The sequence below is a fragment of the Corynebacterium sp. NML120713 genome, from assembly GCF_001875735.1.
Taxonomy (GTDB): domain Bacteria; phylum Actinomycetota; class Actinomycetes; order Mycobacteriales; family Mycobacteriaceae; genus Corynebacterium; species Corynebacterium pseudogenitalium.
This window is the reverse complement of record NZ_MLCR01000010.1, coordinates 1-57,671: the sequence shown is the minus strand read 5'-3', so window position 1 is coordinate 57,671 and position 57,671 is coordinate 1. Positions and strand designations below refer to the sequence as shown.

Sequence of the window (57,671 nt, the reverse complement as noted above, 5' to 3'; positions counted from 1 at the left end):
AAAAGGTCACCCCGCGCTTATTCCACTACGAGACGCCAGACTCAAACCCGATGGATCTCCACCCGAGCCGCCTCAACACATACCTGGCCGACGCGCCGGATATTTTCGTCTGGAATCGCAATAGGCCCCTTTGGCCCGACACTATCCCCTTACAGGTCGCGCATTTTCACCTGGCCCGACCGATTTTGGGCGACCAGCGTCACACTCCTTGAACACCTCGACCGGAACAAAACCAGAACAAAACCAGACCCGAAACCGTCACCAACCCCAACACCCCCAACCTGCTATCGTGGTGCGCAGGCCACTCAGCGAGCACCAGCCCGACCGGTTTCCTCGGGCGCAATTGGAAACCACCCAAACCTGTAACCCGGTGGCTTTCCGGGTCCCTGTGATTGATCCCTAAGCCTGCACAAGGTACACGGGTACAGTGCACATGAGAATTGGGAACTACCACGGTGCTGGGGGTGGCCGCCTATTTTTTGAAGGAGGATGCGATGTTGTTGGCAGAGGCGCTGGCGAAGCGGGCGCAGGCACAGGATCGGCTGAATGAGTTGGAGCGTCGTTTGACGCGGAATGCGCGGATCCAGGAGGGGGATACCCCGGTGGAGGATTCGGAGGCGTTGTTGAAGGAGTCGGCGTCGGTGCTGCAGAGCATTGAGACGCTGGTGCGCCGGATTAACCACACGAACGCGTCGACACCGTTTGAGGGGGATGCGACGTTGACGGATGCGATTGCGCGTCGGGATGCGTTTTTGCGCGCCCGGAGGTTTTATAGTGCGGTGGCGGATGCGGCGTCGGCACGCGCGGATCGGTATTCCGCCTCCGAGGTGCGGTATGTGTCCACGGTGGATGTGGGCCAGTTGCACGCGATGGCGGATAAGGCGGCGAAGGAGTACCGGGAGCTGGATACGAAAATTCAGCAGTTGAACTGGTCGACGGAGCTGCTCTAAGGGCGCGTGAGAGAGTCGATGAACTGGGTGAACTTGCGCCCAGTTTCCGCCCACGAGTAGGTCCCGGCGCGCTGTTGCGCCTGGGTGCCGAGGGTGTGGCGGAGGGGGGCGTCGTCAAGAAGGTGGGCGACTTCGGCGACGAACTCGGCGTGCGTGCCCACGAGCATGCCGGTTTCGCCGTGCTGCACTGAGTCGGCGAGGCCGCCTGCCGCCGCGTAGCCGATGGTGGGAACGGCGTGTTGGGCGGCTTCGATGACGGCGATGCCCCAGCCTTCTTTGGCGCTGGGCATGAGGTGGAGTTGCGCACGGGCGAGCAGGGCGTGTTTGTGGTCGTCGGCGACGTGGCCGTGGAAGATGACGCGCTCGCCTGCGAGGTCGCCGGCGTATTCGCGGAGTTGGTCTTCCCACCAGCCGGAGCCGATCACGTCGAGCACCACGTTGTCGAGGGCGGCGACGGCGTCGATGGCGTGCTCGATCTGCTTGTGTGGCACGAGTCGGGACAGGGTGACCACGTGGGTGCGGCCGTCGTCGACGAGGGTGGGCAGTTCGGCCGACACGGGGTCCACCCCGTTTTCGATGATGCGGATCGCGGCTGGGTCCACTCCGAGCACCTCCAAATCGCGTTTCGAGGCCTGCGAGACCGTCACGTACGGCGCCCCGCGGTACACCCTGGGCGCCACCTTGGATTCCAGCCACCACCCGAACCGCCCGATGATTGGCCCGGCCACCGGCCACTGTTCCTTGTGGCAGTGGTGCGTGAGCAGCACGGTCGTGGCCCGCGAGTAGAGGCGGGCGAAGAAGGGGATGCCGTTTTGGGTGTCCACGATGATGTCGGGCCGGTGCCGCCACGCGGCGAATGGCGCGTGCAGGTAGACGCTGTATTTGCCTCCGGCGCGTTCGAAGCGGATGCCGTTTCTGCGGGTGACGCGCGGGGCGTCGGTGTGTTTCGCGGTGCGGTAGATCACCTGGTGGCCGGCGGCCGCGAGCGCTTCGCCGACGCGTTCCAGGTACGCCTCGGAGCCGCCCCCTTGTGGGTGGGTGGAGTCGCGCCAACACATCAGCAGTATCTTCATTGTCATGTACCGTACCCGCCACCTGGCCACCTTGGCACGTTCGTTGCGCTTGTTGCGCTCGTTTCGCTATGAGCAGTTCCGCCCCCGCATCTTCTACGAGGGGTTGGCCCGCGACACCTACCAGCTTCTCGACGCCCTCTCCGCCGACCTCACCTCCACCCCACTGCCGGGCAAGTCGGTGTTAGACGTGGGCGGTGGTCCGGGCTATTTCGCCGAGGCCTTCGCGGACACGTTCTATGTGGGCGTGGAGCCGAGCGTCTCGGAACTGTCCGCCGCCGGTATTTCCGGCTACGGCTCCGTTCGTGGCGACGGCACCGCGCTCCCTTTCGCCACCGATTCCTTCGACGTGGTGTACTCCTCCAACGTTGCCGAGCACATCCCGGATTGGCAGACGATGGCCGAGGAGATGTTGCGTGTGGCCAAGCCCGACGGCCTGGTAGTGCTGAGTTACACGGTGTGGTTGGGACCCTTCGGCGGGCACGAGACCGGCCTGTGGCAGCACTACGTGGGCGGCGAGTTCGCTAGGCGTCGTTACGTGGCGGCCCACGGGCACGAGCCGAAGAACAAGTGGGGCGAATCCCTCTTCGCCGTCTCCGCAAAGGAGGGCTTGGCGTGGGCGGAATCGACCGGCAGGCTCCTCGCTGCGTTCCCGCGCTACCACCCGCGCTGGGCCTGGTGGTTGACTCGGGTGCCCCTGCTTCGCGAGTTTGCGGTTTCCAACCTTGTGGTCGTGCTGCGCGGGTAGGATAGGCAACTATGAAACTCCCGATCCAATTCCAAGCCCCATCCATTTTCGCAGCCGTGTTGGCGGTGGTCTCCATCGTGGTTGCGGTCGTGATGGGCGAAACCAGTTCGAAAGCGCCCGTCGTGGAACCGCGCGGCGAGCAGTCAGTCATCCAGGTGGTTACCGAAGACGGCAAGTCAGCGGGCGTATGCTCACTCGGTGGCCTGCGCCAGGAAAAGGTGCACTACACCGACAAGAACTCCGTCTACTACTGGAAGCTCGAGCCGGGGGAGAAACGCATCGACGCATCCTGCCCGAGTATTGCGGCCCTGTCCTCCGGAAAGACACGGCTGGAAGGCTACGCGCAGGTCAGCAACTTTGATAAACCACAGGTCGTCAAGATCACTGTTAAATAGCGTCGAGCGGTAAAGGCTTACAAGGAGCATCTTGAAACAGCAGTCCCGCTTCTCTTCCGATTTAGCGTGATCTGCGATCACCTCACTGATGCCTTTTATTTGGCTTTCTCCCGCCCCTCGACGGGGTGGTCACTTTTGTATACTGTTTCCCTGTTTTTGCTTGCCAAGTAAGTGGGTTGCTCTATCTTCAAAAGTGCGTAGCAAATCCGCTGTGCTCCAGCGGAATGCTGTGGCTGCCCGTCGGAAAGTCGCTGTGCGGCTTACTGCCGAGACAACTACCAAGCCGCCGGTGGCTACTGTGAGGGCTTCCTCGACCTGCGCTGCGTCTGCGTGTAAAAGAGAATGGAACATATGCTTGAAGTTAGCGATATCAGCAAAACCCTCTCGGGAAAACCTATTTTCGATAAAGTTAGCTTTTCCGTAAAGCAGGGCGAATTAACTGCTATCACCGGACCATCCGGGAGCGGCAAGACTACCCTACTTAGCTGCATCATCGGAATCAACCAACCAGACTCCGGTACGATTTCACTATCTGGAAAGACCTACTCAAGTTTCCCCGAAAAAGACCGCCGTAACTTTCGGCTCAAAAATATCGGTGTAGTAGATCAAGGAAACCGCCTCATTGAGGATCTGACATGCCGAGATAACATCCGGCTGATTGCTGAGATGTCCCAAGGTGGAAGAAGGAAGAGTCTCGCTACGGCGAAGGAAATTCTCAAGCAATTAAATATGGAGGCTTATGAAGATCGCTATCCCAGTTCGCTCTCGGGGGGCGAACGTCAACGCATCAGCATTGGATGCGCGCTAGCTAACCGCCCCTCACTAATTGCTGCAGATGAACCAACCTCTAGTCTTGACGATGAAGCTGCCAGGGTTGTGATCGATCTGTTTCTAGAATTTGCCCAGAAATTCCAGGTTCCGGTGGTGGTGGTTACTCACGATGCCCGAGTAACTAAGCATGTATCCGCTGTCTACGAGATCGGTGGTTCGTGTGTATCTCGGTAGCCTAGCGAAGCGGAATAGAAGCGAAGTATTCGTTGTGGGCTTTTTTAACCTGGCGCTGCTGGTGATCCTGCTTCTTCCGATCATGGGAATAATGATGCTCGTAAATGCGGATGAACGCACCCATTGGCAGTCTCCGGAGATTATCGCGGGACAGCAGAGCTCCACAACATGGTCGATCGCTTCCGGCGACGGAGTTTTGGAACTGATATCTGCTACGCCTGCCTACCTCAGCAAAATCCCTCTTCAGGGGCAGGCTCGATCGTTCAACTGTGCCACAGGGGCAGGTGATAACGCTCCGGACAGGTTCGTTCGATACATGGAGGATTTGGAATGCACTTCCACAATTAAAGATACGGCGGTCGCAGACTCCCGGACGGTGAACATTGTTATGCCAACAGATAAGGCAGTAGACAGCTCTGCCACTGCGACCAAGGATCAGGCACCTGTACTTGATCAGACCGTCATTTATATAGTTTTGGTCTACTTTATTGTTGTCGTGCTTCCTTGTCTGGTGTGTTTTTGGAATGTGTCCAAGATCTTCGACCCTGCATGGGAGGAAACTGCTCGGGTTCTTGCGCTGCGAGGCGCCGGGAAGTGGGTCGCGGCTGCGTTGCTGTCGGCTGCACCGTTAGCCGGTCTTCTCGTGAGCGTTTTACTTTCAGTCGCCCCCTTATATCTCGTATCTCGCATTCTCGAAAAGGTGGTCTGGGAAGGCCGTGGGTTCCTCCCTGCGGATGCTTTCGCTGGCCTAGTAGGAGCATTTGGCTGTGGGGTTCTTATCACCATCATGGTGGGCGTCGCGACGTACCTGAGGAGGATGAAACTCTTTGCAACGACTGCATAAATGGCAATTAGCTGCTTTTCCTGTTGGCATAGTAGCAGCGGCCCTGATGGCCATCGCATCCGAGATATTTTCCCTCCCAATCTTGGTTCCTTTAGCCTTCCTCCCTATCATTGCTGGGCTAGTGTATCTTGCGCCATTTCTAGCCCTCGGCGCCGGCTGGTGTTATGAAAAGGTCTTCGGCGGAGGGATCCAAGGGACTCTAATATCAGCTTCCCTTCGCTACCGTGCAACCTCCATTGGTTCGAGCGTAGTGCTCTTATTCTGCATCTGCGCAGTATCGACTGTGACAGTTGGTTTAGCAAATGCCGGACTTGGACAGGTGAGCTCGGGACTGAGTTACTGGAAGCCAGGGATTCACTGGGGAGCTCTTCGCGATGATGCTGAGATTGAGGCCACCTACGAAGAATTCACATCTCCGGGGGTAATGGGAACATTTGGACAAGGGCGAATACTACGGGAAAACCAACGTTCAATAAACGCGTTCGTTATGTCCTGTCATGAATATGCAGAGCTAGCCACTGACGACCCCGTATGTCCAGCCGATGACGCCGAATCAATGTTGATCCCGGTGGGAATGGACGCAGCATCTCTATCTTCTCAATTCGTCATCCCGGTCACAGACACTGAACTAGACCTACCGCCACTACGGATCCAAGAAGTTCCCGGACTCACGGAAATTCTCATTTCGACCTCCAGTGAAGAAATCAACAACGTGGGCAGATATCTATACGCAGATTTGGATCAGCTCCCATCTAATGTTGTTTTGTCTGCAACCATGCAAACCAAGTCCGGATTGACATCGCAGGAAAGAATCGACAATGTCAACTCTGCCATGTCATCCGGGTACGGTGAAGCGGCATCTGCGTTGACGCTCAGTATTATGCTATTCGGACTAGCCGCAGTGAGCGGAATCGCTATTGCAGCGATCAGAGACCGCACTAGACTAGTCAAGGTTCTCACCCTACGGGGAGTACAAGATACGGTCGCTAAGAATCTTGTCCGCATCGAAACGATCAGTCTTACTCTCCCCTTCGCGCTGTTTGGGTGTATCAGTGGCACTCTTCTAGCTGCTGCAGTCGCTCAAGTATCGAGTCTAAATCCTCGGGATGCTTTCACTCCTCATGCACTGGGGATACTGGCGGTTTACGTCGCTGCAGTACCTATCATTACTGAAATCCAGCTTCGCAGAACGGACGGTCAAGATGATTAATCCTGCATGGCTGGTCCAGCTAGTGCGACTTCGGATTGTTGACAAGCGAAGCTCCGAACGGTCAATCGGCAGATTGTTAGGACCACGGATTTAGTAACACTGTGGTGAGTATCCAGTAACGCCCGGGTGAGTATCGAGCAACACCCGGGCGTCGACCATGAGCAGCTACTTTGTAGTGGCTTCTAAGCGCATGTTCGGACCTTGAAGCGTGATGATCTCAGCACCAACAACAAGCCGATTGAGTATCGACTCGGCGATGACAGCATCCGGGATGGACTTGTACCACTCATCGGGCGTGAACTGGGAGGTGACAATCGTCGATCCCCGATGTTCACGCTCAGCAAAAATGTTGAGCAGCTGGTGTGCTGTGGCAGCATCAATCGGTGTTGTTAAGAAGTCATCAAGAACGAGTACGTCTGCCAGGTGGAGATCTTGAAGAAACTCCATGCGTGCTGTGTCATCATGGCGTAGCACCATCAGCTGGTTGGCCAGCGTGTCTGTGCGGAAGAAACGCACAGAGTAGTCGACCGACCAGAAAAATTTCTACCACGACTTGCCCAATTTTGATTGGATCACTGTGATTGCCAAACTGAGTCTTGAGGTCGCGCCGAAGCGCGCGATGAGGTGGGAGACATGCTTTTTTACCGTCGCTTCGGAATACTTCATTGCGGAAGCTATTTCAGCATTAGATAGCCCCTGGCATATGTAATGTAGAATGCGCGCCTCTACCTTAGTAAGGTCCTCATAGGCTGAAAAGAAGTCCACTCGGTGGGATGCTGGGGGTGTGGAAACTTTGTCAGGGATGTAATCAACGAGTCTGCTCAGGGCCTGTGGAGATACCGTGACTCCGCCAGTGAGTGCGTCTCGAACTGCGGAAATAATTGCCTGTGGTCGTGAACTCTTAAGAACATAGCCAGCACCACCACCGGCCAGCACTCGGAGCATTGTCTCGTCACTGTCAAGTGCAGTGATCGCTACGAATGGAGGCGGGTCCGTTCGCCGCTGAACCTCGCTCAACAACGTCACCCCGTCCATCTCCGGCATGTGAATATCGGCCAGAATGATATCGAGAGGGACGTTGTCGAGCACGGTGAGAGCCTCGACTCCATCGTGCGCTTCTGCCACAACGCGGATGTCTTTAGTAGTGGCGAAATACTGTCGGAATGAGGATAAGACCCGTGGGTCATCATCAACGAGAAGAACCTTTATTTGCGCAGTATGTTCGCTCATTTCTTGTAGCTTATTTGCTCCATGGCAGGGCTGGATGATGTTTACAGGAGAAGATATCGGTAATAGTGCCGACGATCGCAACAGCGTTATTTTCGATGTGGGACTCTTGGGGCTGGGAAATTTGCGGCGTTACGGAGACTTGTTCAGCCACCGCCGAGGGGGCGATTAGCAGGGTCAGGATTAATGCTGCTGTGAGGGGAGCAATGGAGCGAAGTCGACGGAAAGGGATCATTCTCTGTCCTCTTTCTGCATCTAGGGGGCATCTCTGGGCTATCTCATTATCTCGCATCAAGTAGCCTCCGTTGCCCACAAGCGAAGGTTATAGACGAAAGTGACCACCGTTCTGGGGGTGTCATTGTTTCTGCTGAGGGATCCGTAACTCGGTATTCCATCGGGTGGAGCTTGAGACTGTCCGCATGTCGCCTCCGATGCCTTCGGCTAGCTGTGAAATAGCCGGAAGACCCAGTCCCGTGGTTAAATCCGATGCCGGTTTTCTGCTGCCAACAGTATTGATGAAGCTGATGGTGACATAGCCGTCGTGGTCCTCCACAGTGAGTGTCACTGTGGAACCGGGATTTGCGTACTTGATGATGTTGGTAGCCACTTCTTTCAGTACCTCTCGGAGTACGACAAGGCCATTTGGGTTAAGGGAAAGGGCCCGGAAAGAGCCCCTTGTTTCCACGGTGAAACCATGTGCTTTTAGGAAGCTGACTATCTGATGAAACTGGTCGGCGGCAGATGGTTCCAAATCGCTAGAGCAGGATGAAGAGTCGCTGCTAAGAATACGCAGTAGACCCCGCACCTCTTTCATGGAATCGCGCGCCTGCTCTGCGATTGCAGCAAGTTCCACCTGGATTTCAGCAGCAAAGCCTTGCTGCAGACTAAGCGTTTCTGCACGCATCACCACTGAGGTCAACGACGCTGCTACGGAGTCATGCAATGCTCTTGCTAACGATGTTCGGCGAGCTCGGATGTCATTATCCCACTGCTCCATCAAGTCTCTTCTCTGAATGATGACGCGGTAAAGGATGTGGCCGAGAAGAACTGCAGCTGCAAGGAATAACGCCCAGACGGTAGATGCCAGCAGATCAGGAGGAAACAGGACCCCTTCTGAAGGGTTGACTGAACCTGAGTACCAAATCAGGATACTTCCGGCTGCCGCCGCTGCTGTGTGGCCACGGTAGGCAACAACTGCAGCGACAAGCGGGGCAAAGAAGGTGAAGGCCGTGGCTCGTATATCTGGCTGTACCGATAAAAGAAGAAATAGAACGAGATATCCGGCCCAGGTAGGTAGCGGGAAACGAGGTACTGCAATGAGACATAAGAGATTCAATGCAGTCGCTGGAATCGTCCAGGGATTGGTAAAAGTACCAGGTTGCAGGAAAAAGTTAACTGCCACCGCCAGGATCCCTACGAGACCAGTCCAGTAGGAGAGAGGCAAGGGCTTCAGCTTGGACCATATTTTTATCAATGATGCTGGCTTCATATTTACCCCATACTCCTGAAGCTTCTTCTGACTGTCAGCAATCTTAGCTGTATGCGATTCTGAAGCTACAAAACGTAATTCCCTCTTACTTGTTTTCAGGCAGATACGACGACTCTTCTCCTGCAAAAGCACCTGTTGAAGCACTCGGTTAAAGACCGTCGGACTTCTAGACGCGTAATCCCCGGAAAAGTTTCTTGTAAATTAGTACAAGCTTGCCGACACTCTCAACCAGCATACTGAGGTGAAGTGTCCTAGGTTTTATTCCGTTTGAGCAGACAGAAAAATCTGGAGTATGCCAAGATGATTTGACCAGGACGCAAAGGACCGTACTGCCCGCCTTATCGATGCTCGTATCTTGGTGGGCCGGAGACTATCCCCATGAGGATGCGTGCATGATCGTGGCACCGAAAACGCGAGGTTGCTCCGTGAAAATCCAGAGCTCCGCGATACTAATGAGGCACTAGGGCTGCCTCGCCTTTCTGCGTCGGAAATAATCCAGTTCATCGATGAATACCGAATTCGTTTCTCTGTCGAGTTCATCTGTGGGACGTTGAAAGATAGCCAAGCTAGTGGGTGCATCATATCGCTTGGTTATCGCCAGGACAATGCCTGCGGTTAAAGTGCTCGTCGCCATTGCGATGTTTTGCTCGTTGAACGCATTAGTGCTATTCATCGGGCCCGGTGTCGGTGTGCGGAAATGGGGCATGCTCTTCACCGTGACGAAATCGATGTCGGTCGTGAGCAAACTGCACGGTTGATGCGACAGGCCGACGTTTCTGGCAAAAGCAAAAGCGGATCACAATCCGTAAGCCTAATGCGCCTCCTCTTCGCCAGGACTGGGTGGAGTGTGAATTCAAACCCAGGACCCGAACAATCTGCGAGTGGCAGACATTACGTATGCACGACGAAGAAAAGCTTCGTGTATGTCGCGTTTGCCATTGGCGTTCATTCTCGACGGATCGTTAGATAGGCGTTACCAGATTCCATGCACACCGAAGTTTTACCGCTGCAAGCTCTCAGCCAGACGATCGCGTCTGCTGAAGAAACAACAGGTCTCAGTCACCACCCGGATCACGGGTCGCAGTATCTCGGCGTTGTCTACAACGAGCAACTCGCCCAGTACGGGTTCGCTGCTTCCACCGGAACTGTTGGTGGCACCTATGACAATTGACAATGCTCTTGCTGTAATTGTGAACAGTTCCTACAAGAACGAGCTGATCCATACTCGCAGGTGAAATGATGCTGTCGAGGGAAAATCGCGATGTTCGAATGGGCGTCATTGTGGAACGAGACAAAGCTCCACCAAAGCTTGAGATACCGGAACCTGGTCGAGGTGGAAACCGAACTTTGGAAGCAGACCCCTCCACTGGCAATAGAAATTAAGGCAAAAACCTAGGAACAAAACCCGGAGCACTTCAGTCGCAGAGTACGCGCTCAAGAGTCAACGCCCTGCTGCTAACGGCACGCAAAGCAAAGCTCTGAACGATTATACCAATTGGCAGTTTGCACAGCGACTGAATTACGTAGAAATCACGATCAAAAAGAAAGTGTCTGCTCTTCTGCGCATACATGGCATGCAGAGCAGAGCAGAGCTGAGCTAGCAACTCTGGCGCGTAAGTTCACATAAACAAAGGCCCGCCACACGGCGGGCCTTTCATCTCAGCGGATTACTTACACCAGAAGCTTACTTCGCGGCGTTGACGCGCTCTTCGAGCTTGTCCAGCTGCTCGAAGATTTCCTTCGGAACGCGGTCGCCGAGGCCAGCGAAGTACTCGCGGGCATCCGCGACGTCACCCTCCCACAGCTTCGGATCTGGGTAGAGGGCTTCCTTGACGTCCTCGATTGGCTCGTCGAGGCCCTCCAGGTCCAGATCTTCCGCGCGGGCGGTGTAGCCGACCACGGTCTCGTCTGCGCCGACGCGGCCTTCGATGCGGTCCACGATCCACTTCAGCACGCGGGAGTTCTCGCCGAAGCCTGGCCACAGGTAGCGGCCGTCCTCGCCGCGGCGGAACCAGTTCACCAGGAAGATTGCCGGCATGCGGTCGCCGCCTTCGCGGCCCATGTCGATCCAGTGCTGGAAGTAGTCACCGACGTTGTAGCCAATGAACGGCAGCATGGCCATCGGGTCGTGGCGCAGGGAGCCGACCTTCGCCTCAGCGGAGGCTGCGGTCTGGCCGGAGGAGAGCATCGCGCCGATCATGGTGCCGTGCTCCCAGTCGTGCGCCTGGGTGACCAGCGGCACGGTGTCCGGGCGGCGTCCGCCGAAGAGGATGGCGTCGACCTTGACGCCCTTCCAGTCGTCGTACTCCGGTGCTGCGGTTGGGCACTGCGCGATCGGGGTGCAGTAGCGGGAGTTCGGGTGGGCAGCCTTCTCGCCGGACTCTGGGGTCCAGTCGTTGCCGTGCCAGTCCACGAGGTGCGCTGGGGCGTCGCCGTCCATGCCTTCCCACCAGACGTCGCCGTCGTCGGTGAGGCCGACGTTGGTGAACAGGGTGTTGCCCGGCTCCATGGTCTTCATGGCGATCGGGTTGGACTTGTAGTTCGTGCCAGGCGCGACGCCGAAGAAGCCGTTTTCTGGGTTGACGGCGTAGAGGCCGTCCTCACGCAGGTGCATCCAGGCGATGTCGTCGCCGACAACCTCGGAGGTCCAGCCCTCGAGCGACGGGGTGAGCATTGCCAGGTTAGTCTTGCCACATGCGGACGGGAACGCGCCGGTGATGTGGTAGACCTTGCCCTCTGGGGAGGTGAGCTTCAGGATGAGCATGTGCTCAGCCATCCAGCCCTCTTCCTTCGCCATGACGGAGGCGATACGCAGGGCGAAGCACTTCTTCGCCAGGATTGCGTTGCCGCCGTAGCCGGAGCCGTAGGACCAGATTTCCTTGGTCTCTGGGAACTGGGAGATGTACTTCGTCTCATTGCATGGCCATGCGACGTCTTCCTCGCCTGGCTCGAGTGGCGCGCCGACGGAGTGGAGGCACGGTACGAACTTGTCGCCCTCGATCTTGTCCAGCGCTTCCTGGCCCATGCGGGTCATGACGCGCATGGACATGACCACGTATGCGGAGTCGGTGAGCTGGACGCCCAGCTTCGGGTCCGGGTCGCTGATTGGGCCCATGCAGAACGGCACAACGTACATGGTGCGGCCTTTCATGGAGCCGCTGAAGTGCTCGCGCATTTCAGCCTTGAGCTCGGCTGGGTCGCGCCAGTTGTTGGTTGGGCCTGCGCCGTCTTCGTCTTCGGTGGCGATGAAGGTGCGGGACTCAACACGTGCGACGTCGGAAGGGTTCGAGCGTGCAAGGAAGGAGTTCGGGCGCTTCTCCTCGTTCAGCTTGATCAGCGTACCCTTCTCCACCAGCTCGGCTGCGAGGCGGTCCCACTCTTCCTGGGATCCGTCCGCGAATACCACCTTGTCAGGATCGAAGAGGTCCACAGCCTCGTTGATCCAAGCAATGAGCTGTTCATTGTCGGTTGGTACGTTGCCTTCGATGCGCTTCACGGCAGTGGTCATAATCTCTCCTGGTCAAAATAGACAAACCTCTAGGTCCCAAGCCTATCGAAATCGCGGTTACGCTGGTCCGTCCCAGACTTTTCGACGCCCACCCCGGTCATAACCAGTGACATACTTCATAGATGCGACCAAGAGTGAGCATGTAAATGTGCCCCGAAAAGGGGTGTGCCCGAACGGTGGAACGTCGATAAATATGGGGCATATGCAGCGGAAACAACATTCCCTTAGTGTGCAAACCCGCAAACAAACGTGACCGGACCCACATTCACCCCTTTCCGGGGGCGCTGGGGGAAATTGCATTTCACTACATGGTGTGGACAATGAACACGATGAACATGTCTGAGAATTCACGCCCTGGCATGGGCGAACTGCCCCACGGGCGGCCCCCACAAACCGAATTTGATACTGGCCTGGACTACCCGCGGCTCGGCTCGGTGACGTTCCGTCGTGGCACGCTGACGGACAACCAAGAGGCGCTCTTCGATGAGCACTGGCCGCGCCTGGGGCAGATGCTCAGCGACACCCCCATCGACGTCGACGAATGGTTCGGCCGCACGGGCCACCCCACGATCCTCGAGATCGGCTCCGGCACCGGCACCTCCACCGCGGCGATGGCGCCGCTGGAGGCGGACACCAACGTGATTGCGGTCGAACTGTACAAGCCGGGCCTGGCCAAACTGCTCGGATCCGTGGTGCGTGGCGAGATCGAGAACATCCGCATGGTGCGTGGCGACGGCGTCGAGGTGCTGGCCCGCATGTTCGGTGAGGAAAGCCTCGACGGCGTGCGCATCTTCTTCCCCGATCCGTGGCCGAAGGCCCGCCACCACAAGCGCCGCATTATTCAGTCGGGCACGCTGAACCTCATCGCCACGCGCCTGAAGAAAGGCGGCGTGCTGCACGTGGCCACCGACCACGCCGACTACGCCGAGTGGATCGACGAACTTGTCAACGTGGAACCCATGCTGGAATACAAGGGTTGGCCGTGGCCAGAGGCGCCGTTGCTGACAGACCGTCAGGTCATCACTAAATTCGAGGGGAAAGGGTTGGAAAAAGACCACACGATCCGCGAATACCTCTGGGAGAAGAAGTAAACCATGCAGGACCTGCAGGACAAGACGCACCCCTACACGCCAGGGGCCGAACCCGGCCCAGAAACCTACCTGCTCGTCTGGGACGCACCGAACCTTGACATGGGGCTCGGCGCGATCCTCGGCGGACGGCCCTCCGGATCGCAGCGGCCGCGTTTCGACGCCCTCGGCCACTGGCTGATCGGGCTCGCGGCGAAGGTCTCGCAGGACACCGGCTCCACCATCGAGCCGGAAGCCACCGTGTTCACCAACGTCGCCGCCCACAACGCCGAATCGGTCCGCCCGTGGGTGGACGCGCTGCGCAACGTGGGTTTCGCGGTCTTCGCAAAGCCGAAGACTGCTGAGGATTCGGACGTCGATCAGGACATGCTCACCCACATCCGCCGCCGCCTCGACGAGGGCGTGCTGCGCGGCGTCGTCGTCGCGTCGGCCGACGGCCAGAACTTCCAGGAGCCGCTCGAACAGCTCGCGGAAGACGGCCTGCCCGTGACCGTCATCGGGTTCCACGAGCACGCCGCGTGGGCCGTCGACTCCCCACTGCTACGCTTCGTCGACCTCGAGGACATCCCGAACGTATTCCTTGAGCCGCTGCCGCGCATCAACCTGGAATCCCTGCCGGACGGCGGCGCATGGCTGCAGCCGTTCCGCCCGCTGACCTCGTTGCTGCACAACACCAAGGAAAAGTAGGAGCTGGCCGTGTTTTACAGGTGGGGACATTTCGCGTACCGGCAGCGCAAGGTGCTGCCGATTGTGGTCATCGCGGTGATCGTGGTGCTGCAGGTGCTCTTCGGCTCCAAGCTGGGCGAGCGCCTCTCGCAGGAAGGCTGGGAGGACCCGCGCGCGGACTCCACCACGGCCGCCACCATCGAGAACGACACGTTTGGCCGCGACAACGCCGGTGATGTCATCCTGCTTGTCCGCGCCCCACAAGGCGTGGCCGACCCCGCCGTGTTCAACGAGGCCAACCGACAAATCGAGGCCTTAAAAACCCAGTTCCCGGACCAGATCGACCACATCACCAGCTACTTCTCCGCGCCGAACCAGCAGCAGATCACCGAGGACGGCACGGCCGCCTTCGCCGCGATCGGCCTGGCCGGCGACGGCGAACAGACGCTGAAGGACTTCCGCACCATCCAACCGGTGCTCAACGACATCACGCTGCCCGGCGACGCCACCGTGCAGATCGCCGGCGCCACCGCCGTCGCCGACGCGCTGGACACCGGCATGGCCAACGACATCGCCCGCGCCGAGAAGGTCGGCCTGGTGTTCGTGGCTGTCATCTTACTGTTCGTCTTCGGCGGCGTGGTCGCCGCGGCAATGCCACTGATCGTGGGCATTCTGTCCATCATCGGCTCCCTGTCGCTGCTGTCTATCTTGGCGCAGTTCCAGCAGGTCAACATCTTCTCCCAGTCGATTATTACGCTGCTCGGCCTGGGCCTGGCCATCGACTACGGCCTGTTCATGGTGTCGCGCTTCCGCGAAGAACTCGACCGCGGCGTGAGCACCGAGGAGGCCGTCGCCGCCACCACGACCACCGCCGGCAAGACCGTGTTCTTCTCCGCGCTGATGGTCGGGGTGGCGCTGTCCGGCCTGCTCATGTTCCCGCAGGCCTTCCTCAAGTCCGTGGCCTACGGTGCGATCAGCGCCGTGATGCTCGCCGCGGTCATCTCCGTGACCATGCTGCCGGCGCTGTTCGGCATGCTGGGACCCAACATCGATAAGTGGTCGGTTCGGCGGACGTCGCGAAGGGGACGTCGAATAGAAGACACCGTGTGGTACCGGCTGCCGGCGTGGGCGATGCGCAACTCCAAGAAAGTAGTCGTCGGCGCGACCGGCGCGCTGCTGCTGCTCACCGTGCCGATGGTCGGCATCACCTTCGGCGGCATCAACGAAAGCTACCTGCCACCCAACCAGGAAACGCGGCAGGCGCAGGACGCCTTCAACGAGGAGTTCCCCGCGTTCCGCACCGACCCAATCAAGCTCGTGGTCACCAACGCCACCAACGAGCAGCTCGTGGACGTGGTCCTGCAGTCCCGCGAAGTCACCGGCCTAGCCAAGCCGCTGTCCCCGTCCCAGGCGACGAAGGACGGCACCACGGTGCTCTCCGCGCCGCTGGCGGACCGCAACGGCGGGCAGGCGGTCGTGGACCAGCTGCGCGCCATCGAGGCGCCAGAGGGCGTCGGCGTCTACATCGCAGGCACCCCGGCCATGGAGGTCGAATCCATCGAGGCGCTGCTGGAGCGGCTGCCGTGGATGGCGCTCTACATGGTGCTGGCCACGTTCCTGCTGATGGCGCTACTGTTCGGGTCGCTGATCCTGCCGGCGAAGGCCGTCATCATGAACGTGCTCGGCATCGGCGCAACCCTCGGGTTCCTCACCCTCGTCTTCGTTGACGGCGTCGGCTCCGACCTGCTCAACTTCACCCCAGGCCCACTGATGAGCCCGGTGCTGGTCCTCATCATCGCGATCCTCTACGGCCTATCCACCGACTACGAAGTCTTCCTCGTCTCCCGCATGGTCGAGGCCCGCCACAACCGCGCCACCACCGACCAGTCCATCAAATACGGCACCGCGCACACCGGCGGCATCATTACCGCGGCCGCCGCCATCATGATCGTGGTCGCCGCCGCCTTCGCCATGAGCGACATCGTCATGATGAAGTACATCGCCTTCGGCATGATCGTCTCCCTGGCCCTCGACGCCACCATCATCCGCCTACTCATCGTGCCGTCCGTCATGCACCTCCTGCGCGAGGACAACTGGTGGGCACCACGCTGGGTCAAACGCGCCTACCGCAGCCTCGGTGAAGGCTCCAGCTCCGTCCCACTTGTCGACGCCCCCTCCGACCCCACCCACACCCCCGTCGACGAAGCGATCGCCCTCGACCCCTCCCCCGCCCGCGCAGGCAGGACCGTCAACGAGGACTCCGAACTTGTCCCCTTCACGGAACTCATGCAGGAACTCGAAACCCGCCGGGCGCTCGAGCAGCTCAAGAAGCGTGAACTTGAACGCTAAGTGGCTGCGCTGGACAGCACCCGTCGTCATCCTGATTGTCGGCCTGGTGCTGTTTCGCGACCGCCTCCCCTTCCTCGGCGAAGCCTGGACCACGCTGCGCCGCGTCCACCCGCTGCCGCTGATCGGGGCCGTCGCCACCGCCTTTGGCGCCATCGCCGCCATGGCTGCTGTGATGCTGGTACTCCTCAACATCGAAGGGCACATCACCAACCTGCGCAATTGCATCAACATCACGCTCGCCTCCAACGCCTGGTCCACCACCGTCCCCGGCGGCCCGGCGCTCTCCGCGTGGCTGACCTTCCGCGTCCACCAGTCCTGGGGCGCCTCCACCGGACTGTGCGCCTGGTTCTTCGTCGTCTCCGGGGCGTTGTCCACTGTGTGGATGGCGCTCATCGGCATCAGCGCCGTCGTCTTCATGGGCGCGAAACTGTCTGTGTGGGCCCTGGCCGGGTCGCTCGCGGGGACCGCGGCCGTCGTCGGCGGCCTCTACTGGGCAACCCGCAACCCGACAGTGCTGAAACGCTGGCTGCGCTTCCTGCCCGCCCGCGTCGCCACCAAAGCCAGCGGCGTTGTCGACCAGGTCGCCGCCATCCAAATGTCGCGCCGCCGCTTCACCGCCGCCGCCGTCTTCTCCCTGCTCAACCAGGTCCTCGACCTGGCCGTGCTCTACTTCTGCGCTTGGTCCGTCCTGGGCGCCGCCCCAGGTTTCAACCCCGGCCTCAACCAAACCTCCGCGATGGGCATCACCCTCGCGTTCATCATGACCAAACTCGCCGGCGCCGCCCAAGTCACGCCCGGCGGCGTGGGCACCGTGGAGGCCATCCTCGCCGGCTCCCTGGTCACCGTCGGCCTCACTCTTGTCGACGCCACCGCCGTCACCGTCCTCTACCGACTCATCTCCTTCGCCCTCATCACCGCCATCGGCTGGGTCGTCCACACGGCCGAGTACGCCGGGCGCGGCTACATGCTGGGCAAGGCGTGAGGTCGGCCCTGGCCTGGCCTGGCCTTGTCCGGCCCGGCCTGGCCTGGTCTGGCCTGGTCGCCCGAAAAAGTTCCCAACGTTTTTTGAAAACCGGGAACATTCTTCGTAGACAGTCGTCTCGAACTGTAGAAACGCGAGTGTTGGTCGACCGGAACCGGCCCCTAACGCAAAATGATTCCCGGGCTCGGGAACTTCTTTCGTTGAACTCGTGAACACCCCAAGTCACGCGGTGCAACACCGAGTAGGAAGGACACAGCGATGACGGTAGTCGTACTGAAGTGGCCAGCACAAAGACGATGGTGAAGCCGAGAATGAACAACCCGGCCGCACCCGCTACCGGCCACTGGCATTTGGTGACCACCGTGCCCCCTCGGCGTCGTAGTCGACCTCCCCGCCGACCACACTGGCCAGATACGACATATACCTGGGTACCAGGGCTACGACGCACGGGGAGGCGAACGAGATCAGACCGGCAGCTGCCGCAGCCAGGATGCCGAAACACCGAGGAAGATCATCAGTGACCCGGTGAGTGGTCTGCAGCGACTCTGCCTACCTCGGCACTCAACCCTGCTGTGGGCGTTACTCGTAGCGAAGCGAGCTGAACATCCCGGTTTCCATGTGATAGGCGTTATGGCAGTGAAATGCCCACTCACCGGGGTTGTCAGCGATCAGGTCGGCGACCATGGTTTCACCGTGGCGGAGAAGGACGGTGTCCTTGCGTAGCCCGTCGCTGCCGGGCAGCGCCCACGTGTGGCCGTGGATGTGCATGGGATGGGGCATCATGGTCCTGTTGCGCATGACCATGCGCAGGCGCTGGCCCGCCTGCACGGTCGCGGAGGAGGATTGGCCGTCGGTGAGAATGCTCCATTCATAGGGCATCATCTGCCCGCCCAGGTCGATGCCAACTTCTCGGTCTGGTGTGCTCTCGGGCAGGAGTGCACGGTCTGCAGGCTTCAGGGAGGACAGAAGCAGTCCGGTGGAAGACAACTCGGGGAAGTCGACATCGGGGTGGGGGGCCTGGCCGCCAGCGGTGCGGATGACGGCGAAGGCGCGGTCGTCCTTTCCCACCGCCAAAGCCGTGAGCGGGAAGACGCCGTCGCCGAGGATGACCTCGACGTCGACACGCTCGCCCATCGACAGGTAGATCGATTCGGTCTCCCTGGGCTGGACAGGGAAGCCGTCGGTGTGAGTGACGGTCATGCGGTGACCACCGAGGGCCACCTTGAAGATGGTGTCACCGCCGGAGTTGATAAACCGCAGGCGGGCCTTATCGCCCGGGCGAGCCTCAAAGGTTCGGTGAGCGCGGGGGATACGTCCGTTGATGAGGTAGTGCGGATACATCACATCGCCGGCATCCCCGCCCAGAACCCGGTCCGGGGTGCCGTGCATCATGTGGCTGTGACCTCCCATTCCCATCCTCCCGTTATGGTCGCCCGAACCCATTCCGGTGAGCTTATCGAGCTCATCGTCGGGAGTGCCCTGAATACCATCGACCCAGTCGTCGAGCACGATGGTCCACTCGACGTCCTGGTCCTCAGCGTCTTGCGGGTCACGGATGATCAGTGGGGCGTGGAGGCCGCGATCAAGCTGCAGGCCGGTGTGGGAATGGTAGAAGTAGGTGCCACCGTGGGGGACTTCAAAAACATAGGAGAAAGACTCGCCAGGTTCAATGGGGTCCTGGGTCATGCCGGGCACACCGTCGGCTGCGTTGTGGAGTGCGATGCCATGCCAGTGGATGGAGGTGCTCTCAGGCAATTCATTGGTGATATCGACCTGGAGGACGTCGCCGGCGGTGGCCTCAATGGCCGCATCCCCGGTGTCAGAGACGTATCCCCACGTCTTGGCTTCGATGCCGCCGATATCCAGGGAGAGGGGCCGGGCGGTCAGTGTCCGCCGCACCGTCGGCTCACCGAACGCAGTGGGAGTGGGGCGAAGGGAGGAACCTGGTGCCGAGGCAGCGGGTCCAGGGTCGCTGGTGCAGGCGGCCACGGCCCCGGTGCCGGCGAGGACGAGCCCGCCGAGCAGAAACTGTCGTCGGGAAAACGCGTTCGTCATGATTTAACCTTCCTGGTGTAAGAATTCAGTGACACGGAGAGACAGGTGCAGGTGAGGACCCTGCTGAGCCATTACGTCAGGCGCAGGTCTGTAACACAGGTGGCACCGTCGTCGGTGGTGGAAAACTCCGTGGTACCGGTACGCCCCTGGTAGCTGACCTCAATCAGGCCGGTGACATCATCGGGAAGCCAGAAGCCAATAAACCCGTTGTCGAAGGTGGTTGTCTCCTCGTCCACCAGCACCTCACCGGTCGCCTCATCGGTGATCTTGACCTGGATATCCTCATTGCTGAGTTCCCCCACGCAGGTCGTGAGGCTGTGGTAGAAGCAGTCGTGGGTGGAGTTGACATAGGGTGCGATCGAGACATACGTCTGATTGTCGGGAAGATCGACCACGACTTCCTGGTCACCGCTCGAGAGCAGCAGTTCATCGGGACGCACTGAGGCGATCAGATCCGTGGGGCGCTCAGTGACCTTCTGCCGGTCGAGGTGATCAATGATCTCCACCGCGTCCATGTCAGCCAGGCCATGGGTAGTCAGGAATGTATCTTGGGACACCGTCCCGTCGGCCGTGGGTTCCGGGTCGGCGGTCGAACACCCCGTGAGGGCGAGGGCAAGGGCGGCGGCTGCGATCGCTGCTCGTTTCACGTCAATCTCCTTGGATCGTGGTAACACTGTGAGAAGACACCGCCTCAAGGTCGGTGTCATACCGTTATCTTGCACGGGTGCCTGACGGAGTAGAAATCAAAAACCCTGCTCACAGCCTTATAACAGAGCGAAAAGGGGGTGAATTCAGTGGGCTGGGTCACCACCGGGACACCACCCCACAGCCGTGGGCGATGTCCTTCTACCCGCCCCGGGTATGCGGTGCGGGCAGTGAAATCCCTGGTGACGCCTGCTGAACCGACCAGGGGAGGCGATGCCGCCGGCCCGGGATGGGGCACAGGGGTGTCGGCGATCGAAGAGTGATGTTTGAAGATTTGATGAAGATTCCCCGCCGGGCGCTGCGTGAGGGTGGTATTCCCCCCTGGCCGGCGCGATACTGGGGTCTATGGCTGACCACACACCGACCACCGCCACGCCCCCGGGGCGGGTGCTGGTCGTCGATGATGAACAACCCCTGGCTCAGATGGTGGCCTCCTACCTCATCCGGGCAGGCTTCGATACCCGCCAGGCGCACACCGGCACCCAAGCCGTGGACGAGGCCCGTCGCTTTTCCCCCGATGTTGTGGTGCTGGATCTGGGGCTGCCCGAACTCGACGGCCTGGAGGTATGCCGACGGATCCGCACCTTCTCGGACTGCTACATCCTCATGCTCACCGCGCGTGGCAGCGAGGACGACAAGATCAGCGGTTTGACCCTGGGGGCGGATGACTACATCACCAAACCTTTTAGCATCCGGGAACTGGTGACCCGAGTGCATGCGGTGCTGCGCCGCCCGCGCACCAGCACCACCCCACCGCAGGTGACCACCCCCTTGATCATTGGTGACCTCATCCTTGACCCCGTCGCCCATCAGGTGCGGGTGGGGGAGACGACCGTGGAGCTCACCCGCACGGAGTTCGAGCTGCTGGTTGCCCTGGCCCTGCGCCCCGGCCAGGCGCTGACCCGCCACGACCTGGTCACCGAGGTCTGGGACACCACCTGGGTCGGTGATGAACGCATCGTCGATGTCCACATCGGCAACTTGCGTCGCAAGCTCGGCACCGACACCCGAGGCCGGGGGTTTATCGACACCGTGCGTGGCGTGGGCTACCGGATGGGGCAGCCATGAATCACGGACCCGGCCTGACCTTCCGCTTCCTGGCCGCCCAGGTGTTGGTCGTGGTGATTAGCCTGCTGGTGGCCGCGGCCGTGGCCACGACGGTGGGCCCGCCCCTGTTCCATGATCATATGTTGATGGCCGGCCGGGAGGACCCCTCGCTGGAGCTGTTCCATGCCGAGCAGGCCTACCGGGACGCCAACCTGATCACCCTGGCCGTCGCCCTGCCCACTGCCTTGATCAGCGCCCTACTGGCCAGCCTGTGGTTATCGCGTCGTCTGCGCACCCCCCTGCAGGATCTCACCCGCGCCGCTACCAGCCTGGCGGCCGGTAACTCCCGTACCCGCGTGCCCGCCGGAGAAGCAGGCCCCGAGGTCGCCACCCTGGCGCATGCCTTCAACACCATGGCCGACCGGCTGGAACACACCGAACAGGTCCGCCGCCAGATGCTCTCTGATCTGGCCCACGAAATGGGCACCCCCTTATCGGTGCTCACGGTCTACCTCGATGGTCTCCAGGACGGGGTCGTGGACTGGGATAATGCCAACCACACGATCATGGCTGACCAACTCACCCGCCTGACCCGGTTGATGGAAGACATTGACGATGTCTCCCGGGCCCAGGAACACCGGATCGATTTGGACCTGGCGGAGGAAGAGCTCGGGGATCTGCTCCATACCGCGGCTGCTGCCGCGGGGGAAGCTTATGCTGACAAAGGCGTCGATTTACAGGTCGAGACCATTACGGACGCCGCCCGGGTGCTCGTGGACCGGCAACGCTTCGGCCAGGTGATGAGCAATCTCCTGTCCAACGCGCTACGGCACACCCCGGCCGGCGGGCAGGTCCGGATCAGCGTTCAGCGCCAGGGGGCGTCCACCGCGCTCATCCACGTCGCCGATGACGGCGAGGGCATCCCACCTAGCCAGCTCGGACACATCTTCGAACGCTTCTACCGGGGAGATGCCGCTCGCAGCCGGGACAACGGCGGGTCCGGTATCGGTCTGACCATCTCCAAGGCATTGATCGAGGCCCACGGCGGCACTCTCACCGCCACCTCCCCCGGACCTGGTCGCGGAGCGGTGTTTACCCTCCGCCTCCCGCTGTCCCCTCCCGACAGTGAGGAGGCTGCTCGGTGACCACACCCTGCCCCGCGTGAGGGCAGTGCCCTCCACCCCTTGAAGATATACCCCAGATAGCATCGCCGAATCCCACCGACCAGAAGGAGCTTTCCCATGATCACCTCCCCACCCCGCCTCTTGCCGATGGCCTCCCACGGCTGCAGCTGTTGCGGACCTGCCTCACGTGCCGACACTGCCTCCATCCCTGCCGCCAGCGACTCGTCAGCAGGAGGGTCCTCCTCTAGCTACCAGGTCACCGGTCTGACCTGCGGACACTGCGCGAAAAGCGTGACCCAGGCCCTTCAGGCCCTCCCCCAGGTCGACGACGTCCAGGTCGATCTCGATGCTGGTGGTGTTTCCACCGTCACGGTCACCGGTGTCGCACCTCCGGAGATGGTTCGCCGGGCCATCGAGGAGGCCGGCTACGCCGTCTTATCCTGATCAGTTTTACTCATCATCTCGACCCCGACCGGGTTGAGCGAAAGGAACGTCATGAACACTCCCAACCATTCCGGTGATCACCATGGTGATCACCCTGCTCCGGAAACAGACCACACCTACCACCCGGATCATGCCAGCCACGAACACCACGCAGATGCCGACACCCACGGCCATGCGATGCCCCACGATCACCCGCACTCCGCCCTGGACGAAGACCACCACGTTCATGGTCACGGCGAACACGCCGGACACAGCACCGCAATGTTTCGGGACCGCTTCTGGTGGTCGTTGATTCTGTCCATTCCCGTCGTTATTTTTAGCCCCATGGTCGCCCACCTCCTCGGCTACCACCTCCCGGCATTCCCCGGATCCACCTGGATCCCCCCGGTGCTGGGCACGATCATCTTCGTCTACGGCGGAACGCCTTTCCTTAAGGGCGGATGGAAAGAACTGAAATCCCGCCAACCCGGGATGATGCTCCTGATCGCCATGGCCATCACCGTGGCGTTTGTCGCCTCCTGGGTCACCACTCTGGGGCTGGGTGGTTTTGACCTGGACTTCTGGTGGGAGCTGGCCCTGCTGGTGACCATCATGCTGCTGGGCCACTGGCTGGAGATGCGCGCTCTCGGGGCAGCGTCCTCCGCGCTTGACGCGCTGGCTGCCCTGCTACCGGATGAGGCCGAGAAAGTCATCAACGGGACCACCCACACCGTGGCCATCTCCGAGCTAGTCGTCGACGACGTCGTGCTGGTGAGGGCCGGTGCCCGGGTGCCGGCCGACGGAACCATCATCGACGGAGCCGCCGAATTCGATGAGGCGATGATCACCGGCGAATCCCGTCCCGTCTTCCGCGGCACCGGTGACAAGGTGGTCGCCGGTACCGTGGCCACCGACAACACCGTCCGCATCCGGGTGGAGGCTACCGGCGGGGACACCGCCCTGGCCGGGATCCAGCGCATGGTTGCCGACGCCCAGGAGTCCTCCTCTCGGGCCCAGGCCCTGGCGGATCGGGCGGCGGCGTTGTTGTTCTGGTTCGCGCTGATCTCCGCTCTGATCACCGCGGTGGTGTGGACCATCATCGGCAGCCCGGACGATGCTGTGGTACGCACGGTCACGGTGCTGGTCATCGCCTGCCCGCACGCCTTGGGCCTGGCGATTCCGCTGGTCATTGCGATCTCCAGCGAGCGGGCCGCGAAATCCGGGGTGCTCATCAAGGACCGGATGGCGCTCGAGCGGATGCGCACCATCGACGTGGTGCTCTTCGACAAAACCGGCACCCTGACCGAGGGTGCGCACGCGGTCACCGGTGTCGCGGCAGCTGTCGGCGTCACCGAGGGCGAGCTGCTGGCCCTGGCCGCCGCCGCGGAGGCCGACAGCGAGCACCCCGTGGCCCGCGCCATCGTGGAGGCCGCGGCCGCCCATCCCGAGGCCTCCCGTCGGCAAATCCGGGCAACTGGTTTCAGCGCCGCCTCCGGCCGAGGGGTCCGGGCCACTGTCGATGGCGCTGAGATCCTCGTGGGCGGGCCGAACATGCTGCGCGAGTTCAACCTCACCACCCCGGCCGAGCTCACCGACACTACCAGCGCCTGGACCGAGCGTGGGGCTGGTGTGCTCCATATTGTCCGTGACGGTCAGATCATCGGTGCGGTGGCCGTCGAGGACAAGATCCGCCCTGAATCCCGCGCCGCCGTGAAAGCCCTGCAGGACCGCGGGGTGAAGGTCGCGATGATCACCGGCGACGCCCAGCAAGTGGCCTACGCGGTCGGTCAGGACTTAGGCATTGATGAGGTCTTCGCCGAGGTCCTGCCCCAGGACAAAGACACCAAGGTCACGCAGCTGCAGGACCGGGGTTTGAGCGTGGCCATGGTCGGTGACGGTGTCAATGACGCCCCCGCTCTGACTCGCGCAGACGTCGGTATCGCCATCGGTGCCGGCACGGATGTGGCCATGGAATCTGCCGGGGTGGTCCTAGCCAGTGACGACCCGCGGGCAGTGCTGTCGATGATTGAGCTGTCCCAGGCCAGCTACCGCAAGATGATCCAGAACCTGATCTGGGCCTCTGGCTACAACATCCTCGCCGTGCCGCTGGCCGCCGGAGTGCTCGCCCCGATCGGGTTCGTGCTGTCCCCGGCCGTGGGCGCGATCTTGATGTCTGCCTCGACTATCGTGGTGGCCCTGAACGCTCAGCTGTTGCGCCGTATTGATCTGGAACCGGCTCACCTGGCTCCGACCGAGTCGAAGAAGGAACACACCACGCCTACTCCGGCATCCACCGCCGTCCACTGATCCACCACTTCTCTCCACTGCCCCCATATGGCCCTGAAAGACCCCACCATGAGGGGCACCCCTGTTCTTTCCGCTCTCGCCGTGGCCTCCACCCTGGCGCTAGCCGCCTGCGGTGAGGCCACCGAGTCAGGCAGCACCGATGCCTCCACCTCAGCCACCACCACGGCGACGACTGAGGCGGACCGGGAGATCTCCGCCGATCACGACGACACGGACATCGTGTTTGCCCAGATGTGGTCCCCCATCACCAGCAGGCCGTGGAGATCGGGAGGATTACTACAATCCTATTGCTACACTTTGCGGATTTACCGGGGATGGCAGGTTGAAAACGCAAATTTGTTCACAAATTCGCTAAGCGGGTTTTGCGGCACCGACCAGCGACCTACCAGCGCAACCAGGCGCCGGGTTAGACTGTCTGGCATGATCAAAAAACCGTATGCAATTGCTGCTGACTACGTTGCCATCGCCGCGTTCGCGCTGCTCGCGCGCATCGCGCATCAGACCGAAGAGATGCCGCTGAACTTCTTCGGCTGGCTGGAAACCTTCCTGCCGTTCGCGACTGGGCTGGGGTTGGCGTGGCTAGCCACCCGCAAGGACAAGGGGTGGCTGATCTGGCTCATCACGATCGTGGTGGGCCTGATCATTTGGGGCTTCTACCGCCACAAGCTGCCGCACTACTCGTTCGTCATCGTGGCGAGCAGCATGTCGGCGCTGCTCATGCTGGGGTGGCGCGGGGCAGCGAAACTGATCCTGAAGCGGCGTTAGCTCGACAGCCAACCCATGTTGGCCAGGAAGTCGCCGCCTTGGAGGGCGTAGACCATCCACACGAGGTGGTTGATGATGTCACCGACGATGTCGAGTGCAGAGGAAAGCATGAAATTCTTCTCCTTTGAGTGTTAGAGCGGGCTGATGGTGTGCTTCTTCGGCAGGTCTTGCTCTTGTTTGGTGGCAAGTTGTCGAAGGGCGCGTCGTAACGAGATGCGGGTTTGGGACGGCTCGATCATTGAGTCAATGAACCCGCGCTCGGCGGCGACGTATGGGGAGGTCATGGTTTCGTCGTAGAAGTCCATGAACATCTTCTTCATCGCCTCGCGCTGGACGGGGTCCTCGATGGCGGCGAGCTGCTTGCCCTGGATCATCACGACCGCGGCGGAGGAGCCCATGACGGCGATCTGCGCGGTCGGCCAGGCGAGGTTGATGTCGCCGGTGAGGTTCTTGGAACCCATGACGGCGTAGGCGCCACCGTACGCCTTGCGCACGATGAGGGTGACCTTCGGCACGGTGGCCTCCACGACGGCGAACGCTAGCTTGGCGCCGCGGTGGATGAGGCCCTCGCGCTCCTGGTCGACGCCGGGCAGGTAGCCGGGCGTGTCCACGACGAAGACGAGGGGGATGTTGTATGCGTCGCAGGTGCGGATGAAGCGCGCGCCTTTGTCGGCGGCGTCGGCGTCGATGCACCCGGCCTGGTACATGGGGTTGTTGGCGACAAATCCGACGGTGCGGCCGTCGATGCGCCCGAAGGCGCAAATGAGGTTTTCGGCGTAGCCGGCTTGGATTTCGACGAGGTCTTCGTCGTCGCCGAGCTGCACGAGGAGGTCCATCATGTCGTAGCCGGCGTTGGTGTCGTCGGGCATGAAGGTGTCGAGGGCGGAGTCGTCGAGGTCGTCGTCCTCGGGGGCCCATTGGACGGGGGCTGGGTCGAAGGTGGACGTCGGCAGGTGAGCGAGGAGGTCGCGGACGTAGTCGAAGGCTTCTTCTTCGGAGCTGACGACGGCCTGGATGTTGCCGGATTGTTCCTGGACGCGGGCGCCGCCGAGTTCGGCGGAGGTGATGTCCTCGCCGGTGACTTCGCGGATGACGTTGGGGCCGGTGACGTACATTTCGGACTGGCCGTCGACGGCGACGACGAAGTCGGTGGTCACGGGAGCGTAGACGGCGCCGCCGGCGGATTTGCCCAGCATGATAGAGATCTGCGGGCTGCGGCCGGACAGCGGGAGCTGGCGGCGGGCGATCTCGGAGTACATGGCCAGGGACGTCACGGCGTCTTGGATGCGGGCACCGCCCGAGTCCTGGATGCCGATGACGGGGCAGCCGATCTTGATCGCGAACTCCATGACCTCGACGACCTTGCGGCCGAAGGTGACGCCGACGGAACCGCCGTAGACGGTTTTGTCGTGGGCGTAGACGGCGACGGGGCGGCCGTCGACACGTCCGTAGCCGGTGACGACGCCGTCGGAGTAGACGGCTTTCTCGTCGCCGGGTGTGCGGGCCAGGGCACCGATCTCGACGAAGGAGCCTTCGTCGAGCAGCGCGGCGATGCGCTGGCGCGGGGTGGTGTTCCCGGCGTCGTCGCGGCGCTTCCGCGAGCGCTCTGAACCGGGGTCCTGCGCTTTTTCTAGACGTGCACGCAGGTCAGCGAGCTTTTCTGCGCTAGTTGCCATTATCAATCCATTCGTTCATGTACTTGCCCACGATGCCAACTGCGGGCTCGTCAACTACTGCCAAATGGTCGCCCGGCAGATGGACGATCGTCAAATCCTTCACGATAGCGCCCCAGCCACCGTCCTCGTCAATGTGGGCGTAGGCCGGCTCCAGGGTAATGGCGCCGTCGTGCATGCGCTCGGCGCGGAACAGCAGCACCGGCACCTGCACGTCTGCCCAGCGGGCGAAGTCGAGGCGGTTGAGGATCTGGTTATCGACGAAGGACGCGCGCTGGTGCTCCAGCACACCGGCGGCGAGACCGTGCTCGGAGGCGTCGGTGGTGGCCAGGAACTCGGCCAGCATGTTGAGCACCGCGTCCTCCCCTGCCGTCTCCAGCAGGTCGAAGGGCACCGGGAAGTCCAGCCCGTAGGTGTCCTTGGCAAACTTGGCGTAGCGCTCCCAACGCGCCTTGGTCTCCTCCGGGGTGTCGGGGGCTGGCTCGGACGGCTGGGTGGTGTCCAGCAGCGCGATGTACGCGATGCGGTCGTTGCCCAGCTGGTGCGCCACTTCGTAGGCGAGTGCGCCACCGAAGGACCAGCCCGCGAGCACGACCTTGCCCTCGGGCGCGATGCGGTTGATGTCTTCCACGTAGGCCGCGGCGCGCTCTTCGAGGGTGCCCTCGAGGCGCTCGACGCCGTACACCGCGACGTCGTCTGCTAATCGACGAGCCAACGGCTGGTACACCGCACTGGACCCACCGGCCGGGTGGAACACGAACACTGGCGGCTTGGTGGTGTGCTCTGGCTGCTGCAGCACCCGGATGTTGCCTTCGACCTCGGTTTCGAGGCCCTCGCGCACGATGTCGGCGAGCGGCTCGAGCGTTTCCGCGTCCTTGACCTGCTCCGCGGTCACGGTGATGCCGGAACGCTCGCTGAGGTGGTTGGCGATGGCTTCGGCCTGCGCGTCGTCGATGGCGGGCAGCTCGGAGGTCACGCCTGCCGCAGCGGTGCCGGTGAACTTGGCCCACGCGCCGAAGACCATGCGCTCGGAGGCGTCGCGGGGTGCGACGCCGACCCCCTGGGTGCCCTCCGCCTTCTCGGCGGGCCCATCAGCATCATCGACCGGCTCAGAAGCAGCCTCAGCGGCCTCCGACTGCACCCCGGCGACCGCGTCCTCGACGATGCGGATGACGTCGGCGACGGAGGCGTCGCGAAGCGTTTGTACTGGCAGTGGCGGGATCTGGAAGTCGTTTTCCACGCGGTTCTTGATGCGCATGCCCATCAGCGAGTCCAGGCCGAGGTCGATGAGCGGTAGCTCGTCGGGGAGGTCCTCGGCGTCGTAGCCCATGGACTCGGACACGATGGAGCGCAGGCGCTGCGCGACGGACTCGCCGGAGTTCGGGTCCCAGCGGATGGCGTCGACGTCCGCGAGCTCGTCGGCGACGGGCGCGGCGTCACCAGCAACCTCAGCCGCCGGGGCCGGAGCAGCTGCGGTTGAGTCCTCCTCAACAGCGCCGCCAAGGTTGAGTGCGGTAGCGAAGCCCTCCGCCAGCAGGGTGTCCTCGTGGAAGACCTTCACGCTCACCCCGCCGAGCGAGGTCGCCGCGATCGTGGTCACGTCACCCTCTGCAGGCAGTACGTCGTGGTCCTCGTAGGCCACCACCCGGGAGCCGGGCAGGACTTCGGCGGCGACGGCGTCGATAATCTGGTGCGGGCTAAACAGCGTGTCCGCGGCCGTCGAGTAGGCGACCTGGCCCTCCGGCAGGCGCACCTTCGCGCCGAGCAGCGAGGTGTGCGCGGAGGCGGGGCGCGCGTCGGTCCAGAACTCGGAGCGCTTGAACTGGGTTAGTGGGGCGTCGATACGCGGGCCGCGGCCGTAGAACGCGGTGAAATCGACGGCGGTGCCGGTGACGTAGAGCTTCGCGGCGAGGTCCAAAATGGACTCCACCTCGTCGACCTTGCGCTTGCAAGTGAACAGCAGCTGCGCGTCCGGCTTGCCCGAGGCGAACGCGGTGTTCATCAGGCCCATGATCGCCACCGGGTTCGGCGCGACCTCCACGAGCGTGGTGTAGCCCTCGGCAAACGCGGTCTCGGTGGCCTGCTGGATGTAGACCGGCTGGCGCGTCATGCGCAGGAAGTATTCGTCGGTGTGCACAACCTGTCCCGGCTGGTACACCACACGCTCGTCGACGCTGCTCAGCAGCGGGATCCGCAGCGGGTGGGCCTCAATGCCGGCGATCTGGGCCGCGAGGTCGCCCAGGATCGGGTCGAGCGCACTGGTGTGCCCGGCGCCGCGCACGCGCATCAGTCGCGCGAACTTGCCTTCCTCTTCCAGCTTTTCGACGAGCCCCTTCACGGCACCAACGGGACCGCCGACGGTGAGCATGCCGGGCCCGGCGAACACGGCCGCTTCAACACCCGTGCCCTCCAATTGATCAGCACTCAATTCGACGACGGCCATGGCGCCCTCAGCGTCGGTGTCGGCGGTGAGCGCTTCGCCCTCGCCCATCAGGCGAGCACGGTGGCACGCGATCACCATCGCGTCCTTCGCGCTGATGCCGCCGGAGGCGTAACCCGCGGCGATCTCGCCCATGGACATGCCCATCACGGCCGCCGGGCGGATGCCGGCGGCGTCAAGCATGTCGGTCAGCGCGATCTGGAAGGCGGTCACCGCGACCTGGCCGGTCTCGGTGTCGTAGGTCAGCCCGTCGTCCTCAATGATTTCGATGATGGACCAGCCGGCCTCGAACTGGACAATGGAGTCCAGCTCACGCATCCGTTGCGCGAACAGCGGCGAGGAGGCCATGAGCTGCTTCGCCATCTTGCGGTGCTGGGAGCCGAAGCCGGAGTACACAAACACCGGGCCGAGTGCGTTCGGCGCATCCGCCACGGCGATGCCGGGGCCGATCTTGCCCTCGGCAACCTGGCGCAGCCGCTTCACGGCTTCTTCGGTCGTGGCGGCGGTGACCACTGCGGCGGAACGGCCGTGGTTACGCAGCGCCAACGAACGCGCAAGAGGAATAAGGTCTGCGTCCGGGCGACCCTCCAGGGCGTCGGCCAGCTCGGCTGCCGCGGACTTGCGCCGCGAGGTCAGCAGGCCGCTGACAGGCAGGGCGGCCGTCGATACGTCGGTGAGCGCCTCGGGGCGCTGCGGTGCTGCCTCGTAGTCGGCGGGGTCGAACTCCTTGACCACGACGTGCGCGTTCGTGCCGCCGAAGCCGAAGCCGGAGACACCCGCCACGCGCCGGCCGGAGTACTGCGGCCACTCGCGTGGGTCCTCAACGACCTCGAGGTTGTTAGCGTCGAAGTCTACGTAGCGGTTCGGGCCGGCGAAGTTCGCCATGGCCGGGATCGTGTCATGCTGCAGGGCTTGGACGACCTTGATCAGCGCGGCCACGCCCGCGGCAGACTCCGAGTGCCCGATATTGGACTTCGCGGAACCGAGCAGCAGCGGTTGGCCGGCTTCGCGTCCGGCGCCGCAGACCTGGCCCAGCGCGGTCGCCTCGATCGGGTCGCCGAGGATCGTGCCGGTGCCGTGCGCCTCCACGAGGTCGACGGTGCGCGGGTCCACGCCCGCGTCGGCGTACGCCTGCTGCAGCACGTCCACCTGGGCCTCCGGGTTCGGGGCGGTCAGACCGTTGGAGTGGCCGTCCGAGTTGGTGGCGCTGCCCTTGATCACGGCGAGGATGTCGTCGCCGTCGGCGATGGCGTCCTCCACACGCTTGAGCACGATGAACCCGGCCGCTTCCGAGCGGACGATGCCATCCGCGTCATCGGAGAATGCGTGGATCTTCCCGGAGGGCGAAATCACGCCCAGCTCCGAGAACATCAGGGAAGCAAACGGGTTGGCCAGGATGTTCACGCCACCGGCGAGGGCGACGTCGGCTTCGCCCTCGCGAAGCGCGCGCACCGCGTGGTGCACCGACACCAACGAGGAGGAGCAGGCTGTGTCCACGTTCATGGACGGCCCGCGGAAGTCGAAGGCGTAGGAGATCCGGTTCGGGATCACCGCGCTCGACGCGCCGGTCAGCGCGTACGGGTGCGCCTGCGCCGGGTCTGCACCCATGAGCATGCCGTAGTCGTTATTCGAGGAACCGACGAACACGCCCACGCGCTGCCCGCGTAGCGAGTCGGCGGGGATGTGGGCGTCCTCAAGCGCCTCCCAGGCGACCTCCAGCATGATGCGCTGCTGCGGATCGATGTTCTTCGCCTCCAGCGGCGACAGGCCGAAGAACTCGTTGTCGAAGGCGGCGATGTCGTCGAGGTAGCCGCCGTCGGTGGCCTCCTCGCGCATCTTGGTGCGCAGGAACGGATCCGAGTTGTACTCGGACCAGCGGCCCTCCGGCAGCGGGCCTGTGGTGACCTCACCTGCGACGAGCAGCTCCCAGTATTCGTCCACGTTGTTCGCGCCCGGGAACCGCCCGGCCGTGCCGACGATGGCGATGTCGTGCCCCTTCGCCTCCACGTCGCGGCCAGCGGCAACGACCTGCGGCGCCGCCGGGGCGTCCGCCGTCAGCGCGTGAGCCAAGGCAGCGACCGTCGGGTACTGGTAGGCCACGGTGGGGTCGATGCGTCGACCCAGCAGCTTCTCCAGTTCCCCGGAGAGAACCACTGCGTCACGGGACGAAAGTCCGTAGGACTCAAACGGGGTGGTCGCGTCAACGCTTTCCACACCGGTCGTCTCCGCAACCCACTGTTGCAGCCACTGGATCAATGCATTCTCACTCATAGCATCCAACCCTATCGGTCGTGCCTTTCTTTTCGTTATCAGCCTTGGTAGTTCTTCGCGTTGACCTGGCGCGCAATCTTGCCCGAGGAGGAACGCGCGATCTCATTGGGCGCGTAGAAGCGGATGTCGGACGGCGCCAGTCCGTGCTTCGCGGTCACGGCGGAGCGGATCGCGGCGATGGCGTCGTCGTCGCCATCCGGGGTGGCGGTGTCCGCACGCTCTACCAGCAGCACCAGCTTTTCGACGTCCTCCCCCGGCACCGCAAACGCAGCCACCGAGTCCTTGCGCACGTGCTCGCTGGCCTCCATGACGGTGGCCTCGATGTCCTGCGGGTAGTGGTTGCGGCCGGCGACCACGATGAGGTCCTTGACGCGGCCGGTGATGTAGAGGTGGCCGTCGAGAAGCGTGCCGAGGTCCCCTGTTGCCAGCCAGCCGTCCTTCGGCAACCCTTCTTGGCGGGTGGCGCCGATGGTGTTGCCGAAGGTGTCGGCGGTGTCGCGCTCGCGGTCCTGGTAGCCGAGGGCGATGTTCGGGCCGTGGGCCCACAGTTCGCCGATGGTGCCCGGCGCGACCTCGTCGTGGGTCTGCGGGTCGACGACGGCGAAGTGCATCCAGGACACCGGCTGGCCGTTGGAGGCCATCACAACGCCGTCATCTGTCTCTATCGCAAGGCCCTCGGTGAGCTTGTCGCGGTCGAGGGTGACGAACTTGGGGCGGTCCGGGGTCTGCGGGGTGGACACCAGCAGGGTCGCCTCCGCTAGCCCGTAGGAGGGGCGCATCGCTTTGCGGTCCAGGTTGAAGCCCTCGTAGGCCGCAATGAAGCTGTCGACGCTCGGCTTCGTCACCGGCTCAGAACCGATGACGAGGGCGTCGAGGACGGACAGGTCCAGGTCCTGCGGCGCGTGCCCGACGGCACGAGCGCACAGCTCGAGCGCGAAGTTGGGCGCCGCGGTGAAGACGTGGATGTCCTCCGGGTCGCTCTCGCAGCGGCCGAGGCGTTCCACCCAGCGCATCGACTGTTGGATGAAGTCACGCGGGGTGAATAGTTCGAACTCGCTGCCGAGGATGATCAGCATCATCGAGATGATGATGCCCATGTCGTGGTGCAGTGGCAGCCAGCACGGCACGCGCATCGGCTGTTCCAGCTTTGCGGCCGTGTAGATCTGGATGACGTTGGACACGATGGACTCGTTGGTGAGCATCACCCCGGCCGGGTTGCGGGTAGAGCCGGAGGTGTACTGCAGGAAGGAGACATGGTCCGACGTATCGACGGCCCCCTCCGCTTGCCCTGCCACCCAGCTGGCAGCGAGCGTGTCCGGCAGTGCGTCGACCGCGATGATGCGTGGGCGTTCCCTGCCCGGCAGCTCCGCGAAGAAGGCACGTACGGCTGGCGCGCCCTGCTTGTTGGTGAGCACTACGTTGGCCTCGGCGTCGGCGAGGACGGCGCGCAGGTGGCCTTCGTGGCCTGGCTCGGTCGGGTCGTAGAGCGGCACCGGGATCTGCCCGGCGTACATGGCACCCATGAAGCCGAAGATGTACTCGGGGCAGTTGCCGGCCAGGATGGCCACGCGGTCCCCCGGCGCACCGATCTGCTGCAGGCGAGCTGCCACCGACTTGATGCGTGTGTTCACCTCCGCGCGCGTGAATGTGCGCGGCGCCCCGTCAGGGTCCGCGGAGTAGTCCCACGAGCGGATGTTGACAGTGTCTGTCGCACCGGCTTGCGCCGCCGCCCCGTAGAGCATCTCGGTCAGGGTCGGGATGGTGAAGTTCGGCGGGAGTTTGATCTGGCCGGTTTCGTCGATAAACCGCTGAATCAGTGCTTGGAGATCCATGGGCACTCCTTGTTGTCAGGTCCTAGAAAGTAGTTAGTTTCTAGTAAGAATCAATTACGGACATCGACCAATCTACAGCCCATTGCGGCGTAGTGGTACCCGGAATCACATCCGGGTTCGAGGCATACATCGCGTGATTGCCATTGGCCAGCAACAATGCAGCCGCGCGGTCCACGGCATTTCCGATATTCTGCGGCGCGTCACAGATGGAATCATTCGGCGCACAAATCTCGTACGCGCGATCAGCCACCTGACCGAAGCCACCCGGCCGCGCACCGGTCATCGTCGCGCCCGGCGTCGCCGCGCTCACCACCATCTGCAGCGGGCGCAGCGCAATCTCAGCGCCAACACCGGCCAGCTCGACGCCCGGGTTCACGCCGACGCCATTCTCGCGGCGCCCGTCCGCAATCATCAGCGAACCCAGCAGGCGCTCCGGCGGCAACGCGTGCGTACCCGCGCCAATCTGGTTCGTAATATCGCCCGCAATCACCGCGCCCTGGGAGAAACCAGCCACAATGAACTTCGTCTTCGAGCACTGCTCCGCCACAAACGCGATCTCGCCGTTCGCACGCGCCGTACCCTCAGCGCGAGACTCGTCGTAGCTCATCTCGTTGCGGCCCTGTGGCGTCTGAATGTTCCGGAACTGCGCCGTGTACGGCACCGTGAACACGCGCACCTGATCAATCGGGTAGCGCTCCTGCAGCGGCTTCGTAATCGACAGCATGAAGCTGTTCGGGTTCGCCTGCGGGGCGAAGGGGTCGTCGTCAATTGATGACTCCCACGTGCCCGGAATCGAGACAAACTCCACCGACGGGCACCAATCCGGCTCCTGACGAGCCTCCGTCGAAGTACCCGGCTCACCGGGCTCAACAACACGCGGCCCGTCCTGGCTCTTCAACCACTGGAAGACCCCCAACCCAATCGCCGCCAACACTACAATAACCGCAGCTACAACGCCTGCTCTGCGCATACTACTCCCTTACTTGCACAGCTTGGACTGCGCGGTTTCACCAATCAGCGCCGCCACACTATTCGCATCCAGATCGGTGCGGCGCTGTTCAACCAACTGCCCCGCGACCGCATCGCGCGTCACGGAGTCACCATTGCACACCGTCGCGCCCGTCGCCGTCAGCTGATCCTCGACGCCCTTCACGTTCACGCCGCTTTGCTGCAGCTGGTCAAGGAACGCCTGCTCCTTCGGGCTAAACGTCGGCGCCTGCTCCGGAATCGAGGTCACCTCGCGCGCCGGCTGATCCGCCGGGCCCGCATGTTTCGACGCCGGCGCCGCGCTCCCCGATGGCGTCGCCTTCGTAGTGCCCGACGCCGACGAGCTTGCCGTCGGCGGGGCCTGCGTCGCCGTCACGTCATCGCTGTTCACCGTCGTGCCGCCGCAGGCCGCCAGGCCCAACGCGAGGCAGAGGCTTGCGCTCGTCAGCAGTCGCTTCATCGCCGCTCCCTACTTCCTGTTACTTCCGCTCGCGGACAACACCGTTGACTTGCTCCAGCGTTCCGTGCTGGAAGTCAATCACCAGGCCACCGGCAGGGATCTCGCGCATATCCGAGGTTGGCCAGCCCATCGCGCCTTGCTCGTAGCCGCGCTTGCCCCACTCCTCGAAGATGCCGCCGTAGAGCACCACGTGCGCGCCGGTCTCCGGCGACCAGTAAATGTTGCCCTTCTCGAACTGCTGGAAGAATCCTCCGCGGATCGCGATCTCGTTGCTCTTCGGGTAGCCCAGCGCGCTCGTCGCCGTACCCAGCTCGCCGTACTTCTCGGCGATCGCGCCGTGGACAATGTTGTGGCTCTTGTCCGGGTTACGGGTCAGGAACCCGCCCTGGAACTTCTGCACGTAGCCGTTACCCACCTGGTTCGCCTCAGCAACCGGGTACTTCAGGTCGCCCGTCTCGTAGCCGTTCTCTCCCCAGGCCTTGAACATGTCACCAGGGATAGCGTAGGCGCCGGTCTGCGGCGTCCAGTAAATCGAGCCGTTCTCGAAGTGGACGAAGCGGCCGACGCCGTCCGGCGTCGGGGTCTCACCCGTGGTCGGGAAGCCAAGCCAGCTCTGCGCCCCACCCAGACCACTGTACTTCGCCAAAATCGCGCCGAACAGCGGGTACGCACCCGTCTTCGGGGACCAGAACGCAGTACCACCACGGAAGTCCTCAGCCTTACCCTTACCGCCAGCGACGTCGTACTCGTTGTTCACACAGCTACCGATCACGCCCGACTTCGTTGCCTCAGCAATCGCGCCCACCGGGTTACAGTCCGAACCGCGGTCCGCCTCCGCCATCGCCAACGCATTCGCGATGTACGGCCACGCCTGCGTCATCTCAAACTGCCAGTACTCCCACGAGTGCACGCCCGACGGACGGAACTTCACAACCGGCTTCACCGGCGTCCGCGACGCGTAATCGACGAAGGTCTGCGTCGACAAGCGCGAAATCACCTCGAGCCCGACACCCGCCGGGTTCGCCGCTCCCTTCGCCACCGACTCCGGGTTACCAAAATCATCGCGACCCGAACCCGAGGACACGTACACCGTCATGTCCTTCAGCGCCTCAATGCCAAGCTTCGGATCGTGGTCAATCCAGTCCTGCGACCCAGCCGGGCCCCACATCGCCTCCGAGTCGTAGCCACCCGCATCCATCTGCGCGGCCTTAATCGCCGTCGGCATACCAGTGGTCGTCGTATCCAAATAGCCAGAGAACGAACCGACGAACTTGAACAAGTGCGGGTTGCGCTCCGCCAAGTTCACCGCGGCAGTACCACCCATCGAGATACCCACCACAGCGCGACTACCGTTCGAGCGGAACTCGTTATTCAGCACCGGGACGAGCTCCTTCGTCAGGAAGGTCTCCCACTTGTAGTTCTTCCCATTGTTCGGGCGCTGCCAATCCGAGTAGAACGACGACTCGCCACCAACCGGCAGAATCACATTGACATTCTTGTCCGCGTAGAACTGCTCAATATTCGTTTCGATGGTCCAGCCGTTCTCATCATCACGAGCACGCAGACCATCCAGCGCCCACACCTCCGGGAACTTCGCCTGCGGATTCGAGTGCCAATCACGCGCCAGCAGGATCTGCACCTGCATCAGCTGCTCCGGCATCGCCGCCGAACGAATAAACACAGCCACGCGGCGGTTCGTCAACCACTCAATGCGGTCCACGCTCACACCCGCAGGCAGGCCTGGAATTTGCGGGTTTTTATCAACCTCAATCGGCGTCCGCTTCGGCGGATCCGACGGCCGAATATTGTCCGACAGCCCACCACGGTTACTCGACAGCGGCAGCGCCGACTGCGCCACAGCCGACGTCGACACCACCGGAACTAACGACGCCACCATCGGCACCGCCGCCGCAACAATCGCAGCCTTCTTCATCCGATTCATAGGGGAATGGGTCTCACGCATGAATTTCCTGCCTCAACTCTTCTTCTGGGCTTCTGCCACTTATAGGTTTTAGGTATGCACAACCAGCGCCGCGTGCTCTTCGGCAAACTCCGAGGGTTCCCCTCCCCCGGAATCAACCAGCGACGGCGCCAACAAATCACCCTAAAGGTTAAGTATGCCTTGAGAGTTTAGCCACCAGACACGCCGGTGCGCCACCAAGATTTTTGCTCGTGGGGAACTCCGCACCAAATTCCCCCGGCGAGAGTCGGCGACCTGGGAGTTTGCAGATTGGCCGTACTGAGCGTCGAGCCACGCGACCTGGGCGAAACGCAAAACCCGCCCACCAAATCAAGGAATTTGGTGCGCGGGTGCCAAGCGTTGAAGGGCCAAGAACTACCAGGCGTTCATCACGTCCAGGATGCGAGGCTTCGTAGCCTCCAGCTGCTGACCGAACTGCTCCCAGTTGTGTAGGCCGACGGGCGTGAACACTGCGGTGTGCTTGACACCGGTGACGGTTGCCTTGGTGCTCCACAAGCGGGTGGTGAAGTTCGCCACCATCTCGAGCGCGATGCCGGAGGCCTTGTGCTGTGGCAGGTAGCGGTCGTCGCGAGCGGATGGTGTACCGCTTCCGGCGGAGACGTAAACGTCGCGGCCGCGGAGGTTGCCCATGTTCAGGAATGGGTCGTTCTCGTAGCGGCGGGGATCAAAGATAGAGCCCCACATGGCGTTGAGGTTGTAGAGGCCGCCGTCGAGCAGTGCGAGGCGCAGCGCGGTCTGGGCGCCGGGGATGGTGGTGGTGAGGTAGCCGGAGTACGACAGCACCTGACGGAACTGCTGCGGGTGCAGCGCTGCGAGGTTGATCGCGGCGGTGCCGCCCATGGACAGGCCGAGGATGGAGTTGTTCGTCGGGGAGACGCCAAAATGCTGTTGCAGGTATGGGGGCAGTTCCTTGGACAGGAAGGTGTCCCACTTGTAGGTGACGGGGCTGTTGAAGTTGTAGGTGGCTGGCGCGTTCCAGTCGGTGTAGAAGGAGGACTGGCCGCCGACCGGCATCACGAGGGTGATGTTGTGGTTGACGAAGGTACGTGCTGCGTTCACGTCTTGAACCCAGGCGTTGGTTTGTTCGGTGGCGCGAAGGCCGTCGAGCATGTAGAGGCCGGCGTTGCCGCCGCGCTGAGCGGGCTGGATTTGGACGGTGATGTGGCGGTTCATCGCTGGCGACCACACGGTGCAGCGTTGTACCCAGTAGCCGACGCGGTCCCATTCGCAGGTCCCGGTGGAGTCGGGGCGCAGCCAGTCGCGGTTCGCGGCTTGTGCTTGGGGTGCGGCGACGATCATTGAAAGTGCGGTCAGGAGCGCTACCACAAGGCCCAATAGTCCGTGGCGGTTTTTCATACAGCGTTACCCTTTCTCAGCAGTTTGTTACCAAACTACACGGGCACCACTGTGGATGCCCAAATCCTCGCCTCGGCTGAGTCGTGCCTGTTCGTCCTCTGAGAGGTAGCTGAGGTGGGCGGAGGGGTCGTCGGAAAGCTGGAGGGTTCGGCCCTTGCCCAGCGAGTATTTGATGTTCTTCCAGAAGCGTTCGCGGCTCATTGGTTCGCGGGAGGTGGCGAGCAGCTCGGCAATTTCGGGGCTACGGAGTGCGGCGCGGGCTTGGCGCGCTACGTCTTTGTCGATCCACTCGGGGAGCTTTGTGATGTCGACGGCCGTGTCCGCGGCTTGCCATTCGGCGGCGAGCTGTTTGTCGTGTCCGACACGCCCTTCGGGGTCGCGTGGCATACGGGCCGCGAGCGGTGTTGCGAGGCCGACGGTGTCGAGGACGCGAACGTCGAGAGGCGCGTTCATGCTGGTCATACCGAGGTTGATAAGGTAGAGCGTCATCGGGTATGCCTGCAGGTCACTGTCAGCCTCGGGGACGCGCGGGCGCGGGTACCAGGAGTAGAGTTCCGGGTCACGGCTGATGAGGCCAGGCGCGATCTGCGCGGCACCAGCGTCGCGGGCTTCGATGACAACGTCTGCGTAGTTCGTCATCAGCTTCGAGGTCAGGAAGTCTTCGGCGTAGCGTGGCGGGTGCTGGTGGTCACGGTTGACGGCCATGGTCCAGAATTCGCGCTCGTCGACGATGCCGAGTTCTTTCGCGGACCGGCTGTGAATGTCCTCGTCGAGCGGGTGCGCGCGCACCACAATTATCGACGCCCACACCACCAGCACCAGCGCAACGACCGCGTTGAGGCGCGTCAGTGGCGCAGCCATCACCGGCAGCAGCAGCGCGAAGAGTGGCAGCAGCCACATGCGTCCGTGCATGAAGTCGCCGCCGACGCGCAGCACGTACAGGATGTGGATCAGCGCGCACCCCACGACGAGCGCGACGATGGCGGCGCGGCGCCCGGTGACGAGGAGGCGTCGTAAAGAGATGAGGAGCACCGCGATGACGAGCAGGAGCGGTAGGTAGAGCGCGTAGGGCCCGATGAAGTCCCAGGCGTACTTGGCGCCTTGGGCCCACTCGCTGCCGGAGGCGGACTTGGCCACCGCCGTGTGCGGGGTGAGCAGCCCGTAGTAGCCCATGCGGAAGATCTGGTACGCGGCGGGCGCGGGCAGCGCGGCCGCCAGGATGCCGAGCGTCTTGCGTGGCGAGTACACCAGCAGGACCAGGCCGGTCAGGCCGCCGTAGAGCGCGAGTTCCGGGCGGACCAGCCAGGACAGCCCGCACCAGAAGGCCAGCCAGTAGCCGACCACGGGGGCGGCGCGTCGTGCGGTGCCGCCCGCCCACTGGACGAGCAGCGCCCACCACGCCGCCAGCCACAGCAGGGACAGGCCCCACTCGAGGCCGGAGGTGGCGAAGTCGCGAGCCGGTGGCAGGGCGAAGTACACCAGGATGCCCAGCGGAATCACCGTCGCGGTACGCCAGAACCTGCCCGAAGCGTACGTGGCCAGCACCGCCGCGACGACCGTGCACAGCAGCGCGAGCCACATCGCGATGGTTTCCAGACGGGCGTCGCTGACCATCGCGAACGCGGTGATCAAGTACTGCCACAGGGTGGAGGTGTTGGCCTCCACACGCTCGCCTACGTTGAAGACTGGGCCGTTGCCGGCCAGCAGGTTACGCACGGTGCGCAGGACGATGAGGCCGTCGTCAGACATCCAACGCCGGGTCCACCCGCCCCAAAACGCGAACACGCCCGCAATGGCGCACGACAGTAGCAGCGACACCCGGGCGTTATTCTTCATTGCGCCAATGTTACTAAGCCAGCGCTGGCACCACGTAAACCGCCAGCACAATGCACAGGATCCAGGCCGCGGCCAGCATCTGCAGCACGCGGTCCTCCAGGGCAATCTCTTCCGGCGCGCCGCCGTGACCGCCGTCAACCTTGGCGGCGTAGCGCAGGATCGCGATGACGAACGGCACCATCGAAATCTGGTACCACACTGCGGCCGCTCCCTCGACCGAGTTGGAGAGCTGGAAGCCCCACAGGGCGTAGCTCATCACCACGGCGGTCGCGGACAAGGTCCACACGAAACGCAGGTAGGTCGCCGTGTAGCCCTCCAGGGCCTTGCGGATCTTCGCGCCCGTCTCCTCCGCCAACAGCAGCTCCGCGTACCGCTTGCCCGACGCCATGAACAGCGAGCCGAACGCCGCGACCAGCAGGAACCATTGCGACAGTTCGATGTTCGCCGCCACGCCACCGGCCATCGTGCGCAGCATGAACCCGGAGGACACCAGCGCGATGTCGATGACCGGGATGTGCTTCCAGCCGAAGCAGTAGCCCAGCTGCAGCGCAATATAGATGCCGATGACGAGGGAGAGGGCGAAGCCGTCCGTCGCTAAGAAAGAAAGGCCAAGGGCGGCGATGATGAGCACCACCGCCATGGAGTAGGCCAGGTTGATCGGCAGCATGCCCGAGGCGATCGGGCGGAAGCGCTTCGTCGGGTGCTCGCGGTCGCTGTCCACGTCGCGGGCATCGTTGACCAGGTAAATCGAGGAGGCGCCGAAGCAGAACACCACGAACGCCAACAACACGTCTAGCGCGGTGTGGGACGTCCAAGCGCCTGTCCCCGCGGCCAGCGGCGCGGCCAGCACCAGGACGTTCTTCACCCACTGCTTTGGGCGAAGACCCTTCACCATGGCGTCGGGAAGGTTCTTGGGCGGGACGCGTACCTGCTGGTAGTCGACGCCCTCGGTGTGGGGTTCCGGCTTCAAAAAGGGTTCGTGCGGTTGCGTGTTGCTCACTTCAGCTGCCTTTCCACCTTGATCGTCGCTTTGGCGCACCCGGCGCCGAGCAAAGCACCGACAATAGTATCTGTCGGGTAGTGGACGCCAAGGAGGTTGCGGGAGAACATCATCACGGGCACGAGCAGCAGCGGCCACTTCTTGCCCGTAATGTCCATCAGATGTACCGCGGCCGCGCCCGTGTTCGTCGCATGCGAGCTGGGGAACGAGAGCTTGGAGGGGGTGGCCACGCCAATGTGTACGCGGGGGTCATACGGCCTCGGGCGCCGCACGATCCGCTTCACCACGACACTCGCCGCGTGCGCCACGAAGGTGCCCACGCCCAGCGCCAGCCACTTCGAGCGCCTCTTCTTATCGACGCCCGCCCCGAGCCCCGCGACGGCCAACCAGCCAAGGTCGTGCTCGCCGAAGTGACTCAAGCCCCTGGCCGCCTTCACGGCTGCCGGGGTGTACGTCGCGTTCTGGATCGCGACGAGGATATCAGCCTCACGCTTGCTCATCGAACACCTTCCCCCAGTTCTCTGCGCTGGTCAGCGCCGGCTTCGCGGCCTCGTACTGCTGGCGCAGCTCCTGCCAGCGCTCCTTGATTTCTTCCTGTAGCGCCTTGGTTTCGCGCAGCAGGTCGTCGGCAAGCGCCTTGTTGCGCTTGCGGAACGCCACACCCGTGCCACCTGCCGTGGCCACCGTCGCCGAGTCGAGGCGGGCCAGCGTGAACCAGCGGGCCTCCTCCGCGGTGAGGTTGAGCTGCGGTGCCTCCCAGTGCTCCTGGTTCTCCTGGATGAACTGGTGGCGCAGCGCCTTGACCGCCCACGGGATCTTCTTCAGCTTGGCCAGACGCCCGCCGATGTTCTTGGTGGGCACGCCCGGCGCGCCCGTCGGCGCAGGCAGCTCCGTTGCGGAGGCGAGGACCTTGGCGTCGTCGTAGTTGGCGCGGATCTTCTGGATGCGCGGCAGCGATGTCTCCAGGATGTCGAACAGCTGGTCTGGGCCAGCAAGGAAGTCCTTCATGGCCTCCAGCTGGATAGCCATGGTGGAGTACTCCATGCACATGATGTGCTTATAGGTGGACTTCAGCATGTTCTTCAGCATCGCGTCCGGGGCCTCCGGGCCGTACAGGGAGGCGACGATGAGGCGGTTGCGCATGTGGAAGTACGCCTGCCAGTCGATGGCATCGTCCTTGTCGGCCCAGGCCATGTGCCAGATGGCCACGCCGGGCCAGGTGACCGTCGGGAAGCCGGCTTGCTTGGCGCGCAGGGCGTACTCGTTGTCGTCCCACTTGATGAACAGCGGCATCGGCAGGCCGAGCTTCTCCGTGACGACGCGCGGGAAGAGGTTCATCCACCAGCCGTTGTAGTCCACATCGACGCGGCGGTGCAGAGCACGCGACGTCGTCTTGCGCGGGTCCATCTCCTCCTCTTCGGTGCCGAGGTAACCCAGCGGGTACTTTGCGAAATCGTGGTCGTACACCGCGTGCTCCGCGGCGCGGAACATGAAAATATCCTTATCGACGGCCTCCCCCGTCGTCCGCAGCTGCGACCGGTCCTGCAGGTTCAACATCTGGCCGCCGACCAGGATCGGGGCCTTCGCGTAGCGGGCGGCCTGCACCGCGCGCAGGATCGAATCCGGCTCGATCGCGATGTCGTCGTCCATGTAGAGGATGTATGGGGCGTCCGTGGTGCGCAGCGCCTCGTACATGATGCGGCCGTAGCCGCCCGAGCCACCCAGGTTGCCCTGGCGGAAGATCTGCAGCTTGCCCTGCAGGTTCTTCTCCGCCTCCTTGAAGTCCGGCAGGTCAGACGGGTGCTGGTCACCCTGGTCGGGCATCAGCACATCGGAGATCGATTCGAGCACAAACGGGTCCTCCGCCAGCGCGTGCAGGGCGTTGACAGCGTCGCGGGGCCGGTTGAACGTCGGGATACCCACCGCGACCTGCTTCGGCTCCGGACCAGTCTTGGTGCCGTCCGGCATCGTCTGGGCCTCCGGCTCCTTGTCGGAGCACCAACCCGCGTTGCGGATCGTCGTGTCCGTTTCCGCCGTGACGTCGAACCACAGCCAGCCGCCGTCCTCGAAGTTGCGCAGCGGCAGCACTACCTCCAGCACGCCGTCGCTAGCCTCAGCGTTTTGTACAGCGATGCGCTTGCCGTCGTGCTTCGAGCGGTAAATGGAGACAGTCGCCTGCCCCTCAACCTCCATCGCCAGCACAACGTTTTCCAGCTGCGACCAGCGCCGCCAATAGGACGCCGGGAACGCGTTGAAGTACGTCTCGAAGGAAACTTCCTCCCCGGCAGGGATGGATACGCTCGTCCGGTCCGCCCACGTCAAGCGCTGCTTGTTCTGCTCTGCCTCGATGAGGTACAGCATGCGAACGTCGTGCGGTTCGCCCTTCTTCGGCATCAGCACTCGCTGAAGGACTTCTACTGCAGTCGTGGTTTCCACAGGTCTCACTTTCGGTGCCTAATTAGAGTTTCGTCCTAAGCGTAGTGCGTTCCAAGGCGCCGGTGCATGTTCGGCGCTCTCATATGTGGGTGCCCATAAAAAAATCTGGCGGGCACCAACCCCTCGTCGGTGCCCGCCAGTTCGCGTTCGCTCTGCGTTAGTTCGATGCGCGGTCGATCGCCTCAAGGATCGTGCGCGTATCGTACGTGAGCAAGTATTTGAGGAACTTCATGACACTCTCCCTTCGGTTTTCATTTACTTTGTTGACCGTTTGTTAACTTGCCGTTCACTTTAAGGAATTAGTGGGTGGAAGTCAAGCATTTATTTTCACCCACTATCCCACTTTTCTGTTTGCACAGTTCAGGATGGCTTTTCCATGCCCCCACCGTCACCCCTGTGACTGGTGTGAAACTATGCTAGGTTGCAACCATGAACCGCAAAGCCCTCGGAGCACTCGCCGCCTACTGCTGCGTCGTCATTGCGTTAACAATGTGTAAAGCGTTCTTCCGCATCGGCTACCTCTGGGACCCGGCCAACCAACGCCGCCGCGGCCTCTCGCTGCAGCCCCTCGCCGAGCTTCACGACGCCCAATCCTGGTTCGCGCCCCTCTTCGGCTACGGCGGCAACATCGCCTTCTTCATCCCCGTCGGCGTGCTCGCATACGTTGCCTTCCGCAACGCCCGCTGGGCCGTCCTGTTCGGGTTCGGGCTGAGCCTGGCCGTCGAAACGGGACAGTACCTCTTCGCGCTCGGCTATTCAGATATCGACGACCTACTCATGAACACCGTGGGCACCCTGGCGGGCGGCGGCATCGCCCGCGTATGCGGCCCGCGACTATACACCTTCTGGATCGTGCTCGGCTACGTGATACCACTCTGCTTCCTCGGCCTCGTCCTCGCCGGCGAACGCCTCGGCGACCCCTCCAAGGTCACCGACGTCTACTGACATGCACTAGCCTTGCAACCTATGGATTTCTTGATTGGCGGGGCAGGAATTTTGCTCTCCGCGTTCGCGGTCATGTTCATCTCAGGCTCGAGCGGCGCCATCATCGCGGCCGCCTGCGCGATCGTAGGCGTGGTGTTCCTTATTAAAGGTGCGCAACGCTAGCGCCGCCGCACCAGTTGGACCGCACTCAACAGCACCACGGTGCCGATGGGAATGAGAAACATAAAGAGGTTGATGATCGGCAGTGACATCTCCGCCCGATACTCTTCCCACCGCGCCACCGCCATCGACCCCCACCCGACCACCAGGCACGCCGCGGCTACCCACACCGTCACAGTTGTCTTTCTGTAGCCGCGCCCCCACCCAGCTTGCGTGAACCAAATCGCGCCGCCCAGCGCAAGCAGCGCCGTCGTTGCTTCCACGATGCCGCACACCAAGGTCATGGTCATGAAGTCCACGGAGCTACCGAGCAGGATTTGCGTACCGATGGCCAGCGCGAGGCACACAACCATCGCCGTCGCGTACGCCCGGAGAATGCTTCGAGGTTCCATGCACACATGGTACAGAGGTTTGCCGTCCTGTCCTTTTGAAAAAGTTCCCGGTTCATCCGCAATTCGGGGAACGATCCCGCCCATCAGCCTAGATTTCGCCGCGTTGCCCCAGGTCGCCGTGCCAGAAATCCAAAATCGTTCCCGGAGGCGGGAACTTTTTCAAACGGGCCGAGGCGAGCATCCCACATCGGTGCATTCTTTTCCGCCACCCCGAAAATCTGTTACAGTCTTGCCCCTGGCCTGGAATACGAGACACGTTGTGTGGCCCCGCTACCGGGAGAGTCGCGCGTAAATCTGCTAACGCCACCGAAGCCATTCCTCTCCGTTCGACTGAGAGAGGCTTCATGGCTACGTCTCCATCCTCGGCAGCTCAGGCTGCAGAAAATCGGCCGCTGTCCATTATGTTTGCGGCGGCGCTTGCTGCGTTTATCGCTACGTTTAATGAAACGTTCCTCAACGTCGGCTTCACCAACATCATGGCCGACTTCAACATTGGCGTCTCGACTGTCCAGTGGCTCGCCACGGCATACATGCTGGGCGCGGCCGTCATGACGCCCACCGCGGGTTTCTTTATCCGCCGCTTCAACACGAAGCCGCTATATCTGGCAATGACCTTGACGTGGATCGTTGGTGGTGCTCGGGTGGACCGGCACCCGCGCGACCACGCCAGCCCGAGAGACCACCTCCCCAGTGCCCGACACGCTGGTGGCGAAGCTCATGCAGGAAGACATCTACGCCCTGTCCCCGAACGATACGATTCGTCAGGCCCTCCACATGTTCGTCGACAAGCGGATCTCCGGCGTACCTTTGTTGGACCACAACAACAAGCTGGCGAGCTTCGTCTCCGACGGCGACGTGCTCGACTCATCGGCGACTCCGTCCCGGCGTTCACCACCCCGTATGCGCTGCTCGCGCACAACGACTCGACGGAGTTCGGCACCGACGTCGCCGTAGTCCTCGACCGGCCAATTGCCTCCATCGCGACCAAGTCCGTCATCACGGTCAACGTCAACGACGACCTCGGCCACATCTCCTCCGTGCTCGCCGACAAGCACCTGAAGAAGGCACCGGTTGTGGCGGATGACGGCACCGTCGTGGGCATCATCAACCGCTCCGACATCAACCGCTATCTCGTATCGACGTTCGTCGCGCCGGTCCCGAGCACCTAGACAAGGATTGCCCGTTAGGCAAGGCATACCTTAGAGTGGTCACGTTAGGTCAGGGAGACCTAACGCGAAATTCTTCGACCACCTACGAAAGGTGCAACCTTGACACTCTTTACCCCTCGCGCCCTGAAGGGGATCGCAGCCACGTTCACTGCGGCGCTCATGCTTGCCAGCTGCTCCACCGGATCAAGCGATTCGACAACCGCTCCCGAAACCTCCAATGCCAACGGGTCAGAGGAGCGCATTGTGACAATGGGTCTCGGCGACGTCGATACGGTCCTTGCGCTCGGTGAACAACCGGTCGGTTACGCCACCTGGCAACAGGAAGGTTCGGGAGACCCTTCCGGACTTGGACCATGGGCCAAGGACAAGCTCACAGTCGACCCAAACCCGATCCGGGACACGACCACCGAGTTCAGCACCGACACTGCCGAAAGAGTTGCCTCGCTCAATCCGACAAAGATCATTGCGGTGAACAGTGGTCTCGAAGCTGACAAGAAGGCGCTGCTCGAGCAAATTGCGCCAACCACCTTCCACTCGGATGCATACCAAGATTGGCAAGTGCCGTGGGATGAACAGATTAAGGAAATCTCCAAGGCGTTGAATAAGGAAGCCGAAGGCGAAAAACTCATCGCCGATTCCGCGCAGGCTTTCCAAGATTTCCGCGAAGCTCACCCTGAGTTGCAAGGCAAAACAGCGGTAATCGGCATGCCTTACGACGGAAAGTTTGGCGTATACACCTCGGGCGACGGCCGCGGCTCCTTCATTGAAAAGCTTGGTTTCAAGATCCCAGAGAAGTTCAACGGCGATGGCTCCAGCTTCTTCCTCGACTGGTCGCCTGAAAACTATGTCGACTTCAACGACGTGGACTACCTCTTCGTACTGGACTACTACGGCGCAATCGATGCGCTGAAGAACGACGAGAATTTCATGGACCTTGATGTCAACAAGCGTGGCGGGGTCTACTGGCTAGACACCGATACCGCCAATGCAATGAGCATGCCGAACCCCCTCACCATCCCGTACGCAATCGAGCAAATCAAGAAGTCGCTCTAGAACACCAGGCGGAAGTGGTGCTTACCGGGGGACAACCAGTGGGCCCCCATTTACCGGGTCGGTTGCCACGACAGCAGGCAGATCAAAAACGCTGTTCAGCAAAGTCTCCGTGACCACCTCGGCAGGCGCACCGACCGCACGAACTTCGCCACGCTGCATCACGATAAGTTGATCCGAGTAGCGTGCTGCGAGGTTCAAATCATGCAACACCATGAGCACGGTTCGCCCCTCTTGATCAGCGAGTCGACGTACGAGCGACAAGACCTCGACGGAGTGAGACAGGTCGAGGTATGTCGTCGGCTCGTCCAAAAACACGAGCGGAGTGTCCTGCGCCAAGACCATCGCGATCCAGGCACGCTGGCGCTGTCCGCCAGAAAGCCGCTCGAGCTGACGATCTGCAAACTCTGCCATATTGGTCAGTTCCATCACCGCATCAACCGCACGCGCATCCTCAGCAGAAGCCTGTCGTAGCCAAGACTGATGCGGGTGGCGTCCGCGGCTGACCAAGTCACGGACCGTCAGTCCCTCGGGGGCGACAGGCGTCTGTGGCAGTACTGCTAGCTGACGCGCAATCTCTCGGCGCTTCATTTTCGACGTGTCTACGCCGTTCAGCGTTACCGTGCCGCCATCGCGCGCAATAAGCCCTGCTGTAGCTCGCAACAGCGTTGACTTGCCGCAACCGTTGGGGCCGATGATTGTGGTGACACCGCCTTGGGGCACGTCGAGATCAATGCCGTCAACGATGACGGAAGCCCCATAACTCACCTTGAGATTTCGAACCTGAAGCATCATACGGACACCTTTCGTGTTGCGCGTAGCAGTGTGTAGAGCAGTGCTGCGCCACCAATCGCAGTTGTAGCTATGCCCACCGGCAAGTTCCCCGGCACCAGGGTGCGCACTACTAAGTCTGCGCCAGACACAATCGCCGCGCCAGCGAGCATCGCTGTTCCTAAAGGCGGCGTTGCTGCTTGTGTGATCTTGCGTCCGATCTGTGGCGCAACAAACGCCACAAAAGCTATCGGACCAGACGCCGCGACGGCCACCGATGCCAGCACTACAGCCATGAGCATGAGGATGAGTTGCATATGCCGGGGCTCCACCCCGAGGCCAGCAGCCGTATCCTCCCCGAGCGAGAGTGCCTGAAGATTGAAGGCTGCCCACCGCAAGAGTGGAACGACGACTGCCAGCGCAATAAGTACGGCGAGTGCATCGCGCCAGTTCGAAGACCCCACCGAACCGGTCACCCACGCCTGTGCTTTGCCCACATCGCGATAGTCGGCGCGAACGAGCAGGAACGAGGTATATGCCATCGCCAGCGCATTGATGATGATCCCGGCGAAGACAAGCTGGAAAGACCCGAGACCCGCGCCACGGCTCAGCCACCAGATTGCCGCAGACACTGCCAATCCACCGAGGAACGCACTGAGCGGGACCCCCAGCACATGCAACAGAATTCCGGAGCTTCCACCGGCAAGTAACGCAGTCAACGCGAAAGCAGAGGCACCCGAAGTGACGCCCAAGATGTCTGGGCTCGCCAATGGATTCCTCGTGATGGTCTGGAAGATCGCCCCCGCAAAACCAAGCGCAGCTCCTACTCCCAAAGCAGTTACCACCCGCGGCAGACGCCACTGAACAATCACCGTACGAGCCAATTCAGTGGATTGGCCCATGAGCGCAGAAGCGACATCCCGCACCGTAAGCCCGAAGTCCCCGACCATAACGCCGCCAAGGGCCGCAGCGAGAACCAATACTGCAAGGACACCATTCGTCACGAAAACCCGCATCACAGTTTCGCCCCTTTGCGCAAGAGGTACAGGGCAAATGGGGCACCAACGAAGGCGAGCGTGATGCCCACCTGCAATTCGCCGGGCCTGGCGATAACGCGGCCGATAACGTCGGCAAGCAAAAGCAACGTGGCCCCAGCCAACGCGGAACACGGCAGTACCCAGCGGTAATCGGGCCCCGTGAAGGCGCGCACAAGGTGTGGAACAACCAGACCGACGAACCCGATTGGGCCCGCCCCAGCCACCGCGGCACCCGTGAGCAATGCAACCAGGACGATGCCCACAGCCCGCGAGAGGGGGACGCTCACGCCAAGTGCGCTTGCCGCATCGTCTCCCAAGTTCAGGAGGTTCACCCTGTTTGCCATGGCGAAGGCCCCCACTAGTCCGAGGAGAATCACCGGGGCAAGCACCGCGACCACCTGCATGTCGCGCCCAGCGATAGCACCCGCCGTCCAAAACCGCATCTCGTTGAGGCTTTGTGTATTCGTCAGCACGATGCCGCTGGTGAGCGCACTACAAACCGCGCCCAGCGCAGAACCACCGAGCACAACCATGATCGGGCTCGATCCCAGGCTCCTCATACTGAGTGTGAACACGAGCGCCACCGCAAGTATTGCGCCGAGGAATCCCATCCCAACAGTGCCCAACACCGTCATTGAGCCATGAAAGGAAAAGGCTGCAGCCACCGCAAGCGCCGCACCAGGGCCTACACCCAGCAAATTTGTGTCTGCGAGCGGGTTTCGGGTGTGTCCCTGCAGCAACGCCCCCGCTGTGCCCAACGCTGCCCCCACCAACAGGCCGAGCAGGGTGCGCGGAACCCGAAGCTGTGCAATGATCTTCGCCTCGTCGCTGGACGGCTCAAGCTTCTCGGCTCCTCCCGAGAATGCCAACACAATTCCGTCGCGAACCGCGCCCAACGTTGCCCCGAAACCCATTTCACGCGCCCCGAACAGAAGAGACACTAATGCCGCGCACACGGTGGAAGCCGCAAGGAAAGCGACAAGCCCTACACGTTTATCCACTTTGTAACCCCGTTATCGCCAATACCCCATAAACGACACGTGGTGGCGAGGCACACCCGCCTCTTTCACCAGGAGCCGCCGCATCGCCGTCACAGCCGTGTTCTTCCCTGCGATCCAGTAATAGGTGTGCCCTGCAGTATCCGACGTGGGACCTATCAATTCTCCACTGCTGGAATACGTGGGTGTCTCCCAGACTTCATCGAGCTGGGCTTCATCCACAAGACCAGGTTCTCCACTTTCCAACGAAGCGGAGGCACAACGGGATCCAACTTCCTGTTTCAGCTGCGCAAGAAGCAAGCCTCCGTAGTCGAAGTCCCCCTCTGCACGAAAATGCCAACGGACATCAACCTGTGAAGGGGAGTCGATAGGCAGGTGATTGCCGACGGGCACCTCGATATCAACCGAACCAGCGAGCCCCTCGGGCCAATCCTCCAGGATACGAGCGATTGCAGGCAACGCGGTTTCATCGCCGTAAAGACGGGCAATCACAGCAGATCCAGGGTTAAATTCAATACCAACACCGGAATCATCGTCGCGGGTTGGTCCAATAATCAGCAGCTGCTGTCCAGGGTGAGCGTCTTGGGCCCACGCCGAGGCGGGACCGGGACTATCGCTGTGTAAAACAAAATCCACATCCACTTCGTCAGGGCTGTCAGCACTTCGCCGGAACTCCCGAATGGAATAGGTACGCAGGTGTCCGCGCGTGTGCTCCGGCATCGCACGCCATGTGTCCCACCACTCCTCTTCGGGAAGCTCGAACAGACCGCTGGCAGGCGGGATCAGCAGCTTGATACGCAAATCCCTGATCGGAACGGCGGGCCCCATGGCGTCGATCCCGGTGAACGTCACCCGCTGGAAACTCGGTGCAATACGTTCACTCCGGACGACGGTTGCAAGAAAAGACCTAAAACTCACCCCGCAAATTATATAGGCTTGCCTAACCTATAGAAAGTGTGAAGCGCGCAGTCCCCTAGCGCCCGCGTAGCTGGAGTCGGTTAGTCACCTTCAAAGCAGGTGACGGCTGGGGCACCATCCCCTCTCCGACATCAACCGCTACCTCGTATCGACGTTCGTCGACCCGGCTAAGTAAAGCCGGATACATCTTTTTGCCGATGGGTAGGATTGAATCAAACAAATAATTCGCTAGCCGTCCTTTTGGGGCGGCCCCGCATCCTAACAAAGGCAGAAACGTGAACAGCCGACAGCACCCAAAGCCTATTTCGGCTTTGTGGGCAACATTATTTACCGTGCTGCTATTGACAGTGGGGGGATTAGCCTCCCCCAAAGCTGCGGTAGCTGAACCACCAGCAGCCCCTGACCGGCAGGTCCAGAAGTGTTACGAAGAGGGGCGCATCCTCTACTGCGAACCGGACACTCTGCAAGCGCTCATCAACCAAGCAGGTACGACGCCGACTCGAATTGAGATCGGCAACGGGACCGAAACGCTCGTGACCAAAACCTTGGTCATCCCGGCAGGTGCAGACATCGAGCTGGTGGACACGAACATTGTCCAGTGGAGCTCGGACACCAAGATCGTTCGCGAGGACGGCGAGTTCACTGGGAGTCTCATCCACGTTGAGAAGGGCGGCAAACTTACCCTTTCCGACGGTACCGGCAACGGCGAGGGGATCATCATTGACTCGCGCGCACAATACGAGAACGTGGTGAAGGGCAGCTCCTTCTCCCCGACCATCCTTGTCGAAGGCGAGCTGGTGATGAACGCCGGCACCGTCACGGGTGCCCGAAAGATGAGCAGCGTCGGCGAAGGCGCAGTCACCGTAACGGGCACGGACGCCAAGTTCACGCTGAACAACGGCACTATCACCGACAACCAGCGCAAGGAAGGTGCCCAGTTCGGTGCCGCAAACGTCGCACTTACCAACGGCGCCACCATGGTGATGAACGGCGGTGAAATCTCTAAGGGTGTATGCAACTACAGCCCCTACGCATACGGCGAAGCCGGCGGCATCGGCGTCTTCAGCGGTGCCCACCTGACCATCAACGGTGGCACGCTCACCGAAAACACGGGCTGGGCCGGAAATATCAACGTGAGCAACTGGCTAATGAACGAAAGCAGCATCAAGCCCGGCGACGACACGTCGAGCACGCGCTCCACCCTGGAATTCAACGACGGCACCATCTCCAACGGAAAAGCAGCTTTTGCCGGTGGCGGCATTAGCATTTTTGGCAACGCGGACGTCACGATGAACGGCGGCACCATCGATGGCAACATAGCAGCGAACGGCGGCGGCGTGAACGCGATGGACATCTTCGTCGGCGGCGCCGCAGACACCTGGCAAGAGATCGACTCGGACGGTGCCCGCTGGACCAAACAGCACTTCGGCGAACGTAGGCCTGAAGAGTGGACGAAGATTTCCCCCGCCAGATTCACCATGAACGGCGGAAGCATTACTAACAACAGCGCCTCGCGCACAGGCGGTGGCGTCAACGTGATCTCCAACGCCGTGCATCTTAACGCTGGTCTGATCGAAGGAAACAACGCCCACGATCAGGGTGGTGGCGTCTACGTCGCAACGAAGTCGTACACCGCCAACTTCATGGACACCCTCATCACCGACAACAAAGTGGCCCCAGGTAACTTCGCTGCCTTCGGCGGCGGCATTTGGCTCTGCCCGACAGGCAGCTTGATCACGCACGTGACAAACGGTGTAGCCGTATTTGATAACCAAAGTCCCCGCGTTTCGTCGGTCCCGCACTGGGGTGACGACATTGCGCACGACAATTATGGATCAGCCAACAGGGCTGGTCTGCGCATCGATCCACGAATGCTCGGCGGCGGCGAACCAAACTACTATAAGGACGGTTCACAGTCGTCGAACGGTTCCCGGTTCTCCCCGGAAAACCCTGGCAAACAGCAGATCTTCGACGGTACCGCGCGGGAATCCGACGATAACGCGGACTACCGCGACGCGATTATGAACGAAGGCCTGAAAACCATCGTCGACCCTGAAGCAAAAGAAGCCGCGAAGTCGTGGGCGAAGCTGATAATCCAGAAGAACTCGGCGCCGCGTGGTGCCGGCGTCGGTTCAAACGGCAGGCTCCGCTTCGGTACCCCAGGAACCACCCAGGTGAAGGTAACCAAGACGTGGAAGGACACCACAGGCAAAGACCTCGCCGAAGATAAGAAAGTCCCAGTCGAGGTCCGGCTTGTTGGAACAGTTGGCGACGCCAAGTTCTACATCGGTCAGCCAGCCGAACTCAATGCCGACAACAAGTGGACGCACGTCTTCACCGACCTGCCGACAACGAAGACCGTCGACGGCAAACAAGTCGAAATCCAATACTTTATTGAAGAGCAGGGCATAGCTGGATTCGTCATGTCAGTTCGCGGTAACGCGAAAGACGGATTCACCATCGTCAACACGCATATCCCGCCACCAGTAACAACAACAGTGACGACGACAACAACCCCACCCGCGGTGACGACAACGGTGACGCCGCCTCCAGTAACGACGACAACAACCCCACCCGCGGTGACCACGACGGAAACCACCACGACGACTCCACCTGCCGTGACAACAACCCCGCCCGCGGTGACGACGACGCAGACCACGACGGAAACCACCACGACGACTCCCCCCGCCGTGACAACAACCCCGCCCGCGGTGACGACAACGACAACTCCGCCTGCGGTGACGACAACGCAGACCACGACGGAAACCACCACGACGACTCCACCCGCCGTGACGACAACCCCACCCGCGGTAACGACAACACAGACCACGACGGAAACCACCACGACGACTCCACCCGCCGTGACGACAACCCCACCCGCGGTGACCACAACGGCTACCCCACCGACTGTGATCACTACGACTACTCCGCCTGCGGTAACGACGACGAAGACTACAACGGCGACCACGACAACGACGCCGCCGACCACCTCCACGACGTCAACCACAACGGTGACCTCACCCGTGGTGACCACGACGAAGACCACCACCGCAACTCCACCGACGGTGACCACAACGGCGACCCCACCGACGGTGACCACAACGGCGACCCCAGACAATCCACGTCCGACACTCGCTCGTACCGGTGCGAATGTGGGTGCGACTGTCGCCCTGGCACTTGCACTGATCGGACTAGGTTTGGTACTTATCCGACGCAAGCGGTCCTAATCTGACGAAGGCTCGTAGTCGCCTGACATGAGTGGCCCTGGAACTTGGTGAAGCTCCAGGGCCACCGGTCTGTGTGCCCCAGAGCTTCCGCGTCACCAGAGGTGGGCGCGCTCGTTGTCCATATCCCGTGGGCACTCATCCGTTAAACTCTGACGCAGTGATTTCGACCGGCCACTTCGTCTGAGGGGATAACATGCGTAAGCCTTACTACAGGACATCACGTGGACGCGTCATTGCAGGGGTCTGTGCGGGGCTCGCAGAACGCTACGGTCGCAGCCCTGACACAATCCGCTGGTGGTACGCAGTAGCGCAACTATTTGGCGTGCCCATCATTGCCACCTATTTTCTCCAGTGGTTGTTGTATCCGCTCGACGATAACCCTGAGCCTCCAGCACCTGAGCAAGCTGCAGGGTGACCAGCAAGAGACGAGGTGGCGTGCCAGGTATCCCGCCCCTTATCCCAGCGAACCTAATCCCAAAGTCCTGCACGTACAGAGGCGCTACCGTACATTTATGGCATACCCCTTAGCGACTCTATACCGCTAGGTGTTCCCATCCCATGAAAGACAAGTTCGCGGAGCGCTCCTAAATGTTTCATTTCCTTCCGTTACTAGCTGTCCTTCTCGACTACTTCCTCGAGGTCCCCGATACAGCACCGGAACCTGAAACACTGCTGGCCAGCATCATCAGCGTCTACGGGCCATTTTCCGCATTGGTGTTTGGAATAGCGGCACTGCTCTTGCGGCCGCTACCTCGAAGGTTTGCAGTCATCGCCAGCGCAGGCGGCCTACTGGGTCTCACCGCAATCATTATGCCCACGATCCTGGCCCCCAGCCCAGAATCGTTTATGCACGTTTGGATTCCGCTTCCGGCAGGGTTACTGCTCGCAGGAGTCTACGTCCTCATCATTTCCCGTATAGAGCAGGCCAATCCCGCGTTCGTGCTTCGTCAAGACACAAATAGGTTCTCAATGCCTGGTGCGATCGCGGCCGCCTTTCTCATTCTTACTGCGGGGCGCTTCCTCACCGCCCATGCGTGGCCATACCCCGAGGCAATCCTGGTGGGCACCGTGTGCACCCTGGCCACGCTCGCGTTTTATGAGATGAATTGGAAATTCTTGGTTGGCGCAGTGGTCATTATCCAAACTACACAAATGCTTAATTCCGTACTCCCGTTCGAGGCATACATGCTCTATGAAACATGCACCGCCGTCAAGGCTGCTTGCGTTCTCGAGATTATCCGCGCAGGCACCCGGGAACACCTGCTGAAACAAAAGATACGCAGCGAAGCCTGCGCGGCCGCTGGAAAATAACGTGTAAGCGTGGCTTGTGCCTTCCACCGGACCTGGCGCTTCAGCGCGATCAGCACTACCCGCTCATCGCCTTCTACGGACCCCCATGCTGATATTGATCAAAATGGCCGAGGATGGCCACGGCGAATCTCAACAACTTGACCGCCTCCCACTTTCCGTACTATGGTTATGACCATCAGCTGGCCAGGAGGCGTGATTATTGTCACAACCTGGTCGGCGCTTTGCTTTAGGGGGGTATCGAGCATGGATCTAGATCCGGCACAGTTAGAACTTGATGTGCTCTTCGGGACTGGCCGCATGGAACCGTTCATGCACCACACTGGAAACGACATTGCAAAAGCTCAGCGCGCGTATATCTGGAATGCTGCGGTTGCATCCAGATACCTCACACGGGTTGGCTTCGTTGAGGTAGGCCTTCGGAATATTCTCGACGGGTCCCTCGTCCACATCACCGGATCTGACCGATGGTGGGAGGACTTCTATCCGTACTTGTCTCAATACTGCCAGAAAAGCATCGACAAAACGCTGCGATACAAAGATTTTGCGGGTGATTATCCACGGGATCAGTTCATCGCTAAGTCTGATTTCGGGCTTTGGACCGCGTTGCTACATAAAGATAATGCCAAGAACCTTAACCAGTTAGCCAATCATGCTTTCTCGGCGAAACGCGGCGAAATCTACCACTGCATGAACGGCGTGCGACATCTTCGCAACCGAGCAGCACACCATGTCTGCTTTCTTGGAGACGACCACGAGGCACACCTCCATCAAATTGAAGCCGCTTTAGACTACATTGATCGAGACCTACACCATTTTATTAATGAAGCGGACAACCTACGAGATTTGCTGAGTAACTATGAGACATTTCTTGCTGGGAAGTGCCATCTCTAAACTCAGGGCAGGATCAAAACCCGCTCCTGCAAGTCGACAAAACTTTGCTGTCGCCGCCGACCCGCTCTTCATCTCGTAGACCACGGTGAAAACCCACCTGATCCACATCCATAACAAGCTTGGGGTGGACAACCGGACCGCCGCTGTCGACCGGGCGAGGGAGCGCAAGATTATTTAGGGGCTTTCGGGCCCGATCTACGCACCAAATTCCTTATTTTCCCCTAGGTGGCAGGCTGGTTGTGGGCCAAAACCCGAAGGAGGTCCGCACCCATGTCCCCGCACGATATTCCCCCGCTGATCCCCAAGCCACCAGAGAAGGATTGGGCAGACTACAACACCGACCCCGACCCCGGCAGGACTCGTAAACGTCGGCGTGCAAGCATGCTTTCTGCACGCGATGTGCTGGCGTTGCCGACTGTCACGCTTGCACCCGGTGCCACGCTTGCTGATAGTGAGTTGGTCATGCCGGATGCTGCGGCAGTCGTGTTTATCCCCAACACTGAAGATCGCGGGATTGTCACCTATAGCGATANCCAGNAACANCAGATGGTCAGGATCTATCACCAACTACCGT

General features: G+C 61.7%; 50 protein-coding genes and 3 pseudogenes (1 of these 53 running past the window's edge). 28 read left to right on the top strand and 25 right to left on the bottom strand.

What is annotated here, in order from left to right:
• Positions 1-212, top strand: partial view of a DNA methyltransferase gene (locus BJP06_RS12065; protein ID WP_177224261.1) — the end only. It extends 436 nt beyond the left edge of the window; only the last 212 of its 648 coding nucleotides appear in the window; its start codon lies off the left edge, out of view; its stop codon occupies positions 210-212.
• A 282-nt stretch (positions 213-494) separates the two neighbouring features.
• Positions 495-950: a DIP1984 family protein gene (locus BJP06_RS04855; protein ID WP_071573165.1), complete on the top strand. Its 456-nt coding sequence runs from the start codon at positions 495-497 to the stop codon at positions 948-950.
• On the opposite strand, the gene BJP06_RS04850 is transcribed toward BJP06_RS04855, so the two are convergent.
• Positions 947-2,023 carry a glycosyltransferase family 4 protein gene (locus BJP06_RS04850; protein WP_071573164.1) on the bottom strand — a complete coding sequence of 359 codons (1,077 nt, stop codon included), beginning with the start codon at positions 2,021-2,023 and terminating at the stop codon, positions 947-949. The genes BJP06_RS04855 and BJP06_RS04850 overlap by 4 nt on opposite strands.
• Positions 2,024-2,027: 4 nt before the next feature.
• On the opposite strand from BJP06_RS04850, the gene BJP06_RS04845 reads away from it, so the two are divergent.
• From BJP06_RS04845 to BJP06_RS11870, 5 genes are all read left to right on the top strand, one after another.
• Positions 2,028-2,768, top strand: a complete 741-nt coding sequence (locus tag BJP06_RS04845) for a class I SAM-dependent methyltransferase (RefSeq protein WP_071573028.1) — start codon at positions 2,028-2,030, stop codon at positions 2,766-2,768.
• 11 nt (positions 2,769-2,779) lie between these two features.
• Positions 2,780-3,163 (top strand): hypothetical protein, encoded by a 384-nt coding sequence (locus BJP06_RS04840; protein ID WP_071573027.1) that lies wholly within the window; start codon positions 2,780-2,782, stop codon positions 3,161-3,163.
• 351 nt (positions 3,164-3,514) lie between these two features.
• A complete protein-coding gene (locus BJP06_RS04835; protein WP_071573025.1) occupies positions 3,515-4,168 on the top strand; it encodes an ABC transporter ATP-binding protein in 654 nt (217 codons plus the stop codon).
• Between the two features lie 34 nt (positions 4,169-4,202).
• On the top strand, positions 4,203-5,012 hold the full coding sequence (locus tag BJP06_RS04830; protein WP_071573023.1) for a hypothetical protein: 810 nt from the start codon (positions 4,203-4,205) through the stop codon (positions 5,010-5,012).
• 46 nt (positions 5,013-5,058) lie between these two features.
• On the top strand, positions 5,059-6,222 hold the full coding sequence (locus tag BJP06_RS11870) for a hypothetical protein (RefSeq protein ID WP_143110543.1): 1,164 nt from the start codon (positions 5,059-5,061) through the stop codon (positions 6,220-6,222).
• A gap of 165 nt (positions 6,223-6,387) precedes the next feature.
• Here BJP06_RS11870 and BJP06_RS04820 read toward each other — a convergent pair whose 3' ends face one another.
• The 4 genes from BJP06_RS04820 to BJP06_RS04810 form a co-directional block, all read right to left on the bottom strand.
• Positions 6,388-6,738 (bottom strand): ATP-binding protein, encoded by a 351-nt coding sequence (locus BJP06_RS04820; RefSeq protein WP_071573020.1) that lies wholly within the window; start codon positions 6,736-6,738, stop codon positions 6,388-6,390.
• A 27-nt stretch (positions 6,739-6,765) separates the two neighbouring features.
• The gene (locus BJP06_RS04815) at positions 6,766-7,452 is read right to left on the bottom strand and encodes a response regulator transcription factor (protein WP_071573019.1); all 687 of its coding nucleotides are present in this window, start codon (positions 7,450-7,452) and stop codon (positions 6,766-6,768) included.
• A 10-nt stretch (positions 7,453-7,462) separates the two neighbouring features.
• Positions 7,463-7,684 carry a hypothetical protein gene (locus BJP06_RS11865; RefSeq protein ID WP_143109625.1) on the bottom strand — a complete coding sequence of 74 codons (222 nt, stop codon included), beginning with the start codon at positions 7,682-7,684 and terminating at the stop codon, positions 7,463-7,465.
• 120 nt (positions 7,685-7,804) lie between these two features.
• Positions 7,805-8,938, bottom strand: a complete 1,134-nt coding sequence (locus BJP06_RS04810) for a sensor histidine kinase (protein WP_071573018.1) — start codon at positions 8,936-8,938, stop codon at positions 7,805-7,807.
• A gap of 985 nt (positions 8,939-9,923) precedes the next feature.
• Between BJP06_RS04810 and BJP06_RS11860 the strand changes: the two genes are divergently transcribed.
• A complete protein-coding gene (locus BJP06_RS11860; protein ID WP_143110542.1) occupies positions 9,924-10,109 on the top strand; it encodes a hypothetical protein in 186 nt (61 codons plus the stop codon).
• Positions 10,110-10,622: 513 nt separating this feature from the next.
• Here the strand turns inward: BJP06_RS11860 and BJP06_RS04800 are convergent.
• Positions 10,623-12,446, bottom strand: coding sequence for a phosphoenolpyruvate carboxykinase (GTP) (locus BJP06_RS04800; protein ID WP_071573016.1), 1,824 nt, complete (start codon positions 12,444-12,446; stop codon positions 10,623-10,625).
• A gap of 329 nt (positions 12,447-12,775) precedes the next feature.
• Here BJP06_RS04800 and trmB point away from each other — a divergent pair, with 329 nt between their 5' ends.
• The 4 genes from trmB to BJP06_RS04780 are packed head-to-tail and all read left to right on the top strand — an operon-like array spanning position 12,776 to position 17,531.
• A complete protein-coding gene (gene trmB, locus BJP06_RS04795; protein WP_071573163.1) occupies positions 12,776-13,537 on the top strand; it encodes a tRNA (guanosine(46)-N7)-methyltransferase TrmB in 762 nt (253 codons plus the stop codon).
• Between the two features lie 3 nt (positions 13,538-13,540).
• Complete coding sequence (locus tag BJP06_RS04790; RefSeq protein ID WP_071573015.1) at positions 13,541-14,221, top strand: NYN domain-containing protein; 681 nt, start codon at positions 13,541-13,543, stop codon at positions 14,219-14,221.
• 9 nt (positions 14,222-14,230) lie between these two features.
• Positions 14,231-16,549, top strand: a complete 2,319-nt coding sequence (locus BJP06_RS04785; RefSeq protein WP_071573014.1) for an MMPL family transporter — start codon at positions 14,231-14,233, stop codon at positions 16,547-16,549.
• On the top strand, positions 16,533-17,531 hold the full coding sequence (locus BJP06_RS04780) for a lysylphosphatidylglycerol synthase transmembrane domain-containing protein (RefSeq protein ID WP_255365789.1): 999 nt from the start codon (positions 16,533-16,535) through the stop codon (positions 17,529-17,531). The genes BJP06_RS04785 and BJP06_RS04780 overlap by 17 nt, the downstream gene beginning before the upstream one ends.
• Before the next feature lie 277 nt (positions 17,532-17,808).
• Here BJP06_RS04780 and BJP06_RS04775 read toward each other — a convergent pair.
• From BJP06_RS04775 to BJP06_RS04765, 3 genes and pseudogenes are all read right to left on the bottom strand, one after another.
• A pseudogene (locus tag BJP06_RS04775) lies at positions 17,809-18,071 on the bottom strand (cytochrome c biogenesis protein CcdA); the annotation flags it as partial.
• Between the two features lie 39 nt (positions 18,072-18,110).
• On the bottom strand, positions 18,111-19,586 hold the full coding sequence (locus tag BJP06_RS04770) for a multicopper oxidase family protein (RefSeq protein WP_071573012.1): 1,476 nt from the start codon (positions 19,584-19,586) through the stop codon (positions 18,111-18,113).
• Between the two features lie 71 nt (positions 19,587-19,657).
• On the bottom strand, positions 19,658-20,233 hold the full coding sequence (locus tag BJP06_RS04765) for a CueP family metal-binding protein (protein WP_071573011.1): 576 nt from the start codon (positions 20,231-20,233) through the stop codon (positions 19,658-19,660).
• 403 nt (positions 20,234-20,636) lie between these two features.
• On the opposite strand from BJP06_RS04765, the gene BJP06_RS04760 reads away from it, so the two are divergent.
• From BJP06_RS04760 to BJP06_RS04740, 5 genes are all read left to right on the top strand, one after another.
• A complete protein-coding gene (locus BJP06_RS04760; RefSeq protein ID WP_071573010.1) occupies positions 20,637-21,359 on the top strand; it encodes a response regulator transcription factor in 723 nt (240 codons plus the stop codon).
• A complete protein-coding gene (locus tag BJP06_RS04755; protein WP_071573009.1) occupies positions 21,356-22,483 on the top strand; it encodes a cell wall metabolism sensor histidine kinase WalK in 1,128 nt (375 codons plus the stop codon). Before BJP06_RS04760 ends, BJP06_RS04755 begins: the two co-directional genes overlap by 4 nt.
• Positions 22,484-22,579: 96 nt before the next feature.
• Complete coding sequence (locus tag BJP06_RS04750) at positions 22,580-22,906, top strand: heavy-metal-associated domain-containing protein (RefSeq protein WP_071573008.1); 327 nt, start codon at positions 22,580-22,582, stop codon at positions 22,904-22,906.
• Positions 22,907-22,957: 51 nt separating this feature from the next.
• Complete coding sequence (locus BJP06_RS04745) at positions 22,958-25,192, top strand: copper-translocating P-type ATPase (RefSeq protein ID WP_071573007.1); 2,235 nt, start codon at positions 22,958-22,960, stop codon at positions 25,190-25,192.
• Positions 25,193-25,612: 420 nt separating this feature from the next.
• On the top strand, positions 25,613-25,957 hold the full coding sequence (locus tag BJP06_RS04740; RefSeq protein WP_071565725.1) for a DUF3054 domain-containing protein: 345 nt from the start codon (positions 25,613-25,615) through the stop codon (positions 25,955-25,957).
• 131 nt (positions 25,958-26,088) lie between these two features.
• On the opposite strand, the gene BJP06_RS04735 is transcribed toward BJP06_RS04740, so the two are convergent.
• The 11 genes from BJP06_RS04735 to BJP06_RS04685 all read right to left on the bottom strand — a co-directional run bounded on the left by BJP06_RS04735 (position 26,089) and on the right by BJP06_RS04685 (position 44,229).
• Positions 26,089-27,633, bottom strand: a complete 1,545-nt coding sequence (locus tag BJP06_RS04735) for an acyl-CoA carboxylase subunit beta (RefSeq protein ID WP_071573006.1) — start codon at positions 27,631-27,633, stop codon at positions 26,089-26,091.
• Positions 27,623-32,341: a polyketide synthase Pks13 gene (pks13, locus tag BJP06_RS04730; protein WP_071573005.1), complete on the bottom strand. Its 4,719-nt coding sequence runs from the start codon at positions 32,339-32,341 to the stop codon at positions 27,623-27,625. Before pks13 ends, BJP06_RS04735 begins: the two co-directional genes overlap by 11 nt.
• A gap of 38 nt (positions 32,342-32,379) precedes the next feature.
• Complete coding sequence (locus tag BJP06_RS04725; RefSeq protein WP_071573004.1) at positions 32,380-34,173, bottom strand: FadD32-like long-chain-fatty-acid--AMP ligase; 1,794 nt, start codon at positions 34,171-34,173, stop codon at positions 32,380-32,382.
• 40 nt (positions 34,174-34,213) lie between these two features.
• Positions 34,214-35,143: a cutinase family protein gene (locus tag BJP06_RS04720; RefSeq protein ID WP_071573003.1), complete on the bottom strand. Its 930-nt coding sequence runs from the start codon at positions 35,141-35,143 to the stop codon at positions 34,214-34,216.
• 9 nt (positions 35,144-35,152) lie between these two features.
• Positions 35,153-35,620, bottom strand: a complete 468-nt coding sequence (locus BJP06_RS04715) for a DUF732 domain-containing protein (protein WP_071573002.1) — start codon at positions 35,618-35,620, stop codon at positions 35,153-35,155.
• A gap of 19 nt (positions 35,621-35,639) precedes the next feature.
• A complete protein-coding gene (locus tag BJP06_RS04710) occupies positions 35,640-37,583 on the bottom strand; it encodes an alpha/beta hydrolase-fold protein (RefSeq protein WP_071573001.1) in 1,944 nt (647 codons plus the stop codon).
• A gap of 372 nt (positions 37,584-37,955) precedes the next feature.
• Positions 37,956-38,957, bottom strand: coding sequence for an alpha/beta hydrolase family protein (locus BJP06_RS04705; RefSeq protein WP_071573000.1), 1,002 nt, complete (start codon positions 38,955-38,957; stop codon positions 37,956-37,958).
• 27 nt (positions 38,958-38,984) lie between these two features.
• Positions 38,985-40,793 carry a hypothetical protein gene (locus tag BJP06_RS04700; RefSeq protein ID WP_071572999.1) on the bottom strand — a complete coding sequence of 603 codons (1,809 nt, stop codon included), beginning with the start codon at positions 40,791-40,793 and terminating at the stop codon, positions 38,985-38,987.
• Positions 40,794-40,806: 13 nt separating this feature from the next.
• On the bottom strand, positions 40,807-41,793 hold the full coding sequence (locus tag BJP06_RS04695) for a decaprenyl-phosphate phosphoribosyltransferase (protein WP_071572998.1): 987 nt from the start codon (positions 41,791-41,793) through the stop codon (positions 40,807-40,809).
• Positions 41,790-42,293: a phosphatase PAP2 family protein gene (locus BJP06_RS04690; RefSeq protein ID WP_071572997.1), complete on the bottom strand. Its 504-nt coding sequence runs from the start codon at positions 42,291-42,293 to the stop codon at positions 41,790-41,792. The genes BJP06_RS04695 and BJP06_RS04690 overlap by 4 nt, the downstream gene beginning before the upstream one ends.
• Positions 42,280-44,229, bottom strand: a complete 1,950-nt coding sequence (locus BJP06_RS04685; protein ID WP_255365788.1) for a glycosyltransferase — start codon at positions 44,227-44,229, stop codon at positions 42,280-42,282. Before BJP06_RS04685 ends, BJP06_RS04690 begins: the two co-directional genes overlap by 14 nt.
• 429 nt (positions 44,230-44,658) lie before the next feature.
• On the opposite strand from BJP06_RS04685, the gene BJP06_RS04680 reads away from it, so the two are divergent.
• Both BJP06_RS04680 and BJP06_RS12060 read left to right on the top strand, forming a co-directional pair.
• Positions 44,659-45,174 (top strand): VanZ family protein, encoded by a 516-nt coding sequence (locus BJP06_RS04680; protein WP_071572996.1) that lies wholly within the window; start codon positions 44,659-44,661, stop codon positions 45,172-45,174.
• 21 nt (positions 45,175-45,195) lie between these two features.
• Positions 45,196-45,336: a hypothetical protein gene (locus BJP06_RS12060; RefSeq protein ID WP_177224260.1), complete on the top strand. Its 141-nt coding sequence runs from the start codon at positions 45,196-45,198 to the stop codon at positions 45,334-45,336.
• Here the strand turns inward: BJP06_RS12060 and BJP06_RS04675 are convergent.
• Positions 45,333-45,725, bottom strand: a complete 393-nt coding sequence (locus BJP06_RS04675; protein ID WP_143110541.1) for a hypothetical protein — start codon at positions 45,723-45,725, stop codon at positions 45,333-45,335. The genes BJP06_RS12060 and BJP06_RS04675 overlap by 4 nt on opposite strands.
• Positions 45,726-46,069: 344 nt before the next feature.
• Here BJP06_RS04675 and BJP06_RS11855 point away from each other — a divergent pair.
• The 4 genes and pseudogenes from BJP06_RS11855 to BJP06_RS04665 all read left to right on the top strand — a co-directional run.
• Positions 46,070-46,345 (top strand): annotated as a pseudogene (locus BJP06_RS11855) (MFS transporter); the annotation flags it as partial.
• A gap of 97 nt (positions 46,346-46,442) precedes the next feature.
• Positions 46,443-46,679 carry an HPP family protein gene (locus tag BJP06_RS12275; protein ID WP_255365802.1) on the top strand — a complete coding sequence of 79 codons (237 nt, stop codon included), beginning with the start codon at positions 46,443-46,445 and terminating at the stop codon, positions 46,677-46,679.
• The gene (locus BJP06_RS11850) at positions 46,592-46,894 is read left to right on the top strand and encodes an HPP family protein (RefSeq protein ID WP_255365801.1); all 303 of its coding nucleotides are present in this window, start codon (positions 46,592-46,594) and stop codon (positions 46,892-46,894) included. Before BJP06_RS12275 ends, BJP06_RS11850 begins: the two co-directional genes overlap by 88 nt.
• A 99-nt stretch (positions 46,895-46,993) precedes the next feature.
• A complete protein-coding gene (locus BJP06_RS04665) occupies positions 46,994-47,947 on the top strand; it encodes an iron-siderophore ABC transporter substrate-binding protein (RefSeq protein ID WP_255365787.1) in 954 nt (317 codons plus the stop codon).
• A 21-nt stretch (positions 47,948-47,968) separates the two neighbouring features.
• Here the strand turns inward: BJP06_RS04665 and BJP06_RS04660 are convergent, their stop codons facing one another.
• Genes BJP06_RS04660 through BJP06_RS04645 form a run of 4 tightly spaced genes read right to left on the bottom strand, consistent with a single transcriptional unit; the run spans position 47,969 to position 51,668 of the window.
• Positions 47,969-48,739 carry an ABC transporter ATP-binding protein gene (locus tag BJP06_RS04660; RefSeq protein WP_071572993.1) on the bottom strand — a complete coding sequence of 257 codons (771 nt, stop codon included), beginning with the start codon at positions 48,737-48,739 and terminating at the stop codon, positions 47,969-47,971.
• On the bottom strand, positions 48,736-49,731 hold the full coding sequence (locus tag BJP06_RS04655; RefSeq protein ID WP_083433198.1) for an iron chelate uptake ABC transporter family permease subunit: 996 nt from the start codon (positions 49,729-49,731) through the stop codon (positions 48,736-48,738). Before BJP06_RS04655 ends, BJP06_RS04660 begins: the two co-directional genes overlap by 4 nt.
• Complete coding sequence (locus tag BJP06_RS04650; RefSeq protein ID WP_071572992.1) at positions 49,731-50,753, bottom strand: iron ABC transporter permease; 1,023 nt, start codon at positions 50,751-50,753, stop codon at positions 49,731-49,733. The genes BJP06_RS04655 and BJP06_RS04650 overlap by 1 nt, the downstream gene beginning before the upstream one ends.
• A gap of 12 nt (positions 50,754-50,765) precedes the next feature.
• Positions 50,766-51,668 (bottom strand): siderophore-interacting protein, encoded by a 903-nt coding sequence (locus tag BJP06_RS04645; protein ID WP_071572991.1) that lies wholly within the window; start codon positions 51,666-51,668, stop codon positions 50,766-50,768.
• Between the two features lie 347 nt (positions 51,669-52,015).
• On the opposite strand from BJP06_RS04645, the gene BJP06_RS04640 reads away from it, so the two are divergent.
• The 5 genes and pseudogenes from BJP06_RS04640 to BJP06_RS12270 form a co-directional block, all read left to right on the top strand.
• Positions 52,016-54,895, top strand: a complete 2,880-nt coding sequence (locus BJP06_RS04640; protein WP_255365799.1) for a Cna B-type domain-containing protein — start codon at positions 52,016-52,018, stop codon at positions 54,893-54,895.
• A gap of 193 nt (positions 54,896-55,088) precedes the next feature.
• Complete coding sequence (locus BJP06_RS04635; RefSeq protein WP_071572987.1) at positions 55,089-55,310, top strand: PspC domain-containing protein; 222 nt, start codon at positions 55,089-55,091, stop codon at positions 55,308-55,310.
• Between the two features lie 173 nt (positions 55,311-55,483).
• Entirely contained in the window at positions 55,484-56,206 is a 723-nt protein-coding gene (locus BJP06_RS04630; RefSeq protein WP_071572986.1) for a hypothetical protein, read from the top strand.
• A 168-nt stretch (positions 56,207-56,374) separates the two neighbouring features.
• Positions 56,375-57,097 (top strand): hypothetical protein, encoded by a 723-nt coding sequence (locus BJP06_RS04625; protein WP_143110540.1) that lies wholly within the window; start codon positions 56,375-56,377, stop codon positions 57,095-57,097.
• Positions 57,098-57,179: 82 nt separating this feature from the next.
• Positions 57,180-57,275 (top strand): annotated as a pseudogene (locus BJP06_RS12270) (DNA-binding response regulator); the annotation flags it as partial.
• Positions 57,276-57,671: the final 396 nt, after the last annotated feature.

Coding starts and splice junctions, on each gene's coding strand:
- BJP06_RS04855 (WP_071573165.1), top strand. CDS start 495: ATGTTGTTGGCAGAGGCGCTGGCGAAGCGGGCGCAGGCACAGGATCGG.
- BJP06_RS04850 (WP_071573164.1), bottom strand. CDS start 2,023: ATGAAGATACTGCTGATGTGTTGGCGCGACTCCACCCACCCACAAGGG.
- BJP06_RS04845 (WP_071573028.1), top strand. CDS start 2,028: ATGTACCGTACCCGCCACCTGGCCACCTTGGCACGTTCGTTGCGCTTG.
- BJP06_RS04840 (WP_071573027.1), top strand. CDS start 2,780: ATGAAACTCCCGATCCAATTCCAAGCCCCATCCATTTTCGCAGCCGTG.
- BJP06_RS04835 (WP_071573025.1), top strand. CDS start 3,515: ATGCTTGAAGTTAGCGATATCAGCAAAACCCTCTCGGGAAAACCTATT.
- BJP06_RS11870 (WP_143110543.1), top strand. CDS start 5,059: ATGGCCATCGCATCCGAGATATTTTCCCTCCCAATCTTGGTTCCTTTA.
- BJP06_RS04815 (WP_071573019.1), bottom strand. CDS start 7,452: ATGAGCGAACATACTGCGCAAATAAAGGTTCTTCTCGTTGATGATGAC.
- BJP06_RS11865 (WP_143109625.1), bottom strand. CDS start 7,684: ATGATCCCTTTCCGTCGACTTCGCTCCATTGCTCCCCTCACAGCAGCA.
- BJP06_RS04810 (WP_071573018.1), bottom strand. CDS start 8,938: ATGAAGCCAGCATCATTGATAAAAATATGGTCCAAGCTGAAGCCCTTG.
- BJP06_RS11860 (WP_143110542.1), top strand. CDS start 9,924: ATGCACACCGAAGTTTTACCGCTGCAAGCTCTCAGCCAGACGATCGCG.
- BJP06_RS04800 (WP_071573016.1), bottom strand. CDS start 12,446: ATGACCACTGCCGTGAAGCGCATCGAAGGCAACGTACCAACCGACAAT.
- trmB (WP_071573163.1), top strand. CDS start 12,776: ATGAACATGTCTGAGAATTCACGCCCTGGCATGGGCGAACTGCCCCAC.
- BJP06_RS04790 (WP_071573015.1), top strand. CDS start 13,541: ATGCAGGACCTGCAGGACAAGACGCACCCCTACACGCCAGGGGCCGAA.
- BJP06_RS04770 (WP_071573012.1), bottom strand. CDS start 19,586: ATGACGAACGCGTTTTCCCGACGACAGTTTCTGCTCGGCGGGCTCGTC.
- BJP06_RS04760 (WP_071573010.1), top strand. CDS start 20,637: ATGGCTGACCACACACCGACCACCGCCACGCCCCCGGGGCGGGTGCTG.
- BJP06_RS04755 (WP_071573009.1), top strand. CDS start 21,356: ATGAATCACGGACCCGGCCTGACCTTCCGCTTCCTGGCCGCCCAGGTG.
- BJP06_RS04750 (WP_071573008.1), top strand. CDS start 22,580: ATGATCACCTCCCCACCCCGCCTCTTGCCGATGGCCTCCCACGGCTGC.
- BJP06_RS04745 (WP_071573007.1), top strand. CDS start 22,958: ATGAACACTCCCAACCATTCCGGTGATCACCATGGTGATCACCCTGCT.
- BJP06_RS04740 (WP_071565725.1), top strand. CDS start 25,613: ATGATCAAAAAACCGTATGCAATTGCTGCTGACTACGTTGCCATCGCC.
- BJP06_RS04735 (WP_071573006.1), bottom strand. CDS start 27,633: ATGGCAACTAGCGCAGAAAAGCTCGCTGACCTGCGTGCACGTCTAGAA.
- pks13 (WP_071573005.1), bottom strand. CDS start 32,341: ATGAGTGAGAATGCATTGATCCAGTGGCTGCAACAGTGGGTTGCGGAG.
- BJP06_RS04725 (WP_071573004.1), bottom strand. CDS start 34,173: ATGGATCTCCAAGCACTGATTCAGCGGTTTATCGACGAAACCGGCCAG.
- BJP06_RS04720 (WP_071573003.1), bottom strand. CDS start 35,143: ATGCGCAGAGCAGGCGTTGTAGCTGCGGTTATTGTAGTGTTGGCGGCG.
- BJP06_RS04715 (WP_071573002.1), bottom strand. CDS start 35,620: ATGAAGCGACTGCTGACGAGCGCAAGCCTCTGCCTCGCGTTGGGCCTG.
- BJP06_RS04710 (WP_071573001.1), bottom strand. CDS start 37,583: ATGCGTGAGACCCATTCCCCTATGAATCGGATGAAGAAGGCTGCGATT.
- BJP06_RS04705 (WP_071573000.1), bottom strand. CDS start 38,957: ATGAAAAACCGCCACGGACTATTGGGCCTTGTGGTAGCGCTCCTGACC.
- BJP06_RS04700 (WP_071572999.1), bottom strand. CDS start 40,793: ATGAAGAATAACGCCCGGGTGTCGCTGCTACTGTCGTGCGCCATTGCG.
- BJP06_RS04690 (WP_071572997.1), bottom strand. CDS start 42,293: ATGAGCAAGCGTGAGGCTGATATCCTCGTCGCGATCCAGAACGCGACG.
- BJP06_RS04680 (WP_071572996.1), top strand. CDS start 44,659: ATGAACCGCAAAGCCCTCGGAGCACTCGCCGCCTACTGCTGCGTCGTC.
- BJP06_RS12060 (WP_177224260.1), top strand. CDS start 45,196: ATGGATTTCTTGATTGGCGGGGCAGGAATTTTGCTCTCCGCGTTCGCG.
- BJP06_RS04675 (WP_143110541.1), bottom strand. CDS start 45,725: ATGGAACCTCGAAGCATTCTCCGGGCGTACGCGACGGCGATGGTTGTG.
- BJP06_RS12275 (WP_255365802.1), top strand. CDS start 46,443: ATGCAGGAAGACATCTACGCCCTGTCCCCGAACGATACGATTCGTCAG.
- BJP06_RS04660 (WP_071572993.1), bottom strand. CDS start 48,739: ATGATGCTTCAGGTTCGAAATCTCAAGGTGAGTTATGGGGCTTCCGTC.
- BJP06_RS04655 (WP_083433198.1), bottom strand. CDS start 49,731: ATGCGGGTTTTCGTGACGAATGGTGTCCTTGCAGTATTGGTTCTCGCT.
- BJP06_RS04635 (WP_071572987.1), top strand. CDS start 55,089: ATGCGTAAGCCTTACTACAGGACATCACGTGGACGCGTCATTGCAGGG.
- BJP06_RS04630 (WP_071572986.1), top strand. CDS start 55,484: ATGTTTCATTTCCTTCCGTTACTAGCTGTCCTTCTCGACTACTTCCTC.
- BJP06_RS04625 (WP_143110540.1), top strand. CDS start 56,375: ATGACCATCAGCTGGCCAGGAGGCGTGATTATTGTCACAACCTGGTCG.